41 protein-coding genes (1 of these 41 cut by a window edge) are annotated in these 52,835 nt (G+C 47.9%); 18 read left to right on the top strand and 23 right to left on the bottom strand.

From position 1 onward, the window contains the following. The first annotated feature begins 12 nt into the window (after positions 1 to 12). Positions 13 to 165, top strand: coding sequence for a universal stress protein (locus Q0882_RS02205; RefSeq protein WP_299177437.1), 153 nt, complete (start codon positions 13 to 15; stop codon positions 163 to 165). A 67-nt stretch (positions 166 to 232) separates the two neighbouring features. Here Q0882_RS02205 and Q0882_RS02200 read toward each other — a convergent pair whose 3' ends face one another. The 17 genes from Q0882_RS02200 to paaF all read right to left on the bottom strand — a co-directional run bounded on the left by Q0882_RS02200 (position 233) and on the right by paaF (position 16,646). Then, positions 233 to 934 (bottom strand): 16S rRNA pseudouridine(516) synthase, encoded by a 702-nt coding sequence (locus tag Q0882_RS02200; RefSeq protein WP_299177398.1) that lies wholly within the window; start codon positions 932 to 934, stop codon positions 233 to 235. A gap of 87 nt (positions 935 to 1,021) precedes the next feature. Continuing rightward, entirely contained in the window at positions 1,022 to 2,200 is a 1,179-nt protein-coding gene (locus Q0882_RS02195) for a multidrug effflux MFS transporter (RefSeq protein WP_299177395.1), read from the bottom strand. A gap of 46 nt (positions 2,201 to 2,246) precedes the next feature. Next, on the bottom strand, positions 2,247 to 2,663 hold the full coding sequence (locus Q0882_RS02190; RefSeq protein WP_299177392.1) for a heme-binding protein: 417 nt from the start codon (positions 2,661 to 2,663) through the stop codon (positions 2,247 to 2,249). A 111-nt stretch (positions 2,664 to 2,774) separates the two neighbouring features. Then, complete coding sequence (gene hpaD, locus Q0882_RS02185; RefSeq protein ID WP_299177389.1) at positions 2,775 to 3,626, bottom strand: 3,4-dihydroxyphenylacetate 2,3-dioxygenase; 852 nt, start codon at positions 3,624 to 3,626, stop codon at positions 2,775 to 2,777. 246 nt (positions 3,627 to 3,872) lie between these two features. Beyond that, positions 3,873 to 4,295: a homoprotocatechuate degradation operon regulator HpaR gene (gene hpaR, locus Q0882_RS02180; protein ID WP_299177386.1), complete on the bottom strand. Its 423-nt coding sequence runs from the start codon at positions 4,293 to 4,295 to the stop codon at positions 3,873 to 3,875. 217 nt (positions 4,296 to 4,512) lie between these two features. Beyond that, positions 4,513 to 6,558, bottom strand: coding sequence for a phenylacetic acid degradation bifunctional protein PaaZ (gene paaZ / locus Q0882_RS02175; protein ID WP_299177383.1), 2,046 nt, complete (start codon positions 6,556 to 6,558; stop codon positions 4,513 to 4,515). Between the two features lie 57 nt (positions 6,559 to 6,615). Then, a complete protein-coding gene (gene paaE / locus Q0882_RS02170; RefSeq protein WP_299177380.1) occupies positions 6,616 to 7,713 on the bottom strand; it encodes a 1,2-phenylacetyl-CoA epoxidase subunit PaaE in 1,098 nt (365 codons plus the stop codon). 36 nt (positions 7,714 to 7,749) lie between these two features. Next, entirely contained in the window at positions 7,750 to 8,289 is a 540-nt protein-coding gene (paaD, locus tag Q0882_RS02165) for a 1,2-phenylacetyl-CoA epoxidase subunit PaaD (RefSeq protein ID WP_299177377.1), read from the bottom strand. A 4-nt stretch (positions 8,290 to 8,293) separates the two neighbouring features. Beyond that, positions 8,294 to 9,055, bottom strand: a complete 762-nt coding sequence (gene paaC / locus Q0882_RS02160) for a 1,2-phenylacetyl-CoA epoxidase subunit PaaC (RefSeq protein ID WP_299177374.1) — start codon at positions 9,053 to 9,055, stop codon at positions 8,294 to 8,296. A 17-nt stretch (positions 9,056 to 9,072) separates the two neighbouring features. Next, positions 9,073 to 9,366, bottom strand: coding sequence for a 1,2-phenylacetyl-CoA epoxidase subunit PaaB (gene paaB / locus Q0882_RS02155; protein ID WP_299177371.1), 294 nt, complete (start codon positions 9,364 to 9,366; stop codon positions 9,073 to 9,075). 12 nt (positions 9,367 to 9,378) lie between these two features. Continuing rightward, a complete protein-coding gene (paaA, locus tag Q0882_RS02150) occupies positions 9,379 to 10,317 on the bottom strand; it encodes a 1,2-phenylacetyl-CoA epoxidase subunit PaaA (protein WP_299177368.1) in 939 nt (312 codons plus the stop codon). A 125-nt stretch (positions 10,318 to 10,442) separates the two neighbouring features. Continuing rightward, positions 10,443 to 11,744: a phenylacetate--CoA ligase PaaK gene (gene paaK, locus Q0882_RS02145; RefSeq protein WP_299177434.1), complete on the bottom strand. Its 1,302-nt coding sequence runs from the start codon at positions 11,742 to 11,744 to the stop codon at positions 10,443 to 10,445. A gap of 94 nt (positions 11,745 to 11,838) precedes the next feature. Continuing rightward, positions 11,839 to 13,047: a 3-oxoadipyl-CoA thiolase gene (gene pcaF, locus Q0882_RS02140; protein ID WP_299177365.1), complete on the bottom strand. Its 1,209-nt coding sequence runs from the start codon at positions 13,045 to 13,047 to the stop codon at positions 11,839 to 11,841. Positions 13,048 to 13,050: 3 nt separating this feature from the next. Continuing rightward, positions 13,051 to 13,536 carry a hydroxyphenylacetyl-CoA thioesterase PaaI gene (gene paaI / locus Q0882_RS02135; protein ID WP_299177362.1) on the bottom strand — a complete coding sequence of 162 codons (486 nt, stop codon included), beginning with the start codon at positions 13,534 to 13,536 and terminating at the stop codon, positions 13,051 to 13,053. After that, positions 13,529 to 15,061 (bottom strand): 3-hydroxyacyl-CoA dehydrogenase PaaH, encoded by a 1,533-nt coding sequence (paaH, locus tag Q0882_RS02130; protein ID WP_299177359.1) that lies wholly within the window; start codon positions 15,059 to 15,061, stop codon positions 13,529 to 13,531. Before paaH ends, paaI begins: the two co-directional genes overlap by 8 nt. A gap of 11 nt (positions 15,062 to 15,072) precedes the next feature. Continuing rightward, a complete protein-coding gene (paaG, locus tag Q0882_RS02125; RefSeq protein ID WP_299177356.1) occupies positions 15,073 to 15,864 on the bottom strand; it encodes a 2-(1,2-epoxy-1,2-dihydrophenyl)acetyl-CoA isomerase PaaG in 792 nt (263 codons plus the stop codon). A 2-nt stretch (positions 15,865 to 15,866) separates the two neighbouring features. Further along, positions 15,867 to 16,646 (bottom strand): 2,3-dehydroadipyl-CoA hydratase PaaF, encoded by a 780-nt coding sequence (paaF, locus tag Q0882_RS02120; protein ID WP_299177354.1) that lies wholly within the window; start codon positions 16,644 to 16,646, stop codon positions 15,867 to 15,869. Positions 16,647 to 17,160: 514 nt separating this feature from the next. Between paaF and paaN the strand changes: the two genes are divergently transcribed. Next, on the top strand, positions 17,161 to 18,828 hold the full coding sequence (paaN, locus tag Q0882_RS02115) for a phenylacetic acid degradation protein PaaN (RefSeq protein ID WP_299177351.1): 1,668 nt from the start codon (positions 17,161 to 17,163) through the stop codon (positions 18,826 to 18,828). Positions 18,829 to 18,980: 152 nt separating this feature from the next. Continuing rightward, positions 18,981 to 19,580, top strand: coding sequence for a phenylacetic acid degradation protein PaaY (paaY, locus tag Q0882_RS02110; RefSeq protein WP_299177348.1), 600 nt, complete (start codon positions 18,981 to 18,983; stop codon positions 19,578 to 19,580). An 89-nt stretch (positions 19,581 to 19,669) separates the two neighbouring features. On the opposite strand, the gene paaX is transcribed toward paaY, so the two are convergent. The 3 genes from paaX to Q0882_RS02095 all read right to left on the bottom strand — a co-directional run bounded on the left by paaX (position 19,670) and on the right by Q0882_RS02095 (position 27,895). After that, the gene (gene paaX / locus Q0882_RS02105; RefSeq protein WP_299177345.1) at positions 19,670 to 20,593 is read right to left on the bottom strand and encodes a phenylacetic acid degradation operon negative regulatory protein PaaX; all 924 of its coding nucleotides are present in this window, start codon (positions 20,591 to 20,593) and stop codon (positions 19,670 to 19,672) included. A gap of 241 nt (positions 20,594 to 20,834) precedes the next feature. Next, entirely contained in the window at positions 20,835 to 27,161 is a 6,327-nt protein-coding gene (locus Q0882_RS02100) for an AAA family ATPase (RefSeq protein ID WP_299177342.1), read from the bottom strand. Positions 27,162 to 27,163: 2 nt separating this feature from the next. Further along, positions 27,164 to 27,895 carry a response regulator gene (locus Q0882_RS02095; RefSeq protein WP_299177339.1) on the bottom strand — a complete coding sequence of 244 codons (732 nt, stop codon included), beginning with the start codon at positions 27,893 to 27,895 and terminating at the stop codon, positions 27,164 to 27,166. A 318-nt stretch (positions 27,896 to 28,213) separates the two neighbouring features. Here Q0882_RS02095 and peaA point away from each other — a divergent pair, with 318 nt between their 5' ends. The 9 genes from peaA (at position 28,214) to Q0882_RS02050 (ending at position 39,643) form a co-directional block, all read left to right on the top strand. After that, the gene (gene peaA, locus Q0882_RS02090; protein WP_299177336.1) at positions 28,214 to 29,824 is read left to right on the top strand and encodes a quinohemoprotein amine dehydrogenase subunit alpha; all 1,611 of its coding nucleotides are present in this window, start codon (positions 28,214 to 28,216) and stop codon (positions 29,822 to 29,824) included. A 60-nt stretch (positions 29,825 to 29,884) separates the two neighbouring features. Further along, positions 29,885 to 31,318, top strand: a complete 1,434-nt coding sequence (gene peaB, locus Q0882_RS02085; RefSeq protein ID WP_299177333.1) for a quinohemoprotein amine dehydrogenase maturation protein — start codon at positions 29,885 to 29,887, stop codon at positions 31,316 to 31,318. A 4-nt stretch (positions 31,319 to 31,322) separates the two neighbouring features. Continuing rightward, positions 31,323 to 31,646, top strand: a complete 324-nt coding sequence (gene qhpC, locus Q0882_RS02080) for a quinohemoprotein amine dehydrogenase subunit gamma (protein ID WP_299177330.1) — start codon at positions 31,323 to 31,325, stop codon at positions 31,644 to 31,646. A gap of 13 nt (positions 31,647 to 31,659) precedes the next feature. Further along, positions 31,660 to 32,787 carry a quinohemoprotein amine dehydrogenase subunit beta gene (gene peaD / locus Q0882_RS02075; RefSeq protein WP_299177327.1) on the top strand — a complete coding sequence of 376 codons (1,128 nt, stop codon included), beginning with the start codon at positions 31,660 to 31,662 and terminating at the stop codon, positions 32,785 to 32,787. Between the two features lie 93 nt (positions 32,788 to 32,880). Beyond that, entirely contained in the window at positions 32,881 to 34,623 is a 1,743-nt protein-coding gene (locus Q0882_RS02070; RefSeq protein ID WP_299177324.1) for an ABC transporter ATP-binding protein, read from the top strand. Beyond that, positions 34,620 to 35,294, top strand: a complete 675-nt coding sequence (locus tag Q0882_RS02065; protein WP_299177321.1) for a S8 family serine peptidase — start codon at positions 34,620 to 34,622, stop codon at positions 35,292 to 35,294. Before Q0882_RS02070 ends, Q0882_RS02065 begins: the two co-directional genes overlap by 4 nt. Positions 35,295 to 35,328: 34 nt before the next feature. Then, positions 35,329 to 36,669: an FAD-dependent monooxygenase gene (locus Q0882_RS02060; protein WP_299177318.1), complete on the top strand. Its 1,341-nt coding sequence runs from the start codon at positions 35,329 to 35,331 to the stop codon at positions 36,667 to 36,669. A gap of 160 nt (positions 36,670 to 36,829) precedes the next feature. Next, positions 36,830 to 38,152: a hypothetical protein gene (locus tag Q0882_RS02055; protein ID WP_299177315.1), complete on the top strand. Its 1,323-nt coding sequence runs from the start codon at positions 36,830 to 36,832 to the stop codon at positions 38,150 to 38,152. 78 nt (positions 38,153 to 38,230) lie between these two features. After that, positions 38,231 to 39,643, top strand: coding sequence for an aldehyde dehydrogenase family protein (locus tag Q0882_RS02050; protein ID WP_299177312.1), 1,413 nt, complete (start codon positions 38,231 to 38,233; stop codon positions 39,641 to 39,643). Positions 39,644 to 39,952: 309 nt separating this feature from the next. On the opposite strand, the gene Q0882_RS02045 is transcribed toward Q0882_RS02050, so the two are convergent. Next, positions 39,953 to 40,996, bottom strand: a complete 1,044-nt coding sequence (locus Q0882_RS02045; protein ID WP_299177309.1) for a 2Fe-2S iron-sulfur cluster-binding protein — start codon at positions 40,994 to 40,996, stop codon at positions 39,953 to 39,955. A 112-nt stretch (positions 40,997 to 41,108) separates the two neighbouring features. Then, entirely contained in the window at positions 41,109 to 42,140 is a 1,032-nt protein-coding gene (locus Q0882_RS02040; RefSeq protein WP_299177307.1) for a hypothetical protein, read from the bottom strand. Positions 42,141 to 42,540: 400 nt separating this feature from the next. On the opposite strand from Q0882_RS02040, the gene Q0882_RS02035 reads away from it, so the two are divergent. From Q0882_RS02035 to Q0882_RS02010, 6 genes are all read left to right on the top strand, one after another. Then, positions 42,541 to 44,340, top strand: coding sequence for a methyl-accepting chemotaxis protein (locus Q0882_RS02035; RefSeq protein WP_299177304.1), 1,800 nt, complete (start codon positions 42,541 to 42,543; stop codon positions 44,338 to 44,340). A 93-nt stretch (positions 44,341 to 44,433) separates the two neighbouring features. Next, positions 44,434 to 48,366 (top strand): ATP-dependent RNA helicase HrpA, encoded by a 3,933-nt coding sequence (gene hrpA, locus Q0882_RS02030; RefSeq protein ID WP_299177301.1) that lies wholly within the window; start codon positions 44,434 to 44,436, stop codon positions 48,364 to 48,366. Between the two features lie 359 nt (positions 48,367 to 48,725). Next, complete coding sequence (locus tag Q0882_RS02025; RefSeq protein WP_299177300.1) at positions 48,726 to 49,670, top strand: porin; 945 nt, start codon at positions 48,726 to 48,728, stop codon at positions 49,668 to 49,670. Between the two features lie 169 nt (positions 49,671 to 49,839). Further along, positions 49,840 to 50,541 (top strand): VacJ family lipoprotein, encoded by a 702-nt coding sequence (locus tag Q0882_RS02020; protein WP_299177298.1) that lies wholly within the window; start codon positions 49,840 to 49,842, stop codon positions 50,539 to 50,541. Positions 50,542 to 50,686: 145 nt separating this feature from the next. Beyond that, the gene (locus tag Q0882_RS02015; protein WP_299177296.1) at positions 50,687 to 51,856 is read left to right on the top strand and encodes a SpoIIE family protein phosphatase; all 1,170 of its coding nucleotides are present in this window, start codon (positions 50,687 to 50,689) and stop codon (positions 51,854 to 51,856) included. Between the two features lie 2 nt (positions 51,857 to 51,858). After that, on the top strand, positions 51,859 to 52,350 hold the full coding sequence (locus Q0882_RS02010) for an STAS domain-containing protein (RefSeq protein ID WP_299177294.1): 492 nt from the start codon (positions 51,859 to 51,861) through the stop codon (positions 52,348 to 52,350). Between the two features lie 182 nt (positions 52,351 to 52,532). On the opposite strand, the gene amrS is transcribed toward Q0882_RS02010, so the two are convergent. Continuing rightward, on the bottom strand, positions 52,533 to 52,835 hold the 3' portion of the coding sequence (gene amrS, locus Q0882_RS02005) for an AmmeMemoRadiSam system radical SAM enzyme (protein ID WP_299177291.1). The gene runs 768 nt beyond the window's last position; only the last 303 of its 1,071 coding nucleotides appear in the window; the start codon falls outside the window, past its right edge; it ends in the stop codon at positions 52,533 to 52,535.

Here is a 52,835-nt window from a genome sequence, read left to right as displayed (position 1 = left end):
CCCTGGAAAGCGATTGTTGATGCTGCGGATGAGATCGATGCAGATGTGATTGTGATGGGGACACGTCCCCATTCAGGTATTGGTCATGCACTGATGGGCTCTACCGCTACAAAAGTGATGCAGCACTCCAAGCGCCCGGTTCTGATTGTTCCTTTAAAAAAATAGTCAGTTCTAAGCCCTGAACTTATCAAAAACCGTCGGAGATTCCGGCGGTTTTTTTGTTAGAGGATTATCAGAACAGATCAATTTCAACTGGGCTTAGTGCTCGGCTCTCCCCCTGTTTTAACTCAGGGTCCAGATTAATAGAGCCGATAGAGACTCGATGTATGCCTACAACCGGGTTTCTGAAGCGGCCAAACATACGTTTAATCTGATGATATTTTCCCTCTTGCAGGGTTACATAAGCGGTGTGATCTGAGAGTTTTTCTAAAATTGCCGGTTTTGTCGTGATGTTTTCGTAGGAAAAGTACATGCCAGCCATGAACGCGGTAGCATACTCATCTGTGATTGGCTTCTCTACAGTAACAAGATAACGCTTGGATATATCAGTTTCTGGGGATGAGATTTTGCGAGACCAGTTGCCATCATTGGTTAACAAAAGCAGACCGGTGGAGTTTAGATCAAGACGTCCAGCCAGATGAAGCGATTCAGATGAGCCTGGGAGTAGCTCCATTACAGTCTTATGTTGTGAGTCGCGGGTTGCACTAATAACTCCGCGAGGCTTGTGCATCATTAAATAGATAGGTTGGTTGTGCTGTAATAGCTGCCCCTCAAAGCAAACCTTCGTAAATTGTCCGACTATCTGATTGATATTCTCTGCGGGTTGATCATCAATGAGTATTCTTTTCTGCGCTATCAGGAGTCGTACATAACGTTTGTTGATTCCCAATTTTTTGGAGATAAAGCGATCAAGTCGTGAGTGTTGAGATTGCATTAGCGGTTCCAGCAGGGGCAGCCTGAAGTCGATATTTCAGCAGATTGTAAGATGATTGTGATTTCCAGACTACTCGTGGGCAGTAACTTAATGTCGTGTTTGTACTGAAAAATAGGCTGCGTATGCCAGAATTGGGCAACACAGCAAAACGGTTATGACCCAAAGCGTTCCGCTTTCAAGTAACAGTGGGGTTAGCTGAGCAGTTAAAGCGCCTGTGATTAGCTGTATAAACCCCATAAGACCAGAAGCCGTACTGGGTGATTTTGTACTACAGCTGATACCAGCAGATTGGCTGTTAGGTTGGCTGAGGCCGCGCCCAAGTGTAAACAGGGCCATAGGTAAGAACAGTGTTAGATAACCAACTCCCAGCAGCAGGGCCGCTGTAAGCATGATCACCGCAGCCAGGAGGGAGAGGCTATGGCCAACCATAATCATTCGGTGAGTGCCAAGCTTGCTGGAGAGTTTGGCGGCATTAAAACTCCCAAACATAAAACCGCATGAAACAAGCAGAAACCAGTTACCAAAGTCAGCGGAGTTCCCGCCCATTTCGCTGTTTACGATATAAGGCGCTGAACCGATAAACAGATAGAATGCACAAGCAATAAAAGTAGTTGAAAGGGCATATCCCAGATATTTGGGTGCCCTGATGACCTCCCAGTACTGTTTTAGAATGCGGTCGATACGTAAACTATCAGTTTTCTGGCTTGCTGTTTCAGGAATCATGGTTAAAACGATCAACCATGAGATGGTACTTAGCAATAAAGAGAGGTGGAACAGGTACTGCCAGCCAAGGTACAGGTTTAGATAGCCACCAAGTGTTGGTGCAATTGCCTGAGATAGTGCGATCGACAGGGTGATATAGCCGATTTTACCTGCTGCCTGGTCGCGACTATAACGATCAAGCATGATGGTGCGAGCCAATACCATTCCCGTACATCCACCTAAGGCCTGTAATACACGCGAGAGCAGAAGAGAGGATAGGTCATCTGCAAAAGCCCCCAGTAAACAACCGATAAAATGCAGTGCAATCCCATACAATAAAATTGGACGACGACCGAACCGGTCAGCAAGTGGGCCGCATATCAGTTGACCAATCGCGAGAGAGAACAGGTAAAGCGTCAGGCTAAGCTGTATCTCACCTGTGCTGACACCTAACTCGCTTGCGACATCAGGGAGCGCGGGCAGCAAGATATTGAGCGCAATAGGGCTCACCATTGACATAATGGTGAAGTAAGCGATGGGCGGCAGTGGCTTCTGTTGTTGCATAATAATTGCTTGATAGTGCCTTATAGCGAGCTAATGTACATTTGTCTTAGGCTGAAAGGGCTTTAAGTCCCGCTTCTGCACAAGCACGGTCCTGCTCCTCACTGGCACCTGATACACCGATCGCTCCGACTATCTCTCCCTGATAGGTAATAGGTAGGCCACCGCCAAACATCACAATACCCTCTTGCGCATTAAGGCCATCCAGCAGGTACCTCTTCTCGGCTAAGCGCTCCTGCCAGAGGTGGGTACCGAAACCAAAGCTAACGGCAGTGTAAGCTTTACCTTTAGCGATCTCAGTTGATGGAAGAGGGGTATTATTTATGCGCTGCATCGCTAATGGGTTTCCATGACGATCTAAGACCCAGACACAGACCCTAAGGTTATGCTTAGTTGCATATTGGCAGGCTTCAAGTGCAATTGATTGTGCGGCTTCCCACTGTAGGGAACTGTCGTTTACTAACATGGCTTTAGAGTGATTTAGTTGTGATAATGAAAGAGAAAAGAAAAAGGGTACCTTAACAGTACCCTCAATCTTCGACTTTTAAACTTTTGTTCCAGTAGAAACTACCGGGAACTACAGGCTAAATACGACGTTAACCTGTCCTGTACCTGAGCTTGGGAAGTATTCGCCGATCACTTCACCTTTACCCTGATACTGATCCCAGCCCAGAGCGCCAAACAGCATCGCAGTATCGTGCATACCACCTTCGCCAGAGCAGTTATCTGCATAATCAGGAAGCATTTTCAGGAATGTTGAGATCTCACCCTGCTGCCAAAGGTCCAGAACACGTAGATCAACCTGACGGTTGAACTCTTTTGAGATTGTGAAGGTACCATTGTTAGCTTCGTAGTCATCATTGTCCCAGATACGGTGAGACAGGGAACCAGAAGCCAATAGCATTACTTTGCTGTCGCTTGCTTCGATCGCTTCACGAATCGCTTCACCCAGCTTGCGTGAAGATTCCAGGCTATGAACTGTACACCAGCCTGCAACAGAGACTACTTTAAGGTCTGATTCTGGATTCATATAGCGCATTGGTACCAGTGTGCCGTATTCCAGATCCAGTGTTTCAACCTGATGAGACAGTGTGAATACACCCTTTTCTGTTGCTTTTTCAGCAATCAGGTCACCTAAACCAGGATTGCCCTGATATTCATATTCCAGATTCTGAATGAAGTGAGGGAATTCATGGCTGGTGAAACTGCCTTTAAAGTGTGCTCCGGAGTTAATGTGGTAACCCGCATTAACAAGCCAGTGGGTGTCTAGAACAACCACTGTATCAGCACCGGCTTCACGAGCGCGTCGAGCAATCTCTTTATGACCGTCGATCGCCTGCTGGCGACAGCCTTCAAGCTTACCTGGCTGCTCGGACAGTAGCATTGTTGGTACGTGCGTGATTTTAGCCGCGAGAACTAACTCTCCCATCGTAAACCTCTCTAAATCTTATTGTATGGCGACTGATAACTCTTTGGGGACAGTAAAAGGCCATCAGATGCGTTTTTATAAATAACTTAATATGTTAATTATATTTAACTCTAAGATAGTTGTCATGTTATCTAATGTCAACTGCTATCACGGCTATATTGATCGAAATCAGTAGTTACTGAAGGGGAGGGGCATAGCTGATAAGCAGCCTGTTTAGGCTGCTAGATAACTAATCTATTGATTCTGTTAGGGTTCAAGTTCGGAGAGCTCTTTTAACATCTCCATGAGCTGTTTAAGCTTCTCTTCATCAAATCTCTCGGTAAAGGTTTTATAACGTGCTTCTACTTCAGGACTGAGACGTTGAAAAAGCTCACTGGCTTTATCTGTCAGACTGATAATGGTGCGGCGCTGGTCCTCTTCAGATTTACGGCGCTTCACATAGCCCTGTTGTTCAAGACGCTTAAGAATGCCTGTCAGACTTGGGCTGAGGAGGCAGCAGCGGTTAGCCAGCTCTTTAGATTCAAGCTCATTGTAGGCATAAAGCGCACGTAGCACACGCCACTGCTGCTCTGTCAGCGAGTTTTCGTGAAGCAGTGGGCGGAAGAAAAGCATGGTTGCTTCTCGAGCTTTCAATAGTTGCAGAGGCAACGAGTCTTCAAATTTACGCATACAATAGGTCTTTTATGAATCTTCGGCACATTTTCACGGCTTACTATGCTTTGTGCAAGCGTTTCACCGTTAATTCCATCTAAGGGATAAGAATAATTAATATGTTACTGATGTCCAGTCTCTTCCTAATAAATCTGCTTAATAGCTGACCTGCGTTCAAACGACACAAAAAAACCTGGCCGTGGCCAGGTTTTTGAAAGCATAAACAGAGAGGAGATTAGTCCTCTTTGCGTACAACCATCGTCAGAATATTGTAGACAGCTACAGGTTTATCATCCTGATTGATCACTTCGACATCCCAGACGATTACACCATTTGGTTCATCTTCCGGACTGCGACGATCTTTCTTGATCTTCTTCTTACAGGTCAGGCGAACCTGGATTGTGTCACCGATACCTACAGGCTCGATGAAACGCAGGTTTTCCATACCGTAGTTCAGCTGAACCGGACCCGGAGAAGGTTCCACGAACATACCCGCAGCCGCAGAGATTACAAAGTATCCGTGTGCTACACGCTTACCAAACAGTGAATCTTTTGCAGCAATCTCATCAAAATGAGCATAGAAGTGGTCACCTGACAAGCAACCGAAGTTTACAATATCAGCTTCAGTCACCGTACGGCGATGTGTGATCAGCGTTTCACCGATCTGTACATCTTCGAAGTACTTACGGAATGGATGCACAACATCTTTGATCTGCTCGGAGCCTGGGTTGAACTCGTTGGTGATCGCTGTCAGCGTAGTTGGATTGCCCTGAATCGCTGTACGCTGCATATAGTGCTTAACTGCACGCAGACCGCCCAGCTCTTCACCGCCGCCAGCACGACCTGGTCCACCATGTACCAGTGTTGGTAGTGGGGAACCGTGACCCGTCGACTCTTTAGCACAGGCTTCGTTCAGGATATGCAGACGACCGTGGTAAGAGGCACAGCCCAGTACCAGATTGCGCGCTTCCAGATTGTCAGCTGTTACGATAGAGCCCGCCAGAGAACCTTTACCCAGCTTAGCAATCGCAATCGCCTGATCGATATCGTCGTATGCCATCAGGGTCGAAACCGGACCGAAAGCTTCAACACCATGCGGTACGTCTGTTTCCATTGGCTTGTCAGAATAGAGTAGCGTAGTTGGGAAGAACGAACCTGTTTCCAGATTGCCGCCAACAATTTCGAAATCTTCGCTACCACCATGGATCAGTTCACAACTCTGTTTCAGCTGTTCAACTTTATCCCATACATCTGCAACCTGACTGCGACCTACCAGTGCACCCATACGGACGCCTTCGATAGAAGGATCACCGATCACGGTTTTGCTCAGGCGCGCTTTCAGTGCATCAGCTACGGCTTCAACACGGTTACGTGGAATGATTGCACGACGGATAGCAGTACACTTCTGACCAGCTTTAACAGTCATCTCACGTGCTACTTCTTTCACATACAGATCAAACTCTGCAGAACCTGGCTCAACAGTTGCACCTAGGATTGCACAGTTCAGGGAGTCTGCTTCCATTGTGAATGGAATAGAGTTCGCAACGATGTTTGGATGTGTGCGCAGCTTTTGGCCTGTAGAAGCAGAGCCAGTGAAAGTCACAACATCCTGTTCGTTCAGCAGATCTAATAGGTTACCAACGCCACCACAGATCAGCTGTATAGAACCTTCTGGCAAAATACCTGATGCGATGATCTCTTTAACCATCACTTCAGTCAGGTAAGCAGACGCAGTCGCTGGTTTAACGATAACCGGCATACCCGCTGCAAGACTTGGTGCGATCTTCTCCAACATGCCCCAGCAAGGGAAGTTGAATGCGTTGATGTGAACCGCAACACCCTCTTTTGGCGTCAGGATATGACGACCAATGAAGCTACCTTCGCGAGATAGAATCTGCGCATCGTCTTCAACCAGGAAGGTTTCGTTTGGTAGTTCACGGCGAACCAGACTGGAGAAGGTGAACATGGTGCTCACACCACCTTCAATATCGATCCAGCTATCCGCACGTGTGGCACCTGTCCACGCAGATACGCGGTAGAAATCTTCTTTCTTTGCCATCAGGTGCTTACCCAGTGCTTTCAGGGCATTGGCACGCTCATGGAATGTCATTTTGCGCAGGGCAGGTCCGCCTTTTTCACGTGCGAAACGAACCGCATCGTTAAAGTCGACACCTGTGGAGCTAACAGTACAGACTGATTCGCCATTGATAGCGTTGAAGACTTCTGTACCTGCGTCAGTACCTTCGACCCACTGGCCGTTGATATAGCTTTGTAATTTCATCTGAGAGAACCTTTAAGTAGCTGAATCCCCCAGGCAGCGACTGCCTGGGGGAGCGTCTTAACGCTGGTCGAAGTCCAGAACAACTTCATCAGAGAGCGGATGCGCCTGACAGCTAAGAACGTAGCCGGCATCGATTTCATGCTGTTCAAGGCCGTGGGAGATATCCATGTCCACTTCACCTTTCACCAGCTTACACTTACAGGTAGAGCAGACGCCTGCTTTACAGGAGTAAGGAAGATCCATTCCGTTGTGTATACCCGCGTCGAGGATGTTTTCACCGACAGTAGCCAGATCAAACATAACAGAGCGGCCATCGGACACGACGGTCACTTTAGACATCTTGTCTTCACCAAACTCCTCTTTACGCTTCGCTGCTTTCTCAAGCATCGCCTGAGAGTCTGCAGAAGAGTTAGCAAACAGTTCGTAATGGATCTGGTCGTCTGTCAGTCCTTCCATACGGAAGCCGCGTGACACTTCAGACATCATTGCTTCAGGACCACAGATGAAGGCTTCATCAACTTCTTTAATGTTGATCAGGCCAGCTTTCTGAAGTGCTGCGCCTTTAGCGTTATCGATAATACCGTTCAACAGATCAGCGCCCTGATCTTCATAGTTCATGATATTGATCCACTGGAAGCGGTTCATGTAACGGTTTTTAACGAAGTTCAGCTCATCTTTGAACATAACAGAGTTGCTGCGACGGTTACCGTAGATCAACGTTACTTTACTGTTTGGCTCTGTGGACAAAACAGTTTTCATAATTGAGATCATCGGAGTAATACCGGAACCTGCAGCGATACACATGTAGTTTTTCGCATTCTCAGGTTTAACTTCTGTATAGAAACTACCCTGAGGTGGCATCACATCGACAGACATGCCCGGCTTAAACGTATCGTTCGCATAGTTAGAGAACTGACCGTTTTTAACACGCTTGATACCCACACGCATGTGGCCATCGTTTACACCTGAACAGATGGAGTATGAGCGACGGACATCTTCGCCGTCGATCATTGCACGCAGAGTCAGGAACTGACCCTGAATGAAGTTAAACTTCTCTTTCAGTTCTTCCGGAACTGCAAAAGATACGCAAATAGCTGTGTCGGTTTCTGGCTGAACATCAGCAATTTTCAGCGTATAGAAATTGGTGTCAGACATTGCTTCACCTTTATCTTATGAGAGCCAGGTTAAGACCTAGATCTTCTTGAAATAGTCAAATGGCTCATTGCAATCATCACACTGGAACAGTGCTTTACATGCAGTAGAACCAAACTCACTTATCCGGCGAGTATTCCGGGAGCTGCAATGTGGACATTGCGCATGTGCATCCGGCGTCAGGCCATCTTCGTCCAGGTCTGCATCCTCTGGGGGAGCAATCCCATAGTTACGAAGTTTTTTGCGGCCTTCAGCTGACATCCATTCTGAACTCCAGGCTGGCGATAGTGAGGTTTTTACCTCAACCTCGGCATAACCTGCTTGATTCAGAGCTTCTGTGACATCGGTGCTGATATTGTCCATGGCAGGGCAACCGGAGTAGGTTGGCGTGATGGTAACAATCACTTTGTCACCTTCACGCTCAATATCACGCAATATCCCCAGATCCCAAATCGTCAGTACCGGTACTTCGGGGTCTTTAACCTGATCGAGCAGATCCCATAGTTCCTTTACGTCAGCTGCATTTCGCTGCTGTAATCTCTGGTACTGCTCTTCTGGCATCAGTGAGATTTCATTCATGGGCTTACCACTCACAACCAGGATGCGAACGGTGTACGATCTGCATCTCAGTCAACATGTGACCCAGGTTTTCAGTGTGGTACCCGGTACGTCCGCCACGCACAGCCCAGCTATCTTCTGGTACCGTGATCGTTGCTTCTGTCAGGATGTCGCTGACCATTTTGTGCCATGCGTCACGTAGTTTAGAAACGTCTACACCAATGCCAGCATCGGCCAGCAACTGCTCTGTCTCGTCCATATCGAACATCTCGTGGGTATAGCCCCACAGTTGTTCAACCGCTTTCTGAGTGCGTTTATGGCTCTCTTCAGTACCGTCACCCAAGCGCAGAACCCAATCACGGCTACGGCGCAGGTGATACTTAGTCTCTTTGATCGCTTTCGCAGCAATAGCAGACAGGGTTTCATCTTTAGACTGCAGCAGTTCCGGTAACAGAACGGTGTAGTAAACATCGGCGAACAGCTGGCGAACCTGTGAGTATGCGAAGTCGCCTTTTGGCATCTCCATCAACAGCAGGTTGCGGTATTCGCGATCATTGCGCATGTACGCGAAGTCATCTTCTGTGCGGCCATCGTTAGCCAGTTCTGCAGCATAGGTGTAGAACATACGGGCACGACCGATGTAATCCAGTGCGACGTTACCGTACGCAATATCCTCTTCCAGGAAAGGACCGTAGCTCACCCACTCGGAGATACGGTGACCCAGTACCACTGAGTCATCGCCAAGGCGGGTTGCATATTCAAGCGTTGCAGCTTTGATATCACTCATTCTTATCACTCCGCCAATTACATGTTGTTTACTGGATCAGGCAGTACGTAGTAAGTCGCGTGACGGTAAGGTTTGTCATCGCTAGGATCGTAGAAGCAATCCGCATCGTCTTCCTGGGAAGAGCAGATATCGCTGGATTTAACAACCCAGATGCTTACGCCTTCGCTACGACGGGTGTAGCAGTCGCGAGCATATTCCAGAGCCTGCTCATGATCTTCAGCATGCAGGGAGCCTACGTGTTTGTGGTCAAGACCACGCTTGGAACGTACAAATACTTCAAACAGTTCCAGTTTTTCAGTGATGTTAGTCATGTCAGATTCCCCTTACGCTGCATTCTGTGCAGATTTAGCTCGTTTCTTTTCGTTATACGCTGTGATCGCATCACGTACCCATTCACCTTCATCGTGTGCAGCAACATGGTGCTCAATACGCTGACGGTTGCAGTGGCCATTACCGTTGATAACACTCCAGAACTCATCCCAGTTCAGGTCGCTGCTATCATAGTGGCCGCGCTCTTCATTCCATTTGATGTTCTTGTCAGGGTGTTCCAGACCCAGTACTTCAATCTGCTTAACAGTCTGATCAACGAACTTCTGACGCAGATCGTCATTGGTTTCACGCTTGATCTTCCATGTCATGGATTTTGCAGAGTGAGCGGATTCTGAATCGTGTGGACCAAACATCATCAGTGCAGGCCAGTAGAAACGGTTCAGTGCATCCTGAGCCATAGCTTTCTGGCCTTCAGAACCTTTAGCCAAAGCAAGGATCGCTTCGTAACCCTGACGCTGGTGGAAAGACTCTTCCTTACAGATACGGATCATGCCGCGAGAGTACGGGCCGTAAGAGGTACGCTGCAGGGATACCTGGTTTACGATCGCTGCACCATCGACCAGCCAGCCGATCGCACCTACATCTGCCCAGGTCAGAGTTGGGTAGTTGAAGATCGATGAGTACTTAGCTTTACCACTCTGTAGCTGCTCAATCATTTCAGAGCGAGAGATGCCCAGAGTTTCACAAGCGCTGTAGAGATACAGACCGTGTCCGGCTTCATCCTGAACTTTGGAGAGCAGAACGGCTTTACGACGCAGGGAAGGGGCACGGGTGATCCAGTTGCCTTCCGGTTGCATACCGATCACTTCAGAGTGTGCGTGCTGAGAGATCTGACGGATCAGGTTTTTACGATACTCATCCGGCATCCAGTCTTTTGGCTCGATCTTCTCTTCATTTTCGATCTTGCGCATGAAATTTTCTTCAGGTGTCATGGCAATCGCCTCCACAATTTATTGGGTAGGCAAAGTACAGAACCGGATACTAATTTAGCTCGGTACTTTGCTTTAACTCTTGTCTGATAAGTGATCTGCTAAGGGGCAGATCACCCTGTTTATTTTTACTTAGGGCGGTTATCAAAAACGCGCTTAGCCTTACCTTCGGAGCGAGGAATCGCGCCTACTGGTACAACATCGATCTTCGTGCTGATACCCACAACTGACTTAATGTGGTGCTGCAGCTCTTTGACTACGGCAGCTTGATCAGCACTTTGTGCTTCTGGTGTTAGCTCCACTTTCACCTGGACTTTATCCAGGTTGCCATCTTTGGTAACGATGATTTCATAGTGTGGCGCCAGGGCTGAGATCTTCAGGATCTGTTCTTCAATCTGCGTTGGGAATACATTCACACCACGGATAATCATCATGTCGTCTGAACGGCCGGTGATCTTGTCGATACGGCGCATCGGACGAGCTGTACCTGGTAGCAGGCGAGTCAGGTCACGTGTGCGGTAGCGGATAACAGGCAGTGCTTCTTTAGTCAGAGAGGTAAATACCAGTTCACCGTATTCACCGTCAGGCAGTACTTCGCCCGTGTTCGGATCGATGATCTCTGGGTAGAAGTGGTCTTCCCAGATGGTTGGGCCGTCTTTAGTTTCTGCACATTCCTGCGCAACTCCCGGACCCATGACTTCAGACAGACCGTAGATATCAACCGCATCGATACCCAGACGACCTTCAATGTTCTTACGCATCTCAGCTGTCCATGGTTCAGCACCAAAGATACCGATACGCAGAGCCATCTCCTGTGGGTCCAGGCCTTGACGCTCCATCTCATCCATCAGGTTAAGCATATAAGATGGGGTTACCATGATGATGTCGGGATCGAAATCACGCATCAACTGAACCTGTTTCTCAGTCTGACCACCAGACATTGGAATCACGGCGCAGCCCAGGCGCTCAGCACCGTAGTGTGCACCCATACCGCCGGTGAACAGGCCGTAACCGTAGGAAACATGGACCTTATCAGTGCTGCGACCACCGGCTGCACGAATAGAACGGGCAACAACATCAGCCCAGACGTTGATATCGTGTTGGGTATAACCAACAACGGTTGGCTGACCTGTGGTACCACTGGAAGCATGAATACGAACCACATCGCTCATTGGAACAGCGAAAGAGTTGAATGGGTATGCATCACGTAGATACTGCTTTGTCGTGAAAGGGAAAAGGGCCAGATCTTCAAGTGTTTTCAGATCTGAGGGGTGAACACCTTTCTCATCACAAAGGGTGCGATACGCCATAACATTGTTGTATGCGTGCTTGATACTGAACTTCATACGGCTTAGCTGAAGTGCGCGGATCTCGTCAATGCTGGCAGTTTCAATTGGATCGAGTGCGTTAGGATCCACTTTGACATTCATCATAATTCTGTCCTGTTATTTACACTGTTATTTTTTTAAGGCGCTTTCTAATGAGCGCTTATGTAGGAAGGGGTAACCCCTTCCCGGTGCACGTTTAAACGCGCTCGATAATCATTGCGATACCCTGACCAACGCCGATGCACATTGTGCACAGTGCATAGCGGCCACCGGTACGGTGCAGCTGATACATAGCGGTCGTTACCAGACGTGCGCCACTGGCCCCCAGTGGGTGGCCCAGGGAGATCGCACCGCCATTCGGATTGACATGCTCTGCATCATCTGGAAGACCGAGATCACGCATCACTGCAAGACCCTGAGATGCGAATGCTTCGTTCAGTTCGATCACATCCATCTGATCCAGTGTCAGGCCGGTTTTTTCCAGAACTTTCTTCGTTGCTGGTGCCGGACCGAAGCCCATGATGCGAGGCGCAAGGCCCGCGGTGGCCATACCAACGATACGTGCTTTAGGTGTCAGGCCATTTTTCTCTGCCGCTTCTTTGGAAGCGATCAGCAGGGCGCAAGCACCATCATTAACGCCAGATGCGTTACCCGCAGTTACAGAGCCGCCTTCGCGGAAAGGCGCCTTCAGTTTAGCCAGACCTTCCAGTGTCGTTGATGCGCGAGGATGCTCATCCGTATCTACAACAACGTCGTCACCTTTGCGCTGTGGGATCACAACCGGAACGATCTCCTCTTTGAAGATTCCTGCCTCCATCGCAGCCGCTGTTTTCTGCTGGCTGCGGAATGCGAACAGGTCCTGATCTTCACGAGAGATGTTGAAATCTTCTGCAACGTTCTCAGCTGTTTCTGGCATAGAGTCTACGCCGAATTCTGCTTTCATCTTCTTGTTGATGAAGCGCCAGCCGATTGTTGTATCGAACAGTCCGTTGGGGTTACGGCTGAAAGCAGATTCAGCTTTACCCATTACAAAAGGTGCACGAGACATAGACTCACAGCCACCTGCGATCATCAGATCGGTTTCACCTGATTTTATCGCACGTGCTGCCATGCCGATCGCATCGATGCCAGAACCGCACAAACGGTTAACGGTTGTGCCGGGTACATCTGTTGGCAGACCCGCCAGTAGCGCTGACATACGTGCTACGTTACGGTTATCTTCACCCGCCTGGTTGGCGTTACCGTAGATGATGTCTTCTACACTTGCCCAGTCAACCTGAGGGTTACGCTCCATCAGCGCCTTCAGCGGAATCGCACCCAGATCATCAGGGCGTACAGGGGCTAAGCCACCACCGTAACGGCCGAAGGGTGTGCGAATCGCATCACAGATATATGCATCGGTCATAGTTTATTTTCCTTCCGTCAGTTCGGTGCCGGGAATGATGACACCGCGGATTCGATGAGAACGACCGCGGAACAGAGCGATCAGTTCACCTTTCTGATTTTCAACGCGCACGTCATATACACCGGTACGTCCGCGTTGATGAGATTTGCTTGCTTTGGCGACCAGCAGGTCACCTTTATGGCCCGGGCTGATGTAATCAATGGTTACACCAGCAGCCACAGTTGGATGGTTCTCAGTGTTGCAGGAGAACGCAAATGCACTGTCTGCCAGAGAGAAGATCATGCCGCCGTGACAAGTATCATGACCGTTGGTCATCCAATCCTGAACCGGCATAGTTAGCTCGGCGTAACCCGGCGCAACTTTGATGATCTCCATCTTTAGCTCACGAGTAAGCGGGTCGTCAGCTAACAGAGCGTCACGGCATGCTTCCGCTAACTGCTGAGGATCATTCAGATCATATTTCTCTGCGTAGTTGATCGGCTCAGCCATGGAAAGGTGCTCCAGCAAAAAACTTACGACGTAGCAGAGCAGATGGGCGGTAACGATCTTCGCCGTAACACTGCTGCAGGTTGCTCAATGTGTTGAAGACGTGAGAAACGCCGATTGCGTCCGCCCAGGCCAGTGGGCCCTGTGGGTAGTTCACGCCGCCACGCATCGCCACGTCAGCATCAGCCGCAGTACAAACACCCTGGTTAACCGCATCAGATGCTTCGTTCGCCAGCATCGCTACCGTGCGCATTACTACCAGACCGGGTATATCGTCGATCACACTCAGGTTGATATCCAACGCATTGAATAGGCCGATCACGTCCTGTTGAGCGTCTTCACTGCATTGGTCAGCGAAAGAAACAGCCAGTGCTGTCGCAGTGTTGTAGTCCAGTGCCAGATCGAACAGCGCTGTGTCCGGGTTGCCTGTTGCTGCCACTTCGGTTGCGAAACGGCCATCCGTCAGGCACAGGCGAGCATTGCCAACTTTGATGTAAGACTCGGTATCAGATGCCTGTTTTTCAACGTTCAGGCCTTTTGCTTCCATACGCTCAATCAGTGCATTAGCCACACCCTGATCACCAACAACCTGCACCTGCGCTGGTGCATTACCGCCAGTCGTTACGGCAGCAGTTGGTTTGTCAGCGCCTTCAGCATAGTCATAGAAACCGTGGCCGCTCTTACGACCCAGACGACCACATTCAACCAGTGCTTTCTGCGTCAGTGATGGCAGGAAACGTGGGTCCTGATAGTAAGCATCAAAGACCGAGCAGGTTACCGCGTAGTTGACGTCGTGGCCGATCAGGTCCATCAGTTCAAATGGACCCATACGGAAGTTACCCGCACCTTTAATCACCTGGTCTAGGGTTGCCAGATCCGCGCCACCCTCTTCAAAGATACGCAGTGATTCAGCATAGAACGGACGCGCTACACGGTTAACGATAAAGCCCGGTGTAGATTTGGTGTATACCGCCTGCTTACCCCAAGCTGTTGCGGTCGCATGAGTCAGGTCTGCAACTTCCTGAGAAGTGGCCAGACCGGATACGATCTCAACCAGCTTCATAACTGGAGCAGGGTTGAAAAAGTGCATACCTACCAGTCGTTCTGGATTTTTCATCTCTGCACCCAGTGCAGTCACAGAGATAGAGGATGTGTTTGTGGCCAGAATCGCATCAGTAGCGCAGGTTGCTTCCAGATTAGCCAGCAGACCGCGTTTGATACCCAGATCTTCGATGATCGCTTCGATGACCAGCTTAGAATCAGACAGCGCTTCAATCTCAGTGGCTGTAGAGATGTTAGCCATTAGTGTGTCTAAAGCGTCCTGGGTCATCTTGCCTCGGGAAACCTGACGTTCTAGCCCAGATTTAATCTGGTTGATACCACGTTCAAGCGCTTCCGGGTTCATATCAAACAGAATAACCGGGTGGCCATAAGCCGCAGCAACCTGTGCAATACCTGCACCCATTGTGCCGGCACCGATCACAGCAACCTGAGCGCTTTTATCCATTGGAGAAACAGTGTTAGTCATAAAACGCTCGCTTATTTGCCTTTAAACTCGGGTGCACGTTTTTCCATGAACGCTGCAACGCCTTCACGGTAGTCATCAGTACGGCCTGCCAGACGCTGTAGGTCTCGCTCCAGATCCAGTTGCTCGTCCAGAGTGTTTGTGTTTGCTGCATTAACTGCACGCAGGGTTAGATCGAAGCCCTTAGTTGGCTGTTTCGCCAGCTTCTTGGCCATGCCCATCACTTCATCCATCAGTGCTTCATCATCAACGCACTTCCAGATCATGCCCCACTCTTCAGCCTGCTCTGCAGACACTTTGTCGCTCAGAAGCATCAGTGCCTTAGCGCGTGCTGTACCTACCAGACGTGGCAGCGTCCAGGTACCACCAGAATCAGGTACCAGACCAATCTTGCTGAAGCCCTGAATAAAGCTTGCAGAACGTCCTGCCACTACGATGTCACAGACCAGTGCCAGGTTAGCGCCTGCGCCTGCAGCTACACCGTTAACCGCACAGATAACTGGCATTGGCAGATCACGTAGTGTGCGTACCAATGGGTTGTAGTTCTTTTCTACAGACAGACCCAGATCTGGCATCTCGGCATCAGCGGCAACGTTACGGTCGCTCAGATCCTGACCTGCGCAGAAGCCGCGGCCGTTACCTGTTAAGACCAGGCAGCGTACGCTTTCATCTTTTTTGATCACTTTGATTGCCTGGCGCATCTCTTCGTGCATGTCAGCGTTAAAGCTGTTCAGACGATCAGGGCGGTTCAGGGCAAGCAGTGCTACCCCATCTTCAATTGATAGGCTTACAGTTTCGAAATTCATGCTTAGCATCCTTTGAAAGCGGGTTTGCGTTTTTCGATAAAGGCATTGATACCTTCGTTACGATCTTCAGTAGCAGCCAGTAGGGTAAATGCCTTACGTTCATACAGCAGGCCAGATGCCAGATCAGTATCAAATGCTTTAAGTACGGAATCTTTTGCCATCTCCACCGCGATTGGTGCGTGGCGAGCAATCTGTTGAGCAATTTTCTGAGCGCGCTCAACAGTTGTTTCAGGAATAGTAATTTCGGAGATCAGACCGAACCCCATTGCTTGCTCAGCGGAGATAGGTTCGCCTGTCAGTACCATCTGCATCGCCATAGACTTACCTACAGCTCGGAGCAGACGTTGTGTGCCGCCGGCACCTGGCATGATGCCGAGTTTGATCTCTGGCTGGCCAAATTTGGCTTCTTCACCGGCGATGATAATGTCTGCGTGCATCGCCAGTTCACAACCGCCGCCCAGGCAGAAGCCGTTAACGGCAGCAATCAGCGGCTTCTTAAAAGATGTAATGCGTTTCCAGTGGTCAACACGAGGATCGCGAAGGACGCCTACGGCATCAAGTGTGGCCATTTCCCGTACATCAGCACCTGCGGCAAAGGCTTTGCTGGAACCGGTGATAACCACAGCACCCACTTCAGGATTGCACTGGATCTCTTCAAGCAGATCAGCCAGTTCTTCCAGAAGTTTTGTATTAAGTGCATTTAGTGCTTCAGGGCGGTGCAGGGTAATAGTTAACACACCCTTAGTAGGCTCGCTGACCTTAAGGTTCATTGGAGTGCTCATGCATTGTCCTGTCAATTGCTTAATATGTTAACGAGTACTTTCTCTTAGCACGGAGTACTCTTCATTGGCCTGAATGAGGTGAAAGGCAAAAAGAGAGATAAGCCCTTCCAAACATTGATACCGATCAATATATGGATAGTAAAAAGCAAAGTGATGCACTTTGTCAAACTTTAATGGCTTTTTTTGTGTCACTTTCGCAGTTGCGTAATGGATCGCTATATTTTTATTAATATATTGAAATATAAGGATTATGTTTTGATTTTTAGAATATTTGGGTGGTCTATAATTTATTTTAAAGTCTGAATAATTGGTCGTATTGTATTCAATTATGCGTCAATATTAGCGTATTCTAAATAATGTTTAACACGTTGATATAAAAGGGTTTTGTTATTTTTCCTTGATATGGGTCAAGTGTCTCGGTTATAGTTTTATTCAATTAGGGATACAAAAATTATTTTTTTTAAATATTTTTTGAATCATAAGTGAGAATTTTGGAATCGCTCGGGAGCTTTCTATGACAACTGCAAACTCACTCTTCACAAAACATCAGGTTTTACTTGAGCAGGCATGTAGTGCAGTACAGGATAGAGGGCATTGGTTACCCTATCAGGAGATCCCAAGTGGTAAATTTTACGGTGACTCGGCTAAGCAAGAGGGCGAGAAGGCTTATCTAGCCCGATTGAATTCACATTTCTCGCTCAAGGGTAGCCCGGTTACCGGTCAGGCTGGAGTGGAGGTCTCTCCCTACAGTGGCGCATTAAATATCACTTATGATCAGTACGATGCCAGTGAGTTGGTCTCTACGGCGAAAGCAGCGTTACCTCAATGGCGTGATGCGGGAGCCGCCATGCGAGTTGGTGTATGTATGGAGATACTTGAGCGTCTGAATCAACGTAGCTTTGAGATCGGTAATGCAACGATGCATACCACCGGTCAGGGGTTTGCGATGGCATTTCAGGCCGGTGGACCGCATGCGCAGGATCGGGGTTTGGAGGCCGTTGCAACAGCGTGGATGGCGATGTCTTCAGTGCCTGAAAACTCTCATTGGAATAAACCTCAGGGCAAGCATGATCCTTTGATCATGAGTAAGCGATACCACATAGTACCTCGCGGAGTGGCACTTGTCGTTGCGTGCTCGACATTTCCAACCTGGAATACCTACCCAGGGTTGTTTGCCAGCTTAGTCACGGGGAATCCAGTGATTATAAAACCTCACTCTCAGTCGGTACTCCCTGTTGCGATTACGGTCGAGGTCGCTCAGGCAGTATTGGCGGAGTATGGATTTGATCCCTGTTTGGTGATGATGGCAGCAGAAGGGCATGAGGTCGGAATAGCTCAGGCGCTGGCACTGCACCCTGATGTTAAGGTGATCGATTACACCGGGGGAAATAATTTTGGTGACTGGTTAAGCGATAACGCAAGGCAGGCGCGAATCTATAAAGAGCAGGCGGGTGTTAATACGGTTCTGATTGACAGCCTTAAGACACTGAAACGCAGTGCTCAGAATCTGGCGTTTGCTTTGAGTTTATACTCTGGTCAGATGTGTACGACACCCCAGGCGGTTTTGATCCCTAAATCAGGTATTAAAACAGATGAAGGGGATATGACCTTTGATCAGGTGGCAGATTATCTCTGTAATGCGATTAAAAAGTTTTTATCGGATCCAGAACGCGCTGCGGGTGTGCTCGGATCGATTCCCAACCCGGCGACAGTTGCAAGGTTAGAATCTGCCTGCTCCTTGGGTAGGGTCAGGCTGGTCTCTGAGACGCATCCGGTTCCCGGTTATGATGAAGCGGTTTATCGCACACCTTTACTACTTGAAGTTGATGGGAGCGATCCTGCGTGGCAGCAGGAACAGTTTGGGCCTATAAGCTTTCTGGTGGCGGTTGAGAGTACTGAGCAGGGATTTGAGCTGATCTCTGATGCTATCGCTCGTAAAGGCGCGATCACCTTTGCCGTATACTCTACCGATGAGGCTGTGCTTGATAGGGCTGAACGTGTGGCGATTGAGCAGGGGGTGGCACTCTCCTGTAATCTGGATAGTGGTATTTTTGTCAATCAGGCGGCTGCCTTTAGTGACTTTCATGCGACCGGGAATAATCCGGCGGCAAATGCTGCTCTGACTGATATGGCTTTTGTTGCCGGGCGTTTTGCTGTTGTTCAGAGCCGGAGACACGTTTGATTGGATCGTTTGATCTTGCGAAGACCGCTATATCAGACGTTATAAAGTTGTTGGGTATTAAGTAATCAATTGGATTAAGCCTGAGGTAAACGGCTTAATCTATAAATTAGGGTGTCAGAATTGATAAGCTGCGCTCTGGGTGAGGGGAATGTATGCAGGTTTATAGTATTGATGGTATTACGCCGGTGGTGGATCCAACGGCTTATGTACATCCTACAGCGGTGCTGATTGGCGACGTAATCATTGGTCCTGGCTGTTATGTGGGCCCTAACGCTGCGCTGCGTGGTGATTTTGGGCGTTTGATTCTGGAAGAGGGTGCGAACGTTCAGGATACCTGTGTTCTGCATGGCTTTCCCGGTACCGATACTGTAGTTGAGAAAGATGGCCATATTGGTCACGGTGCTGTGTTGCATGGTTGTCGTATAGGCCGTAACGCACTGGTGGGTATGAATGCAGTGGTGATGGATGGTGCTGAAATTGGTGCTGAATCCATCGTAGCAGCTTGTGCCTTTGTAAAGGCCGCTTTCAAATGTGAGCCGCGCAGTATGCTAGTGGGTTCACCAGCAAAATTCCTGCGCGAAGTCTCCGATAAAGAGATCGCCTGGAAGAGCGCTGGTACGGCAACTTATCAAGATCTGACTAATCGTTGCCTGTCTACTATGAAGCAGGTAGAGCCCCTAACCGAGGTTGAGCCGGACCGTCCAAGAATGGATGTGGGTGAAGTGAAGCCTAAATACAAAACAGAAGGCTAGTTGATCTGTGGGTTAGGGGAGTTGAGATGTGTTTTATCTGATCTGGATAAAGCCGCTGACTAAATTAAAAAAGCGCGTAATGCGCTTTTTTAATTTAACCCGCCGTAGCGTTTATAAAACTTAGTGTTTGGTGGCGGCAATGGACCTTCTGCCGTTTCCAGCAGGTCATCCATATGTTGTTCGGCACCCTGCCAGACGCGCTGGTAGATATTGGTACAGAGCTGGCGCGCAGCGCTTCCGGCCCAATCGCCGGGGAGTAGTTCATCTGGGAGTTCCGGGTCTCGGAGGATGATTCGGCGGTATTCGTGGATCAGTAATGTGCGGATCTGGAAGCATTGTTCAGGGGTAGGGACGCCCTTGTCGTTGATGTGGTTCCAGATCGGGCGGAATTTGTCGAGGAAACTCTGGTAGCTTTCAGCCAGTTTAGGCAGATTCCAGGATTCACGTGTTTGCAGGCGCAGGGCGCGGGATGCGGGTGAGCCCTCTCCGAGATCTTCCAGAATAATCACATCATCCTGATAGTCAAAATCCTGAAGAACCGCCTGCAGCTCAGCTTTCTGCATCTGCGGATGGAGTAAGACTGTTGGTGATAAAGTGCCAAAACCGTGCCACTCAAGCTCCTGGCGAAGCTTCTGACGATCCTCCTGTGTGAGCTGGCTGAGAACAGCCATCATCCAGCGACCATCCCACTCTGGGTTATGCTCCGCGTAAACTCGTTTGAATGCTTTTTGGAATCGGCGTATCCCTGGGCCCGTGAGGCTATAGTAGCTGCGCCGTCCGACCTGCTCAGCAACCAACCAGTTTTCTTTCGCCAGACGGAATACAGAGGTACGGACTAAGCGTTGGTTCAATCCCAGGGGTTCAAGAAGCTTGATCATACTGCCGAGCCAGACTGTTCCGCCGCGTGGTGCTATGGCATCCCCGTATACCGTAATAATTAACGAGCCGGCACGAATAGGTCGTCGACTGCGAAAATTGTCTACCAGTGTTTCAAGAGCGGGAAAAGCGGGCATATGACTCCAGTTGGATTGGTTACAAGCTGTACATCAGTTATTGGGCGTGCATTCTATAGATCGTTGTTTCATCAGGCAAATTTGATGAAATTCATCCCTTCTAATCTGTATAGATATACTCTTTTTTTATTAATATGTTAAGCGAAAAAGTGATACGCATTTTAAATAAATATAGTTTTATTTTGTTTTATATCCATTGTTGTCCTCATAGGGGATGAGGCGGCCTTTACCGGTACTTGAATCAGCCACTTAATTGAGCCTGACTATGCAGATAGGTTTTTTTCAGCTCCGAAAGAAGTTGTGAAATCAGTTCAAAATCCACAGCGTCTGTTGGTTGGGTGAGATGTTCAATCTGTTTGGCACCCTTTTGCACGGCCGCAAAACCAAAATTGGCTGCCGCTCCACTCAGCGTATGTGCTTTCTGGCTAAGCTCCGTCGAATGGCATTCATTTAACAGGACAGTCATATCGGTGAATAGCTGCTCTACCTGTTGGTCAAACTGAGCGAGAAGCTCTTTCAGGCTCTCCTCACCGAGCATCTCCCGATGCTGTTTTAAAAGATCATGATCCAGCATGGTTTCCTGTTCTGTTGTGAGTTGTACCGGACGGGGGCTGTGTTGGTGAATAATCGCCTGTAGGTCACTGTCCTGAATAGGCTTGGCAAGAACGCCATCCATTCCTGCAGCCAGATAGCTATCGATCTCGGTAGGCGTGACGGATGCTGTTAATGCGATTATTCGGACCTCTGCTCTCTGCTGATTTGGATGCTGCCTGATTCTACGTGTGGTCTCCATACCATCCATATCGGGGAGGTGTATATCCATTAAAATCAGATCATAAGCATGGTCGTTGTGCATCGACAGAGCGGTGAATCCGTCATCGGCAATGGAGACATTGTGACCATCGCTTTCTAGCAGGCCCTGTGTGACCTGTTGGTTGATCGGTGTATCTTCAACTAGCAGTATGTCGAGGCATTGCTCGGGTTTGAAAGCGTTAGTTGGCGCTACGACTTCGGGTACGCGGGTTGCTATATCGTAGTTAAGTTCGAACCAGAACGTTGTTCCCTGATTTTCAACACTCTCAAAACCGATCTCACCTCCCAGATGTTCAATGATCTGTTTTGTGATTGCCAGCCCCAGTCCGGTACCCCCGTACCGACGGGTGATCGAGCTGTCGGCTTGTGTGAAGTGCTGAAAGATTTTACTGCGGGCGCTGGTAGGGATGCCAATGCCGGTATCTTCAATCGTAAATCGTAGCCTGACTTGATTGTGCTCGATGCCCAGCTTTTGCACGCTCAGCGTGATAAATCCCTGATGAGTAAATTTCAGGGCATTGGAGCAGAGGTTCATCAGAATCTGGTTGAGAACGCGAGGATCACCGGTTAGGGGAGGCAGGTTCCGATCGATGTTAGGTACGATCTGTAACGCTTTCTCCTGTGCTACAGGCAGGAAAAGGTTGTAGGTATCATCCATCACCTGCTGGATAAGGAATGATTTGTTTTCCAGCTCCAACTGTCCCGATTCTACTTTGGAGTAGTCCAGAATATTGTTCAGGATCGCTAACAGTGACTGCCCGGCATTATAGATTGTATTGACCTGCTCCTGTTGCTCCTGGTTGAGACTGCCTTTTTTCATCAGCTGAGCCATTCCAAGAATGCCGTTCATGGGCGTGCGGATCTCGTGGCTCATGGTTGCGAGGAACATAGATTTAGCCTCGTTTTCAGCCTCCGCTTCATACCTTGCCTGTTCTGCGACCTCTTTTGCTTTGCGTTCGCTGATATCGGTCAGCGAGCCTTCGTAATATTGTACCTGTCCATTGGGGTCGAGCACTTTACGTGCGGAGAGTGACAGGTAGATCGGTTCACCGGAATTTTTGCGCCAGCGGGTTTCAAAGTTGATGACCTTATGGTCGCTGTCCAATTTGCTTAGGAACAGGTCTCGCTCCAGATCATCATAGAAACACTGGCTGGCGATATCGGTAATTTCCTTATGGAATTCATCCATATTACGAAAACCAAGGAGCGTAGCGAGAGCCGGGTTAGCAGAGATAAATTGGCCATTGGGAGAGGCTCTGAATATCCCCTCGACCGCATTGAGGAAGAGAGACTTAAAGTCATATTCTGACTGTTCCAGACTCTGGTAGAGTTTAGCGTTTTCGATGGAGATTGCGGCCTGAGCAGCTAAAATTTGCAACGTCTCCAGTCGATTTCGGTCGAATACGTCGCTATTGCGGTTGTTCTCCAGATAGAGAATGGCTGTGAGCTCTCCATGGTAAAGAATGGGGAGGGCAAGTAGAGAGCGGGGCTGAATCTCCTGAATATATGGGTCTTGCTGAAACATCTCATGCTTACGCGCATCACCCAACACAACATTTTCTTTGGTTCGGGCAACGTAATGAATGATGCTGGTGGGGAGAAATTCCGCGGCTTGATTCAAAGGCAGTTCATCAAAAAAGCGAGTCTCCTCTTCAATCATCGCTTCCGCAGAGATGGTGAGGGTTTCATGATTCAGAAGCAGGACCGCCCTTTGTGCGCCAGCATTGACGATAGCCAGCTTAATCAGCGTTGAGATCAGAGGCTCAAGCATGATCTCATCTGAGATCGCCTGAGAGGCTTTTATGACCGAAGTGATATCGTAGACGCGATCACTGAGGTAAAACTCACTCTCTTCTGTATGCGGGACGACAGAAACTTCAGTTTCAAGCGGATGAGTTTGTGTGTAGTTGAGAAAGTGATAGGTTTTCTCAAGGAGTCGTTTCTTACTGGAGGCTCCCCACTCAGCGTAGCTCTTATACGCCTGTGTCATATAGTGCTGGAAGAGGGTGTCTTTTTTCCACTGTCGATAACAGTGACTGGTCTGCTCCAGAGCGATGGCATGATCGAGTGTGAAATTATACTCTTTAGCGTGTTGCACGGCATGATCAAAGAAGTCGATAGCGTGGCTGTAGCGCCCTTCAACCATCAGCATCATCGCTTTAACCAGTAGGTAGTGATGTCTGTGGTTCTCTTGCGAGTGTTTGCAGAGTTTGTCTACTGATTTCAGGTAACGCTTAGCCTTTTTGAGGCGGTGGCTCTGTTCAAGAACGCTGGTCGATTCAATCAGAATCAGACTGTTCAGAGTACTGAAGAAATCGAGATAGGGTGCGGTATAAGTACCCAAAATATAAGGGCTGAACTCAGAAGCCTGTTCAAAATGCTCTTCAGCAGTTGCATAGTCCTGATGGATCAGAGCTAGCAGACCTTTGTAATAGTAGTGCAGGCAGATCGCGGTCTTATGATTATTGGTCTGATACTCATGCAGCATCGAGGTTGCATCATAATAGATCCCATCGAGTCCTGCAGGGTGAGGGGAAAGTAGCGCCTCAACGGTCTGCTGGGTCATCAATGTATAGTGCAGGGATTGCTTTTGGCCGGATTCCTGAATCTGCAGGCTGTACTGTTTGATCTGTTTGGACAGCTCGCCCAGGTTGTTACAGAGTACAAACTCATACTGGATGAAGGCGGATAGGGAGTACGCGCTCCAGGCGATATCACCGGTTTCCAGCGCCTTCATATGGCTATCAAACAGGCTGTCAGCACACTGGCGTAAGTGGTCACGATAGTGCCTGATATATGCGTTATAGAGGTACTGTGCCTTATGCTCCCGATTGTTACTGAACTGTTGGGTCAGCTTAATTGCTAACTGGCCCAGTCGAGTTCCCAGTTCGATCTGCTGATATTTCCCGCAGAGGACGCCACCATAGCCTGCGAATGCCATCGAAGACTCATCACTCAAACCATAGCGTAGGGTTAGTTCAACCTCTTTGGCCATCACCAGTGGGCGCAGACCTGAACTGGAGAATTTTACGACACCAAACATATTGGCAAGCAGAGACATCGCTGCCAGTTTGGAGGGATCGGTTATTTTGGGTAGTGAGAGAATACGCTCATCAGAGTAGCGGCTCAGGAGAAAATTAACCCGAAGACGGCTCAAATTGATGGTTGTATTGGATGGTGATAACGGGAGAGGTATTTTTAGCAGGTTAAGTAGATTAACCGCTACCTCAAGCGCTTCAGAAAAGTGATTCTTCGCAACCAGAGCTTCAATACGTAACTCCTCAAGTTGTACCCGCTTTCTCAGGCTGGAGGCTTGTGGAATTGCGGTGTCCAGGAGTTGATCGAGGTAGTCGAAGTCGGCTTTTATATAGGCTGTTTCCGCCGCATTTCTCTGTAGCTCTACCAGTAGTGCCTGAGGCACCGAGGGTTGCGCTTCAAGCAGTGTGAGTCCCTGATGGAAGTAGTCGAAGGCTGATTCAAACGCGGCTGATTCTCGGGCCCGGATGCCTGTTTTAAGATTGAGTTCAGCCAGCTCAATCTTTTCCTGATCCGTTTGGACCAGGGATAGGGATTGATTCAGATGGTTTGTGACATCAAATAGCTTGCGGCCCAGTTCCGTGACCGGAAGACTCTCTTTGAGTACCATGCCTATCTGATGGTGCAAAGACTCTAGATCCTTTTGCTCGATCAGGGAATAGGCGGCTTGCTGTACCCGATCATGCACAAAACGAAAGAGGATTTTCTCTGAATGGGTTTCAGGAGAGTACTGCTGACTGGCTCCGATTGGATGGATCAAACCCTCCGTTAACGCCTGCCAGAGCTTTTCAGATGTTTCGGTGGGTGTCTGTTGGCAGACTCGGGCCAGGATATGCAGAGGGATCGGATTACCGATGCATGCTGCGATCCTGAGGACTTCCTGTGTGTCCTCCGAGAGTTGCTGAAGTTTATCAACCATAAATTCGATCACATCATCAGTGATCTCACAGTTGCGAATCTCCAGTGTGTTCCAGTTCCAGCAATTTTCCTGAAAGTTAATCAGGCCTTTGTCATAGAGGTCCTGAAGAAACTGATTCAGGAAAAAGGGGTTACCCTGCGTTTTTTCAAAGCAGACTTCAGCAAGTGCCAAACAACGATCTTTGGAGTGCCCCAATGTATCGGTTATGAGCTGATTGATCTCATCCAGTTTGAGCGGTGTTATCTCAAACTCCTGAATATTCACCGGTGCTTTTTTTAAGTGTTCTATCGCCAGGCTAAAAGGGTGGTTAGCGCTGAAACTATGGGACCTGTAACTCCCGATAATCAGAAGATAGGGGTGTTGCGGGTTGTGCGATAACTTATCCAGTAGTTTTAACGATGAGAGGTCAGCCCAGTGCAAGTCATCAAAGAAGAGCACCAGAGGGTGGGCTTCTGTGGCAAACACTTTTAAGATCTGACGAATAATATGGGAAAACCTGTGTTGCTCCTCAGAGGGGGAGAGCTTTGGTGCGACGGGCTGTTTACCTAAAATCAGTTCGAGTTCAGGGATCAGGTGAAAAAGTACCTGAGCATTATCCCCTGTTGCCGTTAACAGGTGTTCGCGCCAGTAACGAATCTGATCATCGGATTCAGTAAGCAGTTGCCGGATGAGCGTCTGGAGCGCCTGATAGATAGCTGTGTAGGGGCGATTCCGGTGATACTGATCAAATTTTCCAGCGGCGAAAAAACCGTGTTGCTGGGTGATATAGTGCCGGATCTCATGAGCGAGTGATGATTTGCCAATCCCTGCGTAACCAGAGAGAAGGATGAGAGATTGCTCCCCCTGGGAGGCTGAATCAAAACAGTGCTTAAGGGCGTTGATGGTGGTATCACGGCCATAAAGTTTCTGGGGGAGTTCGAATCGCTCAGAAATATCCTGGGCACCTACCTGAAAACTCTCATTCTTCTGGGTGTGTTGCAGGGCGATACAGTTTTGCAGGTCATTACGCAGACCGAAACTGGATTGATAACGCATTCCAGCATCTTTGGCCAGCAGCTTCATAATGATCTGTGACAGGGGTTCAGGCAGATCAGTGTTAAGAATGTAGGGCTCAACCGGTTGCCGTGCCAGGTGACAATGAATCAGTTCCAGGCTCTCTTCAGATTCAAACGGCGGATTACCCGTAAAGAGTTCATACAACGTCACCCCTAACCCGTAGTAATCGCTACGGTAATCGATAACACGGTTGATACGACCGGTTTGTTCCGGAGCTATATAGGTCAAATCCTGCTTGCTGTTTGGGGCGGTGATCGCGATGGGGTGCTCACGTTGAAGTCGCGAGCTGAGAGCGAAATCGATAATTCGAATCTGTAATGTATCAGGGGTAATCAGGATGTTGTCTGGGCTGATCTGCTTATGGATGATACCAGCTTCGTGAATCTGACCGACCGCCTTGGCGATGTTCAGTGCGGCATCAAGCCGCTGGTTAAAATCGGGTCGTTGCAGCGTCAACCAGCGTCGCAGGCTGATCGCGTTGATTGCGGGGAAAAGAATAATATTGCCATGGTCGGTTTGTCGCAGTTCCATAGGGGAGCAAACCGCATCAATTTTGAGCTGACTGAGGATACTGAACTCATGGCTTAAACGTAGTTGTGCATTTTTAGATCTGTCATCGCTGGATATCTGTTTAACAATAACGTTGTAAGGGGGTTCTTGATCACGTTCGACAACCGCTTTGGATATACGACTGTGTTTGCCCTGGTGGATAATGTCGGTGTAAAGCAGATGGTCTGAGACCATGATCAATTGACCTCACCGGCAAACATATATCCGGCACCATGAGCCGTGAGAATAAAGTGAGGGTTGGCGGGGTTATCTCCCAGTTTGCGACGTAAGCGGCCAACCATCACATCTACAGACCGATCGTTGGGGGTCCACTCGCGATCATGGATAGCATCCATTAGCTGGTCCCGGGAAAGAATGGCCCCCGGTGCACTTAACAGCGATGCAAGCAGTTTGAACTCCCCTTCAGGTAAGCGTTCGCTCTCCCCCGCAGGTGAGGTCAGCAGACGTTTATTCGCATCCAGAGACCACCCTTCAAAGCACCACTGATGGTTGTTGTTGGTTTCACTGCTACGAGCTTGCTGACTGTCCCGGACTCGCCAGAGCAGATTTTTGGCTCGCACCAGGAGTTCTCTTGGATTGAAGGGTTTGGTGACATAATCATCAGCGCCAAGCTCCAGGCCTACAATCCGGTCTATCTCATCATCCTTACTGGTTACCAGAATGATACCGACGCTGGAGACTGAGCGAAGTTCACGGGTGAGGGTGAGGCCATCTTTTCCAGGAAGGTTAATATCCAGTAGCACCAGATCAATCTGTTCATGCTGAACTCTTTCGCATAGGTCATCAGCTTGTTCTGTTTCGAGAATGAAATAGCCCTCTTTGCTGAGATAACTGGAGAGCAGCGAGCGTGATGCGATGTCATCTTCCACAATCAATATACGGTACTGGTTATTAGGCTTTGGATTCATAACTACAAAAATCTCTGGTTCGCCCGTGTGAGAGGGCCAGGTAGACGCTTTCTATTTTCTCAGTCTAGCAATGGGGTAAGGCCATTAAAAGGTTAGACAAAAAATAGTCTGGCTGTAAATTAATTATTAAATTTCATTGAGTTATATCGTTGCTGACTCTCTGTGTTACAAGCTGTTACATTACAAAACAAAACAGCACATATGCCGGATACTTCGTTTACATGACTGGAGTAATTTGTGTAGACCCAAACAAGCGTTGGGAGCTCTGGTTAGAGTGACTGTGCTTGATACATAACAAAGGATCACCAAAAGTGGGGAGTGATAGTCTTGAAAAATCATAGCATGAAGCGAGTTCTTCGCTTTGGCGGGGCTGTAGCTTTTCTTGGATTTGCATCAACGGCATCGGCCATTGATGGACCACAAATCATCAAAGAAAACTGTCTGCTATGTCATAGTGAAACAGGCAAGGCTGAAGCGCCTTTTACGCGTATCAGTGAACAACGTAAAACCCCGGAGGGTTGGCAGACTACGATTAATCGTATGAAAAGCCAGCGGGGCCTTAAGATCAAGCCTGAACATGAGCGGGTTCTGATCAAATATCTGGCTGATAATCAGGGGCTGGCTCCTGCGGAGACTGCAGGACTTAGATATGTCCTGGAGCGTGAGCCGAACGTGATTGAACAGGATGTGCCTGAACATGTTGCTGGTACTTGTACTGGCTGTCACTCCAGCGCGAGATCAGGTCTGCAGCGCCGGACACAGGATGAATGGGAAAAACTGATTCATTTCCATATGGGGCAGATTCCATCGATTGAGTTCCTGGCAGGGCACCGTGATCGTCCTTGGTTCCAGATCGCTACCAGTGAGACTAGTGTGAAACTGGGTGAAGGGTATCCTCTGGTAACGAAAGCATGGGATGACTGGAAAGCTACACCTAAAGCGTCATTGAAGGGCGATTGGGTGATGAGCGGTCATATGCCGGATAAGGGTGATTTCACTGCAACCGTATCTGTGATGAACAGCCAGCAGAAAGATGATTATGTGCTGCTGATCAACGGTCACTATGCGGATGGCTCTAAATTGAGTGGTAGTGGTAGCGCGAAGGTGTTTACCGGCTATGAGTGGCGTGGTGCCGTTGTGATCAATGGTCGCAAAATGCGTCAGGTCTTCGCTGCGTCTGCAGACGGTACTGAACTTTCCGGCCGTATGTTCCTGAAAAATGATGATGTCATGGGCGGTAAAGTTACTGCGATGAAAGCGGGTAAAGCGGAAACCGTTGTTTCTGTCTCTCCTGCTTATATCAAACAGGGTAGCTCTCAGACATTGGTTATTGGTGGCGCGAATCTGAGTAAAAAAGTATCTCTGGGCAGCGGTATCACTGTTGAGAAGGTGATTTCGCAGAGTGCTGACCGTCTGGTTGTGCAGGTGAAAGCTGCAAAAGATGCTGCAGTAGGTCTGCGTAGCCTCAAAGTGGGTAGTGACTCACTGGAAAATTCAGTAGCTGTTTACGACAGTGTAGCTCGTGTTGAGGTGACACCATCTGAATCTATCGCTCGAATCGGTGGTAATGGCGGTCTGATCCCTAAACAGAAATCTATCTACCGTGCTGTTGGTTATGCAGCAGGGGCAGATGGTAAAGCGGGTACTGAAGATGACATTCGTCTGGGTTATATGCCTGCAAACTGGTCTTTGAAACCTTTTGATGCGGTTGCTGAAGAGGAACATGACCTGAAATACGCAGGTGCAATCGATGCGAAAGGTATCTTTACGCCGGGTGATGCGGGTCTGAACCCTGAACGTAAGATGTCGACCAATAATGTCGGTAACCTGGCCGTGGTTGGTACAGTTAAAGAGGGTGATGCTGCTGTAGCAGGCGAAGCTCATCTACTGGTAACTGTGCAGGACTTCGTCAAAGAACTGATTCAGTAATCTGAATGTGATAGCAACCTCAACCAGCCGTTAAGGCATACAAATATTAACGAGGTGATTATGGGATCTCTATCTCTGGTAAAACCAAACATCCATCTGGTGGATCTGAAATCGCGCACTATGCTGTTTCACGTACCGACCAGTGGTTTGTTTGAACTGGATGAGATGAGTAAGGATGTAATTGATCTGTTTGACGAACAGGGTGATGTAACTGCGTCAATGATCAAAGAGCATCTGGCAAGCCGCTATGCTGCAAATGAAGTGTTTGATCTTCTTGAAGAGTTAAAGTCTCTGGAGATTATTCACGATAGTAACGGCGTTGCCCGCTACAATCCTGAGCCAAAAAAGGTCGAGCAATTTCCACTGACGACAGTGGTTCTCAACGTCAATACCGGTTGTAACCTGAGCTGTACGTACTGCTATAAAGAGGATCTGACGACACCGTCAGCAGGTCTGAAAATGTCAGTTGATACTGCGATTAAATCAGTAGAGATGTTACTGACAGAGTCGCCGGACCAGCGTCAGTACAATGTGGTGTTTTTCGGTGGAGAGCCACTGTCGAATATGCCATTGATCCGTGAAGTGGTCGCTTATTGCGAGCGCCGGTTTGCCGATCTTGAAGCACGTGTCGATTTCACTATGACAACTAACGCAACACTTCTGACCGAAGAGTTGATTGACTGGTTTAACGAACACCGGTTTGGTCTGACCATCTCTATGGATGGGCCAAAAGCGATGCATGATAAAAATCGCATCACAGTCGGTGGGCAGGGAACCTATGATGTTGTGAAGAAGAAAGTTGATATGCTGCTGTCACGTTATACCGCACGTCCTGTAGGGTGCCGGGTGACGTTGACAAAAGGCATCACCGATGTGGAAAGGATCTTTAATCACCTCTATCACGATCTGGGATTTGCCGAAGTTGGTTTTGGGCCGGTGACTTCTGGAGATATTGCAGAATTCAATCTTTCACCCGAAGAGATGGAAACCGTCTTTGAAGGGCAGAAACGATTGGGCAAAGAGTATCTCAAGGCTGCGCTTGAAAACAAAAATTTTGGCTTCGGCAATATGCACCAGTTGATGACGGATCTTCATGAAGGCAATAAGAAACAGCTTCCTTGTGGGGCCGGTGTTGGCTTGTTAGCTGTTGATAAAGAGGGTGGACTTAACCTATGCCACCGTTTTACCGGATCCGATATGCCTCTGTTTGGCGATGTTGAAAATGGCATCGACAAACCTGCGCTCTCCTCATTCATCGAGGAGCGTCTGGACCGCTCTGATAAAGGTTGTGAAACCTGCCGGATTCGTAATATCTGTTCTGGCGGTTGCTATCACGAAAGCTATGCAAAATATGGTGATCCTGCGAAACCTTCCTACCACTACTGTGATCTTCTACGCGACTGGATCGATTACGGGGTAGAAATCTATTCGCAGATTATGCTGGAGAACCCAGGGTTCTTTGACGCATATGTATCTCCACGAAGAGGTGCTTAACAAAATGAAACACTTAAAGTCATTCAATAAGAAAGCAAAAATGCTGGATGCTGCTGTTTCCCAGGATGATGTGGAAGAAGTAGTTGCAATGCAGTCAGTCGTTGGCTGTACCTCAGTAAACGATCCGGGTTGGGAGGTTGATCCATTTGGTGGATTGGGCTCTTTGTGCCAGCCAATGGAATCTGATCTCTATGGTTGTGCGGATGCTTGCTGGTGGCCTGCACAGGTACCAGACACAATGTCTACTCATCCGAACTGGTCTCAGGATGTGGCTAAAGCGGATGAAGATTGGCGCAAGATTGATGCTGTCTTCCCGGAATCTGAGTAAGGGGATAACTGAGATGAATTTTAAACAGATAATCCGCCCGGCAAAACGACTGGGTATGGTGATGACCGGCCTTGCGTTGTTGGGTACAGGTTTAACTACCCAGGCTGCTACTGAAGAGTACATGTTGACGGTGACTCGCCCGAATCAGCTGCATGTTATCGATACCAAAACGGATAAGGTACTACGCAGTTGTGACGTACCTGGCATCTTTGGTAACGGAGGTATTGCAACCTCTCCGGATGGGAAGATCGCTTATGTCATGACCAACAAGTGGGAAGATGTTTACGGTTTCAATATTGATAACTGTAAAATTGTTTTCTCCCTGAAGCAGTCTTCATCGAAAGAGCAGGTTAAGAGCATGATCTCGATGTCCGTCAGCGCTGACGGTAAAGAGCTCTATACAGTTCAGAATCCGGTAAAACTGCATAAAGACCATTTTGAAGCGTTGCAGCCTCGCTTGGCAGTTTTCAACACAGCTGATGGTATGAATGCTAAACCGGTTCGTACGTTTCCTGTAGATCGTCGTATCACTAAGCTGGGTTTTATCGAGAAAACCGGTGAAGTGATTCTGGGTGGTGCTGACATTAAGGCGATCAACCCTAAAAATGGCGAAACGCGTACACTGGCTAAATTACAGAACTGGGATCGTAGCCCTGAGGGTTGGGTTCCACCGGATGCCTTTGCTATGCATAGCCTGGGTGAGCATGTCGGTGAATACATCATGCCGTATTTCACGATTAAGTGGAACGGTGCGCCGGGTGAGATGGAGAAGGCAGAGTTCCTTTGGGGTATGACCAAAGTAGACACGAAGACAGGTGAAGTGACCACCGGTGAAGTGTTGCCTTTTGAGTTTATCGTCTTCAACTGGCTGACTGATCCAAACAATGAGGATATTGTTTATGGCTCATTCAATCAGCTGTCCAAGCATAATGTGAAAGAGGGTAAAACACTGGCTGTTCACCCAATGGAACACACCTACTACAACATCAATATGTTGCAGGACGGTAGTAAGATCTATATCGGTGGAACTTCAAGTGATATCTCCATCCATGATCCGAAAACATTGGAAAAAATTGGCTCGATCCAGTTGAGTGGTGATATGTCTACTTCTGATCTACGCCTTGCAAAAGTACAGCGCTAAGATTAGGGTAAATACTTAGGTAATAGATAAAGGGGCGATCTTGATCGCCCCTTTTTTGCATATAAAGCATAAAAATGAGATGTCTATCCCGGTATGTTGAAGTGGCTTTCCCGCACGGTAACGCATGATAATCCGCAGCAGTTAGAGCAGGCATTTCGCTGGCTATACAGTTTCGTAAAACCACAAAAGACTGCGATTTTAGGTTTGCTACTGCTCTCGGTCGTCGCGTCGATGATGGTGTTGTTGCAGCCCTGGCTCACCAAGATGTTAATCGACGATGGCTTGATCGCAAAAGACTACTCGGTGCTGGTGGCTGTTGCGATCTCAATGATTTTCCTCGGGATCTTCAGTACGCTGCTGTCGGGTATCAATCGATATCTGCACACTCAGCTCTCAGGCAAGATCCTGTTTGCGCTTCGAAATGATATCTATCAACACCTGCAGACTTTATCCCCGCTGTTTTATGGCAAACACCGTATCGGTGACCTGATCTCCCGTCTGGATGGTGATGTAGCGCAGATTCAGCGTTTCGCGGTGGATAGTCTTTTCTCTGCCGTGAGTAGTGTTCTGGGATTGGTGGGTGCTGCGGTAATGATGTTATTGCTCTCCTGGAAGTTATCCCTGCTGGTTCTGATAATGATTCCTCTTGAACTGCTCTGGTTACGGTGGATGCGCCAGAAGGTTGAGGTGCAGACCCGTAGGTTACGTGAACGCTCTGCTGATATTTCCAGCTTTCTGGTTGAAACCCTGCCTGCGATGAAATTTATACAGTCAGTTGGACAGGAAAAACGGGAAAAAGAACGCTTGTCAGGTCTGAATCAACATTATCTGGGTGATCTGCTAAAGCTTCAGGTGACTGAATTTTTTACCCAGGCAATCCCTAATACCCTGACCTCATTAACCCGTGCGGCAGCATTTCTGATCGGTGGCTACTGGGTGATCGAGGGGCAGTGGCAATTGGGGGCTCTGATTGCGTTTTCAACTTACTTGGGTATGGCTGTAGGCCCTGTGAATAGCTTATTAGGTCTGTACGTTGCAATTCAGCGGATGAGTGTCAGTCTTGGGCGAGTGAACGAATTACGATTGCATCAGGCGGAGGTGCCTCCTGCAGAACGGTGGTGCTCATTGCCTGAATCAGGAGAGGGAAATCTTCAGATTACAGGGTTGAGTTTTACCTATCCGGGGCGTAAAGAACCGGTTTTTCAGCAAGCTGATCTTTGCATCAGCGGTGGGAGCAAAGTTGCCCTGACTGGGGCATCAGGTGTTGGAAAATCAACTCTGGTTGACCTGCTCCAGCGTCATTTTATTCCCGACAGCGGCTGCATTGCGTTGGATGGGGTCGCGATTGATAGAGTGGATCCCGCTCAGATACGGCAGCAGGTGGCTGTTGTCAGTCAGGATATTGTCCTTTTCCGCAGCTCTCTTAAGGAGAATATACGTTATGCCTCTCCAGATGCTACGGATCAGGAGGTTGAAAATGCTGCTGAATCAGCCCGGCTTCAGGAGCTGATTGAGCTACTGCCCCAAGGCTTAGAATCCGAGTTGGGTGAACGAGGGCAACAGCTATCGGGTGGCCAGCGGCAGCGGATTGCTATCGCAAGGGCTCTTCTGCAAAAACCTCGAATTCTTGTATTGGATGAAGCCACAGCGGCTGTTGATGAGCGGACAGAAGCGGAAGTGATTGCAGCTGTTGATCAGTTATTTAGCGATCGAACCCGTATTCTGATCAGTCATAGGGCATCAACGCTCTCAGGCGCCGATCAACGTATCCGTCTGGAGGGTGGGAAGCTGATTGATGAAGATAGCAATAGACCCGCTGCGGAGGTGTTCGTATGACCATTTCTATCGGTGTGGTTGATAGTGGATTTCGGCCAGACCAGCAGCAACAGATTATCGATTCTGCTTCGTTTTATCTGGAGGAGGGTGCTCTCTGGATGGGAGCGTGTGAGTTTGATGCCATGGATCACGGGGCGCGGATAATCGAGATTATTCATCATCACCTGGAATCTGCAGAGATCTATTCAGCACAGGTTTTCGATCAAAGGGGAGTAACCACTCCAATACAGGTGGCTGCTGCAATTGATTGGTTACGTGAGCAGGGCGTTCAGCTGATCAATCTGAGCCTTGGATTACGTCAGGATCGGGAGGTGCTGGCTAAGGCTGTGAAGAGAGCGGTTCAGCAGGGGGTTATCATCTGTGCATCATCCCCGGCCAGAGGCGATCCTGTCTACCCATCCGCCTATCCGGGTGTTTTCAGGATGACAGGGGATGCCCGCTGCACTTTGAATGAAATCTCATGTCTTGAGACCGAGTTTGCTGATTTTGGTGGTCATGTCCTTGGTCTCGATCAGGTGCAGTCAAAAGCGGGGGCCAGCCTGGGTTGTGCTCATATGTCAGGTCAAATTGCGAAACTATTTGCGGAATCCGGTCTGCTTGATTTTAATGAGCTTGCAGCTAGGTTAAAACAGCGCGCGGCCTACTTCGGCCCTGAACATCGTTTATATTAAATCAGATCTACGGCTATCCGGTGAAGGAGTAGCAATGTTAAGTCAGCAGCGTGACATCGTGATTTTAGGTGGAGGCCCCTCCGGGGCTGCAGTAGCCATTGGCTTAAAGAAATTGGGTTATGAGCATATTACAGTTATAACCGAAGCTCGCCCTTTTAAAGCGATGGAAGGGATTTCCGAGCGCGTTGTTGAGGGGCTTAAAGGTGCAGGCTTCACTCATGCGCTTAAGGACCTACCGGAGCCCAGTGCAAGATTTGTCACCTGGAATGGGGAAAGTAATCAGGCCAACACAGAGCGTTTAATTGACCGGACCGCGTTTGATCAGGCGCTGATGATGGATCTCGCCATCCAGGGTATTCATGTCATTCAGGGGCGAGTTAAAGAGCTGAAAAGTGCGCCCTTTGGGCATGAAATCAGTGTGGACTCCTGTGGTCAGTTGCTATCAATCTCTGCTGATTATCTTGTTGAAGCCCGAGGAAGATCCGCACCATCTGCAAAACTTAAACGCCTTCGCGGGGCTGAAACGGTATCGTTGCTGCAATACTGGCAGGGTGAGCCGATGGCGCGCTGTTCCGCTGTGCAGAGTTTTGAGCAGGGATGGGCGTGGATGGCTGCCGATGAAAATGGCAGGCGTTACCTTCAGCTAACTTTTGATGTGGCGAGCACTGTACTACCTGAAAAATCGAGATTGGTCGATTTTTGTAATGAGCAACTGGCTCAATTGACACAGGCAAGACCGTTTCTTGCCGATGCGGAACCCACCGGTGAAATTCATGCCCGCACCAGTACGCCGATCTTATGCGAAGAGGCGGTTGGAGATAACTGGATCAGGGTGGGGGATGCTGCGATGTCCGTGGATCCGCTGTCGGGAAATGGGATTTTCCAAACTCTCTCCTCTTCTCTGCAGGCACCTGCGGTCATCAATACCCTATTATCTCAACCTCAGCGCTCCCGATTGGCGCAACAGTTCCATCAATTGAGAATCACGGAACTGTTCTACCGTTTTGCTCGAATCGGCAGAGACTTCTACGCAATGGAGCAGCAGTGGCCGCAACAGTCATTCTGGCAGACGCGTGCGGCCTGGCCAGATAATCAGCCTCTTCACCTACCGCCGGATATCTCACAAGTGGAAGTTCATCCCCGGCCCGTTGTAAATGCCGGATTGGTTGAACTGGTGGATGTTGTTACCACGCCGGATCAGCCGCTGGGTATCTGGCATCTCTCAGGGGTTCCGTTAGCACCTGTTGTTAATGCCTATCATGAGACTTCAAGCTTAGTTGAACTGCAAAACCGGCTTTTGGCTGAGGGAATTGGCGAGGCACAGCAGAGAACTGTGCTCGGCTGGTTAAGTCAGCAGGGTGCGCAGTTTAGTTAGACTAAGCCTCTCTTGTTACGTTTTGTTACATCTCTAAACAAATAAAGACATTCCTCGCAAATCTGGTTTACACCGTCCTTTTAATATCGAGTAATCAAAGTTGCTATTTCAGCAGCTATAACAACAAAGATATGACTGTGACGGTGGAGGAACCATCCAGATGAAAAAAATGTTCGCAAAATCCTTGCTAACAGCAGCGGTTACCGCAGCGGTAGCAATGCCTGTTCATGCTTATAACCTGCATACCAGTGATGCTGGTGAAGTAAATCTGGATGTGGAAGCAATCCTGGGTGCTTTTAGCAGTGAAGAGACCTATGACACAGTGGGTCTGGCTAACACAGGTGAAAGCCGTGATTGGCAAGAGGCATATATCAAAGCGGGTATCAGTGCTACACGTAACCTGGAAAACGGTGCCGCAGCGTACGGTGCAGTAAGCTTACTGGCGTCCGGTACTTGGGGTGACGGTGATGCGATGGGTATCCAAACCGGTGATGAGCGTGAGCTTGATCTGGAAGATGCATACATCGGTTACCGTAACGATATGTTTGATATCTCCATCGGTCGTCAGAATATCTCCTTCGGTGACGGTTTTCTGATTAACGGTGATTCACTAAACTTTGGTGAAGGTTTGGATGATGCGCTGGCTGGCGGAGTGCCTGGATTCGAATCTGATCGTGGTGGCGCATATTGGCTGGCAGCACGTAAGGCGTTTGATAAAACAGCAATTGTTCGTGTAGGCGGTGATTCCGGTCTTCGCTCAGATATCTTCTGGATCGAATCTGATAACGCAGCGCAGGCAAGTACAGAGTTGGCCGGTATCAATCTGGAATATGTAACAGAAACGGGTACTTTCGGTGCGATGTATCTGGAAGGTCTGGATGTTGATGATACTGAAGCAGGTGTTTTGGGTCTGACTCATCGTGATGGTCAGGAAACCTTTAGTCTTCGTTACCAGGGTAGTGCTGGCGTAGAGAATCTGTTCCTTTCTGGTGAGTTTGTGACGCAGGATCAGGGTGATGCTTCACGTAAAGATGGTGATGCATGGTATGTTGAAGCAGGTTGGACGTTTGCTGATGTGGCGTGGTCGCCTAGCGTAAACTACCGTTACAGCACCTTTGATGAAGGTTTTGACCCACTGTTCTTCGGTTTTAACCGTGGTTACGGTACATGGTTCCAGGGTGAGGTAGCTGCTAACTATGCCGGCCCATTTAACAGTGATACTGATGTACATCATCTGGCTGTAAAAGCCGCACCAACTGAAACACTGGCTGTCGGCGCACTGTTCTTCGACTTCAGCAATACTGCTGGTGGTACCGATGCAAATGATGGTCAGGAGCTGGATATCTACGCAGAGTGGGTTGTTAATGATCATCTGATCATTAGTCCACTGGTTGGTTTCTATACGCCTGATTCTAATAGCAGCACTCAGGGCAGTGACGACACCAACACATACTTCCAGGTTCTTGCGATCGTACCTTTCTAACCCCTTCGGAAAAACGATCAAACGAATACCGGGCTTTCGGGCCCGGTACTCTTTTCCTGCATAGTTAAGGCGTTTTTTATGACTCAACAATACTCAATGATTATTAACGGACAGGCTGTTGCTGGTGAACAGGGCACTTATCCTGTGATTAACCCTGCTACAGCAAAGGCATTTGCAGAGTGCCCATGTGCGTCGGTGAATCAGCTTGATCAGGCTGTAGATGCTGCTGAAACAGCATTCAAGGAATGGCAGCACAGCTCTCATGAAGAGAGAAAAACGCTATTACATAAGATTGCGGATAAAATTGAAGAAAATGCTGCCGAGTTGGCAGAGATTATCGTTACCGAACAGGGCAAACCTCTGCCTTTGGCTCAGATGGAGGTTGGCGGTGCAGTTGGCTGGACTCGCTACACGGCAGAGCTGGAGATCCCTGTTGAGATCGTAGAGGACAGTGAGCATAAGCTGATAGAGATGCACCGTAAGCCGATTGGTGTAGTGGGCTCTATTCTGCCTTGGAACTGGCCGCTAATGATCGCAGTCTGGCATATTATGCCCGCGCTGCGTGCCGGTAATACCGTAGTTGTTAAGCCATCACCCTTAACGCCCTTTAATACGCTCCGTCTGGTTGAATTGATGAATGATGTTCTTCCTGCGGGTGTGGTGAATGTTTTGACAGATGAAACGGAAATTGGGCCTGCAATGAGTGCTCATGACAAAATCCGTAAGATCGTTTTCACCGGTTCGACGCCTACGGGTCAACACATCATGCGCAGCGCTGCGTCTAATCTGAAGCGCCTCACCTTAGAGTTGGGTGGAAATGATGGTGGTATTGTTCTGCCTGGTGCGGATCTTGATGCAATCGCTGAAGGTATTTTTCAGACTGCTTTCCTTAATATGGGTCAGACCTGCGCAGCTTTAAAACGTCTTTATGTGCATGAGTCTCAGTATGAAGAGCTGACTGATAAGCTGATTGCTATTGCGGCTCAGCAAAAAGTGGGTCAGGGCTTTGAAGAGGGTATCAGCTTTGGTCCCCTGCAGAATAAGATGCAATATGATCTTGTAAGCAACCTCATTGCGGATGCTAAAGCGTGTGGGGCTAAGGTCCATGCGGGCGCTGATATTCCTGAAAATGAAGGCTACTTCATTGCGCCAACGATCGTGACAGGTGCACAGGATGGTATGGCCGTTGTTGATAAAGAACAGTTTGGTCCGGTACTGCCTGTGATCGCTTACTCTGACATTGATGCTGCGGTAGCAGCTGTGAATGCCAGTGAAAATGGTTTGGGTGGCTCTGTTTGGGGAACTGACCTTGAACAGTGTCAACAGATTGCTTCAAAGCTGGAATGTGGAACAGCCTGGATTAACGGGCATGCTGAGGTCTTACCTCATGCGCCTTTCGGTGGCTGCAAAATGTCGGGTTTCGGTGTTGAGTTCGGTCAGGAAGGTTTGCTCGAATACACCACGATTCAGGTCGTCAATATTAATCGTTAAACGTGGGTTGATTGTTACTCCACCCCTTCGGAGAACATGATAACCACACGCTCTGCTTACTGGCTCGTAAGTTTGGGTTTGGGGGGAGTCGCTTCCCCCCTCTTTTCTATCCCTGAATCGGCCTGTTAAAGCTAAGCAGTTTCCTCTTCAGAACAACCATTTTCCTCTCTGTACTTCAGAATCGGCCTTCTGGGGTATTCACTCTCAAGCGTTGTTAATCGCTTGAATTCTTTAGGAGCTTTTTAAGCTCCTTTTTTTATTCACAAAAAAAACCTGCAATAAATGCAGGTTTTTAGGTGATGGTGGCGGTTACACAAGGCGGTCGCTTTCAGGAGCAACTGGTAGCGCTTGATCGAAGAAACCTTCACTATGAATCATCTCTTCATTAGCACCTAGCTTCTTAGCTGCTTCAGCGCATGCATCAACAAACTCAGGACTGCCAGCAATATAGATTGAGTGGCGGGACAAGTCAGGATAATGATCTCCAAGGATGGTTGGGATACGGCCATGTAGATAGCCTTCTTTCTCTTCCTGAGTCAGTGTTGGAATGAACTTGAATCGGCGGTGCTTAGCATTCCAGAACGCCATCAGGCCCTTGTCATAAATATCTTCCTCCTGACGTGCGGAAAACATCAGGTGAACCTGTTGTTTGAAGCCGCGACGCAGTGCAGCATCAGCCAGTGATAGGATAGGAGCAAGGCCTGTACCAGCAACTAGGCATAGTACTGGGCCATCGGTACTTGGGTCACCGATGAATGTGCCATATGGACCTGAAACGTTTAGCATGCTGCCCGGAAATAGATTGTCATGTACCCAGTTGCTGGTTTCTCCCTCGGGTACGCGAGTGATCTGCAGTACAACTTCACCGTCATTGGTTGGGGCGTTGGCAATTGAGTAGCAGCGAGGGGTAATTTTGCGTTCGATATCATTGACCATGACATATTGACCGGGCCAGTAACGCATCTGTTTACCCACCGGGCGAATACGGATCTCAGTGATACGTGGTGTCCGCTCAATCCGGTCAACCACAATAAAGCGGATATTTTCTGATGGCGGAAATAATTTTGGTTGCGCGTCCTCTGTGCCCCACTCAATCTCAATTTCATTGGAAAGGGGTTTACACATACACATCAGGCCGTAGCCATCTGCGCGCTCCTCTTGAGATAGGGCCATGTCCATAATCAGACCCTGATCGAATTCACCGCTATTTACCTTAACTTTACACTCACCGCAGGCACCGGCTCGGCAGTTATTTGGCAGGGCGTAGCCGTGACGTTCTAGTGTTTCCAGTACGGTTTCACCTGCATTTGCTTCTACTTCTTTACCTGAGGGGGCTAACTTAACTACACCCATAATCTTCTCCTGGACAAACTTGCATAGACTGTTTGGTTTGTATACGTCAGGTACGAACAAGCCAAAGGGAACCCTTTGGCTTGCGATTTACCGTTTGACTGCAATCAATTCCTTAGAAAATAGGAATAATATCTGCAGCATCCAGGTCAGCCTGAGTGACTTCCTCACCAGTAATTCCTACTTCTGGAATTGCAGGGAAAGGAGTGTCGTACTTATCCAGAACCGCTTTCAGGTTCAGCATAGCGTCACGCCAGTTATCCTTCTTAGCTTCGTAAGTTGGGATCCCGAAACCAGCTTCACGAGCAATCGCTTCCGCTTCGCGCTGAGTGGAGATAAAGTCTTCTGGTAGATCCCAGAACTCTGCTGGCGGCTCAAACAGTACTGCAGAGAGGAACAGGTAACCGGCACGGATCTGCTTAGTGATTACAGACTTGTCTTCCTGAGACAGGTTCGGGTAATCACGCTCCATCAGGGACAGGCAGATCGCCATGTGTCGACCTTCGTCACGACCAATGTTCTTGAATGCTTCCTGGAATACCATCTCTTCACAGCTCTGAGACATCTGCTTGAAGATAGTCGCGGCAGCAATCTCACCCATCAGGAAGGAGGAGAACAGAACGGCCAGGCTGTACTTAGGAACTGCCTGCTTGTAACCATTCCAGTAACGGCCTCCGTTATAGTACAACCACGCAGCGTTACGTTTCAGACGCTTACCAAGATCGGTTTTTGGCTCATATTCCAGTGGGCTGTTGCATTCCAGAAGCTTAGTGATAGCCAAACCACACATCTGTTCGTGGTTCTGTTCATCACGTGTTACTGAGAAGAAACAGCGGCGGATTGCATCTTCTTCATGATCTTCATAAGTTTTGATGAAAGCTTCAGCAAATACTGGAGGCGCAGATGCGTCGAATACGGACAGTAGTGTCCACCAGTAAGCCATCGCTTCACGCTCTTCCCAAGAATAGCTCTCGACGTCAAACGTATCCCATGGCAGATCTTTAGGGTTCCATGCTTCACGCAGGGATGCATCCCAGATCTCTTCTGCTTTTGATGTCTTTGTTTCCCAACTCAGCGGATAAATATTCGGCTGAGGAGTTGCTGGTGGCATGTCCATTGTATTGGCGATCTTGTCGTGTGAAGCCATGTTCTAAACCTCGTAAAGTCGTTTTTTTGTAGTTATATGTGTTGATTGCCTTTTTAGGTTATTTAAAGTGATACATAAAATCAATACTTAACATGTAAATTGTGTCATTTATTTTGTGTGGTTATTTGTTTTGTGAAAGGGCTTCAAGGATGGTTATGAGTGTCTGGGTTGAGGGTATGAATAAAATCATCCAATAAAACAGTAGGTTGTATGTTTTTGTTGAATTGTTTTTCTTGAATTGTTTTAACCTGATCTCAGGTGTAACAAAAAGTAATTTTAAGTAACGTGATACTCAAAGTGTGTAAGTATTTGTATTTAGTGTGTCTTGATGTTTGTTGGGTGGGTGCGTCTTTAGTAGTATTTATTAAAAATAACAACAATAGGAATGCTTAACGTGGGTATGTATAACGCAATTGAAAGGGCGCTATTTGATTCACTAACTAAAAAAATTTCTGGTAATGTTCTGTTTCTGCTGCTGCCCGTAATTGGGTTTGCCCTACTCGGGTACTGGGTTTATCTGGAGCTTAAGTTAATTCAGTCTATTTTGGGGGTGCATGCTGCTGTGTATGAAGGGGTTGCGAAGATGAATGAACTACTCATTCAGCTTGGCTCTCTGTTTCTTGTGATTGCACTGATAAGTTCTGTATTCAGTATCTTTTTTTTACGTCACCTTTTACTTCGGCCTATTTCTGATATCACATCCGTGCTTCAGGCGGTAAAAGATAACGATGGTGATATTTCGGCCAGCCTTCCTGATTACACCCATGATGAAATATCTACTTTGGCTAAAAGCTACAACGATTTTTCAACAAGTTTGAAACAGATGATTGCTGAAACGCGAGCGCACAGCGTTAAGGTCTCTCTCAATTCAAATCAGCTTCAAAAGATTATTATCGAAGCTAAAGGGTCTGCTCAGCAGCAGGAAGAGCAAGCGCATAAAGTTTTTCAGGCAAGTCAGGAAGCATCCCAAGCGATCAGTGGTATAGCAAACCATACTCAGAAAATATCTGTGAGCAATGACAATAACCTGGGTGAGATTCGCAGTGCAGGTGATGAGATGTCACAGGTTAAAGAACGGATGCGTGCTATTGAGCATCAGGTATCAGATTTTCAGCAAGTGGTTCATCAGCTCTCAGAAAATTCAAATAATATTTTGAAGGTACTCTCCTTGGTTCAGGATTTTTCGGATCAGACGAATCTGCTGGCGTTGAACGCTTCTATTGAAGCCGCGCGTGCAGGCGAGGCGGGAAGAGGGTTCTCCGTCGTTGCGGATGAAGTTCGGACGCTATCGCAAAAAGTTAATGACGCGACGCAAGAGATCGATACAAATATCCATGAGATGGTTTCATTAGTGGAGAATACGAGCTCTGGTGCTTCCAGTATCATGGATTATGTGACAGAAACTGATGGTTATATTGCTCAGACAAGTCAAAAATTTACCGCGATGATCAATGATTTTGAAACAGTTTCTGGTCAGATGAATGAGATAAGTGCCGCAATCGAAGAGCTTTCATACAGCAATGAAAATATGCATGAGCATGTTTCGGAGATTACAAACCTTTCCGGAGCGATCAAATCAGAGATGGAGCTGTCAGCCAGTTATTCACTGGAGCTAGAGAGTTCGACAGAGGATATGCAGGAGCTATTATCCAGATTCAGTATCGGTTACGGTGGTTTTGAGGAGATTCTCAGGAAAACTCAGGAAGGTGCTGCGGTGGTTCAGGATGGATTACAACGCCTGGTTGAGAAAGGAGTAGCGCTGTTTGATTGCAATTATGTACGTACAAACCATGACCAACTACCCGCAAAATTTGATACCAGTTATACGGATATCTTTGAGCAAGAGATGCAGCCTATCTATGATCGCTTCATTGAAGATAATCCTGAGTTTGCAATTGGGTGCTCCTTTGATCTGAACGGTTATTGCCCTGCGCATAACAGTAAAATATCCAAGCCGATGACCGGGAGTTTTGAGCAGGATAATGCATTTAGTCGACATCGCCGTATGTACAATGCAAGCCGTGCTGAACTTAGACGTGCAAACCAGACATCTCCCTTCCTCTTGTTAACAGTGATCCGCGACACTGGAGAGATAATTAATTCATTATCCGTTCCCCTCTATGTTAATGGTCAGCACTGGGGGAATTTTTGTACGGGATTCAAGCCTGAAATTTTGCTGAAAGAGAATGCTAACCAATAAGGCAGTTCTGATATAGAGGGAGCGTTATAGCGTGGAGCTTACTAGGGGCATCGGGTAGAATGCCCCTTTTTTTATGCCGTGGGATATTTCACTTTGAGCGCCTCTGTACAACAACTCTATGCCTGCCTGTCTGATTGCCGTATCTCAGATCGGTTTCGTCTTAAGCGATTGATCGATAAAGCGCGCAGAACAGATGTATCAGAAAGTGAGTTATCTAAGATCGCAGAAAAAGTAGATGTTTCTTTGCAGTGGGTCGATCAGCGAAGAGGGCTGAGCCAGAAGATTATCTACCCTGATCTGCCCATCAGTAGTCGCCGTGATGAAATTACAAAGGCGATCGCTGAAAATCAGGTTGTGGTTTTAGCTGGTGAAACCGGCTCGGGGAAAACCACTCAGCTCCCTAAAATCTGTCTTGATATGGGGCTGGGCTGTAAAGGACTAATCGGGCATACCCAGCCGAGAAGGCTGGCGGCTCGTACCGTGGCCAGTCGTATAGCTGATGAGCTTCAAACCCCCTTAGGTGGGCGGGTTGGATATCAGGTTAGATTCCATGATCAGGTTAGTGACAATACTCAGGTCAAGCTTATGACCGATGGGATATTGCTGGCCGAGACTAAACATGACCGCTTTCTCGAGCAGTATGAAGTTCTGATCATCGATGAGGCGCATGAGCGTAGTTTGAATATCGATTTTCTGCTCGGGTATATCAAACGGATCCTGCCTAAACGTCCTGATCTGAAGGTTATTATCACTTCAGCTACTATTGATCTGGAACGGTTTTCAAAGCACTTTGACAATGCACCAGTTATTGAGGTTTCGGGGCGTACCTATCCTGTAGATATCCTCTATCGGCCTTTGCATGAGATGGACAGTGATGATGAGCAATCGCTTGATCTTCAGCAGGGTGTACTGGCTGCGGTTGAAGAACTGCTGGATCGTGAACGGCAGCAGGGTAAGGGGCCGCAAGGGGATATTCTGATCTTCTTGCCGGGAGAAAGAGAGATTAGGGAAACCGCGGAAACACTCCGTAAGGCAGAGCTGAAAAGTGTAGATGTGCTGCCTTTATATGCCCGGCTGTCGCTGGCTGAACAAAACCGGGTATTTCAACGGGGGCGGGGGAGTGTGGGTACCCGGGTGGTTCTGTCCACCAATGTGGCTGAAACGTCGCTTACGGTTCCCGGTATTAAGTATGTAGTTGATACTGGATTAGCCAGGATAAGCCGTTATAGCTATCGCTCTAAGGTGCAAAGACTCCCGATTGAAGCTGTTTCACAGGCGAGTGCTAATCAGCGAGCTGGACGCTGTGGTCGAGTTTCTGAAGGAACATGTATTCGCTTGTTTTCTGAAGATGATTTCAATGGCCGACCTGAGTTTACTGATGCTGAGATCCGTCGCACCAATCTTGCTGCGGTTATCTTGCAGATGCTTTCACTTAAATTAGGGGATATTGCAGCTTTCCCTTTCGTTGATCCACCCGATTCCCGCTACATCAATGATGGATTTAAACTGCTTGAAGAGCTGGGAGCCGTTGATAAAAAGAGAACGATCACCCGGGTAGGGTGGCAGCTATCTAAGCTGCCGATTGATCCTCGTTTGGGGCGAATGGTGGTTGAAGCAGCCAGAAATAACTGCTTACGAGAGATCCTGATCATTGTGAGTGCATTAGGTGTTCAGGATCCAAGAGAGCGTCCCCAGGAAAAGCGCCAGGCTAGTGATGAAAAGCATCGTTTGTATGCGCATGAGGAATCTGACTTTCTTACGTTTGTAAATCTGTGGGATCTTTATGAAGAGCAGCGTCAGGCACTCAGTCAAAATCAGTTAAGAAAGTATTGTGCTAAAAACTATCTCTCATATATGAGGATGAGAGAGTGGCGTGATACCCACCGGCAGCTACATATCATCTGCAAAGAGTTGCAAACGCAAGATGGAAAGTTTGTTGAGCGGGACCAGCCGGCGTCTTATGAGTCAGTGCATCGTTCTCTATTAGCAGGCCTTCTCAGTCAGATGGGGTTAAAACAGGAGGGTAAAGAGTACCTGGGTGCGCGTAATCGCCGCTTCTTTCTCTTTCCTGGTTCTGTTGTCTATAAAAAAGCACCTAAGTGGGTTATGGCTGCAGAGATGGTTGAAACAAGCCAGCTCTACGCACGCTGCATCGCCAGGATTGATCCAGTGTGGGCAGAACGTTTAGCTCCTAATCTGATTAAGAAAAGTTACAGTGAGCCCCATTGGGAGAAGAAACGCGCTGAAGTTGTTGCGATTGAGCAGGTGACGCTGTACGGACTGATCATTGTGCCTAAGCGCAGGGTGAGCTTTGGTAAAATTGATCAGGAGGTTTCACACGAAATCTTTATCCGTCAGGCATTGGTGGAAGGGGAGCTTCGGACAGCTGCGACGTTTATTAAAAAAAATCGTTCCCTCCTGCGCGGTGTTGAAAGGTTAGAGGCGAAGTCCCGAAGAAAGGATCTGCTGGTTGATGAAGAGCAGCTTTTTGAATTTTATCACCTCAGGTTTAAAAGCCTGAAGGGCGATCATATTGTCAACGGTGCTGGTTTTGAAAAATGGGTCAAAGAGGTAGAAGGCCAGCAACCGGATGCACTTATTATGCAGGAAGAGGATATCCTGCAGCGGTCGGCCGAGCACGTCACAATAAATGCCTATCCTGATTTTTTGAAATGGGATGATGCCAAGCTTAAGCTGTTCTATAACTTTTCGCCGAGCGCAAAGGATGATGGTGTAACACTGCAAGTACCATTACCTCTATTAACCTCGATTCCACAGCAGCAGATTGAATGGCTTGTTCCCGGCATGCTCGAGGAAAAGTGCACGGCGATTCTTAAGGGGCTGCCGAAACAACAGAGAAAGCACTTTGTTCCAGTGCCCAATTATGTTGATGCATTCGTGCAGGCGGTGGAATTTGGTGTCGGCAATCTCTACGAGGTGTTCGCACATCACCTTTTACGTATGACCGGTATTCGGATAGTTGAAAGTCAGTTAAGGCAAGTTGAGTTAATGGACCATCTGTTGATGAACTTGCGATTAGTTGATGAAAAGGGCCGTTTACTGAAAGAGTCGCGCAGCTGGGAGAGTCTTAATCAAGAGTTTGCTTCTCAAATCAGTGAACGGCTCACAAAACAATCCGACAGTGAGTGGGGGAGAGCTGGTCTGGTTGATTGGGACTTTGAAACCTTGGAGGTCAGCTGTAAGGTCAGTAAGTATGCTGGCGTAGAGGTTGAGGCCTATCCTGCATTGGTTGATAAGAAAGAGAGTGTCACGCTGTGCCTTAAACCTCATCTGGCTGAAGCGGAACAGGAAACCATTCAGGGTACTGTACGGCTCGCATTGTTAAATATGCGAGAGCAGGTTCGTAACGCACGTAAGGGTTTAAGTAAGGATAAACTGACTCAGACCGTTTTGCTGAGCGGAGGGTTATTTAATCCTCAGCAGCTTGAGCGGGAGATAATCTGGCAGGCATGCCGCGCTTTAATGAACTTAGATGAAGCGTTAATACGCAGTAACGCTCAATATCAAAAGGCGTTGCTAGAGTGCAAAAGCCATCTGTACGAGAAAAGTGAGCAGTTACTGTTAAAAATAGAACAGATTGCTAAAGCTTATAACCGTATCCAAAAACAGTTAAAGGGCAAAGTTCAGCTGAATGAAGTGACCGTTCTGAATGATATCAAGTTACAGCTGAGTGCTCTTTTACCCGAAGGCTTTATCGCTAAGACTTCATACAAGATTTTGGAAAACTATGAGCGCTACCTTAAAGCAATAGAGATACGGTTAGAAAAATTCAGGCGCAACCTCCGACAAGAGTGCCTCTATAGTGACATGCTGATGCAGATGTACCAGCAATATGCACAGCGTCTGGAAAAACATCAGGGGCAGGGTGTTTATGATCCTGAGCTGGAGAGCTATCGCTGGATGATTGAGGAACTTCGGGTCTCTCTGTTCGCTCAGCAGCTTGGTACACACCAGACCGTCTCCGAAAAGAGGCTAAAACAGCAGTGGAGTAAAGTGATACCTTGATACAGGTCAATCAAGCGGTGGTGTCATACTTTTGTATCAGCGTTAAAGGTGGATAATAGGTAGCACAAAGGTTGCACAAGCCATATGGGTATGGTGTAATGCGCGGAATTTATTTTACGCCGCCTGTCAGAGCGATGGTTTTAATTAAATCTGGCAGTATAAATAAGAAGCGTAGGGCAGGAATTAAAGATATTAACTAACCTGCCGAGAGAGAATTTAGAGGAAAAAATCTTTCATTTGTTTGAAATATTTTTTTTTTATAGTATTTTCATAGCGTAATAGCGTGTTTAACGCGTTATGCTAAGAAAAATTACAAATTCACTACTAGTATGTTGAATATTATTGAAGGGGAAATGTTGATGAAAAAGTCACTGATTGCTCTAGCTGTTGCTGGCGCTCTGACTGCTCCAATGGTTGCACAGGCTGACGCTACTCTATACGGTTCTTTCCGTGTAGCTCTGATGTCTGCTGATGATCAGGATCTGGACCTGCGTGACGAGTCTACTCGTATCGGTATCAAAGGTGATGTAGATCTGGGTCTTGAAGGCACTAAAGGTCTGTTCCACTGGGAAGGTCAGCTGGAAACAACTGATTCTGATGCTTATGATGCTGGTACTGGTACATTCGCAGCTCGTCTAGCTTATCTGGGCGCAACTGGCGATTGGGGTACTGCTCTGGCGGGTCGTCAGTACCACCCTCACTACCTGTGGGTAAATATCCCAACTGATATCTTCAACACTGCAACTAGCGATGCTGGTGAGTGGGCGCAGCTGGGTAACAACCAGCACAAGCGTCAGGATAACACTCTGGCTTACCTGACACCTGTTATGGGTGGCTTCCAGGCTGCACTGGGTCTTGTGATTGCTGGTTCTGGCGATGATGCTGATGACGATGTAGATGGTTATAACGTTGCAGCTAAATACTCTGCAAACGGTCTGTACCTGGCTGCTTCTTACGGCGACGTTGATGCGATCGATCGTGAGACTTGGGGTGTTGCTGCTACTTACGACATCGATGCACTGAAACTGGTTGCACGTTACGAAGAGCAGGAAAACGCTGGTGTTGAAGACGAAGCAACTGAAGTTGGTGCAATCTACAACTTCGGCGAAGGTTTGAGCGCTAAACTGCGTTACTCTAACCTAGAATTAAATGGCAACGACGGTGACCAGTGGGCTGCTGAAGTTGAGCAGAAACTGGGTAAAGGTCGTGTATACGTAGGTTACTTCGACTACGACAGCGATGCTGAAGCACTGGCTGCTAAATATGTAGACCGTCTAGCTATCGGTTACCGCGTAGACTTCTAAGTCGACATTTCCTTACGGAAATATTGAAAAAGGCTTCCTTAGGGAAGCCTTTTTTCGTTAATGGCCCATAAATTAACTATTTGAAATTAAGTCTTTTTCCTATTTTTCATGTGGAAGAATCTCAGATAGAATAGAGCGATATTCAGTGGGGAAGGGTTAAGGAATCCTGATGATAACCAAATTTCGTGGTTTAGTTGTTGCTGGCGCAGTTGCACTTGCGTTGAGTCAGCCTGTTATGGCTGAAAATGTAGAAGTTGATCCTTGGGAAGGCTTCAACCGTGCAATGTTTAATTTCAACGATGGATTGGACACATATGCACTTAAGCCCGTCACAAAAGGCTATAAGGCTGTAATGCCGGATATGGCTGAAGAGGGAGTACACAACTTCTTCGAAAATTTAGCCGATATTGGAACACTGATTAATAACCTTCTGCAGGGTAAGTTTGAAAACGCAGGTAAGGATTTTGCGCGTGTGAGCTTCAACTCTACTTTTGGTTTGGCGGGATTCATTGATGTAGCCAGCCCAATGGGTATTGAAAAGCACGAAGAAGATTTTGGCCAAACATTCGGTTATTGGGGGGCTAGTAGTGGCCCTTACGTAGTTTTACCATTCTTCGGGCCCACAACGGTACGCGATGGTATTGGAATGTACCCGGATACTCTGGTTGACCCTGTGTATCATCTGGATGATACCGGCGCGCGTAATGCATTGTACCTAACACGTGTGATCGATACGCGTGCGCAGCTATTAGCTTCGGAGAAGCTGATCTCTGGTGATAAATACACCTTTATTCGCGATGCTTACCTCCAAAAACGTGAATTTGACATTGCTGATGGTGATGTTGAAAATTACGACGAAAGTAATTTCTAAGTAATTGTGCCCCAACCTTTTGTCTAATGGTTGGGGCAATTAACGTTCTATTTAAACCCATCTATTAAATTTTCATTGCATGTTAAGCCGCTTGGATTTAACGTGGTGTCTCATGGATCTTCGCCTATTAATTAAAGGCTAGGCTATGAGGCAAACCTACCAGACAATACTTCTGATCGACCATGTAGCTGAAGCAGTTGATTCAATTGTGGAGGCCTGTAATCAAGCAGATCTACCTCCTGTAAAAATTTCGACAGCCTTCAATAGCAGCTATGCGCTAAAACTTCTGGATGAAAATGAATTTTCACTCGTTATAGTTGGTTTAAGCGAGGAGCTGGGTTTTGCGGAATTGGAGTTGTTAGCCGAAGCGCATGAGCCCAAGCCGCTCTTATCTCTGTTGGTAGATGATTCCTCAGAAAATATTCTTATGGCTCTTAGAAAAGGGGCCAGTGATGTATTTATTCAATCTGAGGTTGCTGAAAATGATCGTGCGTTTTGTCGTTCCATCACCAAATTGTTAATACAAGCGGAGATGGTAGAGAAGAATTTACACTATCGGGAAGAGCTTGAGAAAAGCTTGGGGGAGCTACAAGCGGATCAACAAGCTGCACGTCAAATTCAGCAGAATATGCTGCCAGATAATGATTTAAAAGTGGGTGGTATACAGGCGAAGTATCTGCTGATCCCTTCACTCTATTTAAGTGGCGATTTTGTTGATGTTATTTCTGTAGATGAAACGAAAACCCTTTTCTATTTAGCGGATGTCTCTGGACACGGTGCATCGTCGGCGTTAGTGACTGTTTTATTAAAGAATATGACAAACAGGCTACTAAGAAATTTCAGAAGACGATCGAGTTTTGATATTCTCTCGCCGATTGATGTTCTGTACCGTATTAATTCTGAGTTATTAGATACGGAATTAGGCAAGCATCTAAGTATCTTTATTGGTTTGTTTGATGGCGATGATAGCTCCTTAGCCTATGCTGTCGGTGGTCACCATCCTATGCCTATTTTGACAGACAACCAGGGTAGTAGGTACCTGGAGGGGAGGGGGATGCCTGTGGGACTGTTTCCTGAGCCGATGTTCGAAGAGCGAAAGCTATTTATGAAAGCTGATTTTGAATTAACGATGTTTTCAGATGGTATTTTAGAGGTACTCCCTCAGTCAGATATGACCGCTAAAGAGCAGCGACTGATTGATGCGGTGGTTGAGACTAAAGGGGGAGGCCCAGATAGGATCAAGGATGTGTTACTTCCCGGTATAATCGAAGCTGCTCCCGATGATATTGCGATAATGACTATTTGCAGGCAGTAAGTATGCAGGAAGGTTCGATCTACTCAGCGCTGGTTGAAGGGCGGTTTGTTCTAAAGTTTGTTGGTGATGTTCGTCTGACATTATGTGCCTCCCTTGATCGTCATCTGGAAGAATCTCTTCGAGATGATGCTGTATCCGAGGTGTTGATTGATCTGACCCAAACTGAGGGGATCGATAGTACCTCACTAGGTTTGATTGCAAAGCTTTCAATCAAGGCAAAGGCCCTTAATTTAGATAAACCAGCACTGGTTTCCACAAATCCGGATATCACTCGTATCCTTTATACGATGGGGTTTGATCATATTTTTCTCCTACTAGAGGAGCTGCCCCCTAACGTTCAGGCACTTAGAGAGCTTCCGTTAGTGCAGGAATCTGTCGAAGATATGAAGGAAAGAATTATTGCGGCTCATAGAATTCTTATGGATTTGAATGAGACAAACAGAGAGGCGTTCAAGGATCTTGTTAGTACGCTTGAGTCTGTAAAGGAAAAATAGGAAATATTCCTATATCTCTTTTATCCCACTTATTTAGAATGTGTTTTCGGAGGGTGAGTGCAAAGGAACTGCATTTTGAATTAAGGATTATTCTCTCCATCTCATCACCCAAGGATGTGGTGATGTCCGATAAGGAAGTCGGGGAAATGGCCCGTTAGCATGGAATTGCTATCGGGCCTTTTTTATATCGTTAGCATGACTCTCTTTCTTCCCCATTTTCCAGGGGTAGAGTTGAATACCCCTGCCAGAGGCGTTCCACAATTCTGACATTTTCCGGTTTCATTGAGAGACCAGTGACCTAGTTGATACCAATCCCGTTCGATCAGAAGTACACCACAATAGCTGCAGAAGGTACTGCCCCCTACGGCGTCATGAATATTGCCGGTATAGGCAAAATTAATACCGCAGTTAAGGGCGATCTTGCGTGCACGGCTTAATGTGGAAGCCTGTGTCGGTGGGATATCCCGCATCTTATAGTCAGGGTG

The organism is uncultured Neptuniibacter sp., assembly GCF_947498015.1.
Taxonomy (GTDB): domain Bacteria; phylum Pseudomonadota; class Gammaproteobacteria; order Pseudomonadales; family Balneatricaceae; genus Neptuniibacter.
Note: the sequence above shows the minus strand (reverse complement) of the source record. Positions and strands in the feature narration are given on the sequence as shown.

Excerpts from the sequence above, each read along its gene's own strand:
- hpaR (WP_299177386.1), bottom strand. The coding sequence starts at position 4,295 with ATGCGTAAATTTGAAGACTCGTTGCCTCTGCAACTATTGAAAGCTCGA.
- paaN (WP_299177351.1), top strand. The coding sequence starts at position 17,161 with ATGACAACTGCAAACTCACTCTTCACAAAACATCAGGTTTTACTTGAG.
- paaI (WP_299177362.1), bottom strand. The coding sequence starts at position 13,536 with ATGGCTGAGCCGATCAACTACGCAGAGAAATATGATCTGAATGATCCT.
- paaF (WP_299177354.1), bottom strand. The coding sequence starts at position 16,646 with ATGAGCACTCCAATGAACCTTAAGGTCAGCGAGCCTACTAAGGGTGTG.
- Q0882_RS02095 (WP_299177339.1), bottom strand. The coding sequence starts at position 27,895 with ATGAATCCAAAGCCTAATAACCAGTACCGTATATTGATTGTGGAAGAT.
- Q0882_RS02195 (WP_299177395.1), bottom strand. The coding sequence starts at position 2,200 with ATGCAACAACAGAAGCCACTGCCGCCCATCGCTTACTTCACCATTATG.
- peaD (WP_299177327.1), top strand. The coding sequence starts at position 31,660 with ATGAATTTTAAACAGATAATCCGCCCGGCAAAACGACTGGGTATGGTG.
- paaE (WP_299177380.1), bottom strand. The coding sequence starts at position 7,713 with ATGTCTGACACCAATTTCTATACGCTGAAAATTGCTGATGTTCAGCCA.
- Q0882_RS02045 (WP_299177309.1), bottom strand. The coding sequence starts at position 40,996 with ATGGGTGTAGTTAAGTTAGCCCCCTCAGGTAAAGAAGTAGAAGCAAAT.
- pcaF (WP_299177365.1), bottom strand. The coding sequence starts at position 13,047 with ATGACCGATGCATATATCTGTGATGCGATTCGCACACCCTTCGGCCGT.
- paaG (WP_299177356.1), bottom strand. The coding sequence starts at position 15,864 with ATGAATTTCGAAACTGTAAGCCTATCAATTGAAGATGGGGTAGCACTG.
- Q0882_RS02070 (WP_299177324.1), top strand. The coding sequence starts at position 32,881 with ATGTTGAAGTGGCTTTCCCGCACGGTAACGCATGATAATCCGCAGCAG.
- Q0882_RS02050 (WP_299177312.1), top strand. The coding sequence starts at position 38,231 with ATGACTCAACAATACTCAATGATTATTAACGGACAGGCTGTTGCTGGT.
- peaB (WP_299177333.1), top strand. The coding sequence starts at position 29,885 with ATGGGATCTCTATCTCTGGTAAAACCAAACATCCATCTGGTGGATCTG.
- Q0882_RS02010 (WP_299177294.1), top strand. The coding sequence starts at position 51,859 with ATGCAGGAAGGTTCGATCTACTCAGCGCTGGTTGAAGGGCGGTTTGTT.
- qhpC (WP_299177330.1), top strand. The coding sequence starts at position 31,323 with ATGAAACACTTAAAGTCATTCAATAAGAAAGCAAAAATGCTGGATGCT.
- paaX (WP_299177345.1), bottom strand. The coding sequence starts at position 20,593 with ATGCCCGCTTTTCCCGCTCTTGAAACACTGGTAGACAATTTTCGCAGT.
- paaY (WP_299177348.1), top strand. The coding sequence starts at position 18,981 with ATGCAGGTTTATAGTATTGATGGTATTACGCCGGTGGTGGATCCAACG.
- Q0882_RS02055 (WP_299177315.1), top strand. The coding sequence starts at position 36,830 with ATGAAAAAAATGTTCGCAAAATCCTTGCTAACAGCAGCGGTTACCGCA.
- Q0882_RS02060 (WP_299177318.1), top strand. The coding sequence starts at position 35,329 with ATGTTAAGTCAGCAGCGTGACATCGTGATTTTAGGTGGAGGCCCCTCC.
- Q0882_RS02100 (WP_299177342.1), bottom strand. The coding sequence starts at position 27,161 with ATGGTCTCAGACCATCTGCTTTACACCGACATTATCCACCAGGGCAAA.
- Q0882_RS02200 (WP_299177398.1), bottom strand. The coding sequence starts at position 934 with ATGCAATCTCAACACTCACGACTTGATCGCTTTATCTCCAAAAAATTG.
- paaZ (WP_299177383.1), bottom strand. The coding sequence starts at position 6,558 with ATGAAATTACAAAGCTATATCAACGGCCAGTGGGTCGAAGGTACTGAC.
- paaK (WP_299177434.1), bottom strand. The coding sequence starts at position 11,744 with ATGAATGTCAAAGTGGATCCTAACGCACTCGATCCAATTGAAACTGCC.
- Q0882_RS02025 (WP_299177300.1), top strand. The coding sequence starts at position 48,726 with ATGAAAAAGTCACTGATTGCTCTAGCTGTTGCTGGCGCTCTGACTGCT.
- Q0882_RS02190 (WP_299177392.1), bottom strand. The coding sequence starts at position 2,663 with ATGTTAGTAAACGACAGTTCCCTACAGTGGGAAGCCGCACAATCAATT.
- Q0882_RS02035 (WP_299177304.1), top strand. The coding sequence starts at position 42,541 with ATGTATAACGCAATTGAAAGGGCGCTATTTGATTCACTAACTAAAAAA.
- Q0882_RS02020 (WP_299177298.1), top strand. The coding sequence starts at position 49,840 with ATGATAACCAAATTTCGTGGTTTAGTTGTTGCTGGCGCAGTTGCACTT.
- paaH (WP_299177359.1), bottom strand. The coding sequence starts at position 15,061 with ATGACTAACACTGTTTCTCCAATGGATAAAAGCGCTCAGGTTGCTGTG.
- paaC (WP_299177374.1), bottom strand. The coding sequence starts at position 9,055 with ATGAGTGATATCAAAGCTGCAACGCTTGAATATGCAACCCGCCTTGGC.
- paaB (WP_299177371.1), bottom strand. The coding sequence starts at position 9,366 with ATGACTAACATCACTGAAAAACTGGAACTGTTTGAAGTATTTGTACGT.
- Q0882_RS02065 (WP_299177321.1), top strand. The coding sequence starts at position 34,620 with ATGACCATTTCTATCGGTGTGGTTGATAGTGGATTTCGGCCAGACCAG.
- Q0882_RS02015 (WP_299177296.1), top strand. The coding sequence starts at position 50,687 with ATGAGGCAAACCTACCAGACAATACTTCTGATCGACCATGTAGCTGAA.
- paaA (WP_299177368.1), bottom strand. The coding sequence starts at position 10,317 with ATGACACCTGAAGAAAATTTCATGCGCAAGATCGAAAATGAAGAGAAG.
- hpaD (WP_299177389.1), bottom strand. The coding sequence starts at position 3,626 with ATGGGAGAGTTAGTTCTCGCGGCTAAAATCACGCACGTACCAACAATG.
- Q0882_RS02040 (WP_299177307.1), bottom strand. The coding sequence starts at position 42,140 with ATGGCTTCACACGACAAGATCGCCAATACAATGGACATGCCACCAGCA.
- paaD (WP_299177377.1), bottom strand. The coding sequence starts at position 8,289 with ATGAATGAAATCTCACTGATGCCAGAAGAGCAGTACCAGAGATTACAG.